The sequence below is a fragment of the Aeromonas sp. s11 genome, assembly GCF_040907945.1.
GTDB classification, from domain to species: Bacteria; Pseudomonadota; Gammaproteobacteria; order Enterobacterales; family Aeromonadaceae; genus Aeromonas; species Aeromonas veronii.
Window position 1 is genome coordinate 1 of sequence record NZ_JBFOCU010000027.1, and the last position, 57,544, is coordinate 57,544.

Here is a 57,544-nt window from a genome sequence, read left to right on the forward strand (position 1 = left end):
TAAATAGCTGTTCCGAATAGTAGATCACCGGAGGAAGGGAACTCAGTCCAGTTTGTGCGATCTGATTAGTCGCTAAACAAAACAAGCCACACCCAAAGGACTGAGTTGATGCCTATCCTACCACCTCTGCCACGACCACAACGGCGCCGCATTCACAAAATCATCCATGCCACCCGTGATAAAGGACATGCTCGTCGCTTGATGGCCATCTTGCTGTTACATGAAGGACGCACGATCACCGATGTTCATCACCTTACCGGCGCTGCGCGCTCGACCATCGGTCGTTGGCTTCGGTGGTATCGAGATGAAGGCATAGATGCGCTAGAAGCCTTACCGGCTGGCCGTGCCCCAGTCTTACCTATCGCCAAGATTGTCACCTTACTGGTGCTGCTCATGCAGTTTTCTCCGCAAGATTTTGGTTATCAGCGCAGCCGTTGGTGTACTGAACTATTGGCTATAAAAATCAATCGGTTAACAGGGCTCAATGTGGCAGCCTCCACGCTCCGCCGATGGTTACCTCGTATGGGCATTGTCTGGCGCAGGCCCGTGCCGACCTTGCGGATAAAAGACCCAGCCTATCAGGAAAAAATGGCGAATATCGACGCCGCGCTGGCCCGCTGTGATGCCGATAATCCGGTGTTTTATGAGGATGAAGTCGATATAGACCTCAATCCCAAATTAGGAGCCGACTGGATGTTCAGAGCGCAGCAAAAGCGGGTTGTCACACCGGGGCAGAATGCCAAGCATTATCTGGCAGGCGTTCTCCACGCAGGCAACGGAAGGGTACTTTACGTCAGCGGGATCAAGAAAAACTCATCGCTGTTTATTGCCATGCTGGAAAAGCTGCGCCACCACTACCGACGAGCCAAAACCATCACGTTGATCCTCGATAACTACATCATTCACAAAAGCAAACAGACCGAGCGATGGTTGAAGAAGAATCCCAAGTTCTGCCTGGTGTTCCAGCCAGTTTACAGCCCTTGGGTTAATCACATAGAACGGCTATGGCACAAGTTACATGAAACCATCACGCGCAATCATCAATGCAGAGGGATGGCAAACCTGCTGGCCCGAGTGAAACACTTCATGGATACCGTGTCTCCTTTCCCGGGGAATGGCTATGGCACAGCGAAGGTGTAGCACTATTGGGATCAGTTATTTAGGTGAATTACACCCTACGACTACTCCCTGAGATTATGGTGAGCACGGTTTTGGTTCCCCCTCCTATTCGCTGAGGCGAGCACGCTTGTCCAGGCCGCGAGACAGGATGTCGAGCGAGCGACGCAGGGCCATGGATGGCCCGTCGGCGCGTGCCGTCGGACAAGCGGGTGAGCCGAAGGAACCCGACGAAGTCGGGCGAATAAGTGGGGGAGAAGACCTTTGGTGACTTTGGGTCTTTCCAAAGTCACTCGCCCCGGCCCGAAGGGCGGGCGAAACCCCTTCGAGGCCAGCGGCCTCGCGTCCTGCACGGCGAAGCCGTGCCATCGACTATCCCCCCGGACGATTACGCCTATCGGCTAATCGACCCTACGATTGCACGGCGCAGCCGTGCCTGCTCGCCACAGGCACGGAGTCTGGCTGGACGCCGGGATGCCACCGGCAAAGGGGGGGGGGCGTGGCCGCCCCTATCGACCCAAAAACGGTTCCCAGTCCTTGAACACCGGCTGCAACCCCGCCTGCCGGACGGCGGCGGCCACTTCCCCCACCGGGCGGTCGTCGTGGATGGCGAACTGCTCCAGCTCCTCTTTATCCCCCTCGGCATAGCCCCCCGGCTGGGTGCGCGACTCGGCCGACATCTGGGTGATGCCAAGGCGCACCGCGCCGTTGCGAAAGGTGGCAGACTCGCGGGTGGAGAGGGACAAATCCAGGGTGGGCGAGAAGAGGCGCCAGGCGCAGATAAGCTGGGCCAGCTGGCGATCCGACATGACCACGGCAGGCTCCAGCCCGCCGGTGCAGGGGCGCAGGCGCGGGAAGGAGAGCGAGTAGCGGCTCTGCCAGTGGTGGCGCTCAAGCCAGCTCAGATGCTCGGCGACAAAGTAGCTGTCGGCGCGCCAGTCCGAGGAGAGGCCAATCAGCGCCCCCAAGCCAATTTTGTCGATACCGGCACGGCCCAGCCGATCCGGCGTGGCAAGGCGCCACCCTATGTCACGCTTGTTGCCGCGCAGATGGTGGCGGGCGTAGGTGGGGGCGTGATAGGTCTCCTGATAGACCATGACGGCGTCGAGGCCGAGGCTTTTCAGCTCGGCATAGTCGGCCTGCGAAAGGGGCTGCACCTCCATCGCTACCGTGCTGAAATGGCGGCGGATGATGGGCAACACCTGCCGAAAATAGGCGAGCCCCACCTTGTGCTCGTGCTCGCCGGTCACCAGCAGCACGCTGTCGAAACCCCGCGCCTTGATGGCCAGACACTCGCGCTCAATCTCCTCTGCATTCAGGGTCTTGCGCTTGAGACGGTTGCTCATGGAGAAGCCGCAGTAGGTGCAATCGTTGGCGCAGAGGTTCGACAGATAGAGCGGCACATAGAAGCCGATGGTGTTGCCAAAACGCTGGCGAGTCAGCCGCTCGGCCTCGGCCGCCATCTGCGGCAGATAGACCTCGGCAGCTGGCGAGACCAGCGCCATAAAGTCGCTCAGGGTGCGGCGGGGTGCGCTCAGCGCCCGCGCCACATCGGCGGCAGTCTTGGCGCGGATCTGCATACCGATATCGTCCCACTCCAGCTCCTGCCAGCGATTGGCAAAATCCAACCCCCTCCCGGCCTCCCCCTTGGGAGGGGGAGGAGCGCAGGGCTCGCCCCCTTCAAGCACCGAATCAGCCGAAGCCCTCACCCCCAGCCCCTCTCCCAGAGGGAGAGGGGGGCTAAACACATCGGCCTCGTGAGAAACCGAGAAAGAGGACATGGCGATTGGCTCTTGCCCTGATCCCGCATCATGACTCATAACGCCCCCAGAAAATCGGTAAGCGGGCTGGAGGCTTGGGCCTGCAGGGCGCGGGCGCCAAGGCCTGCCTCATAGGCGCTGCGACCGGCAGTGCAGGCCAGCGCAAAGGCGCGGCCCATGGCGACCGGGTCGCCGCTGACCGCGATGGCAGTGTTGACCAGCACGGCATCGGCGCCCAGTTCAAAGGCGGCGGCCGCGTGGCTTGGTGCACCTATGCCCGCGTCCACGACCACGGGCACATTGGCCTGCTCGACGATGATGGAGAGAAACTCCTGGGTCACCAGCCCCTGATTGGAGCCGATGGGCGCGCCGAGCGGCATCACCGCGGCGCAGCCCACCTCTTCGAGCCGCTTGCAGAGCACGGGGTCGGCACCGCAGTAGGGCAGCACCACAAAGCCCTCTTTCACCAGCTGCTCGGCGGCTTTCAGCGTCTCGATGGGATCGGGCAAGAGGTAACGAGGGTCGGGGTGGATCTCCAGCTTCAGCCAGTTCGTCCCCAACGCCTCGCGGGCGAGATGGGCGGCAAACACCGCTTCGGCGGCGGTCTTGGCGCCGGAGGTGTTGGGCAGCAGCTTGACCCCGAGCTGCAACAAGGGGCTCAGGATATCGTCGTGGGCCTTGCCCGGTTCGAGCCGCTTGATGGCCATGGTGACCAGCTGGGAGCCGCTCGCTTCGATGGCGGCGGCCATCAGATCCGGGCGAGCAAACTTGCCGGTGCCGGTAAAGAGGCGCGATGAGAAGGTGTGATCGGCAATTGTCAGCATGTCAGCCTCCGGCCACTGCGATAAGAAGAGATGAGGCCCCGCCGCAAGGCAGAGCACGCGAAGATGGGACTGCGAGCATCATGGGTCAGCCTCCCGCTATGGCGGTGAAGAGGTGGAGTTCGTCTCCGTCATTGAGACGGATCTCGGCCCAGCGGCCACGGGGCAGCACGGCGCCGTTAAGGGCCACCGCTACGCCCTGTGGATTAACGTCTTGCGCCGCCAGCAGGTCGGCCACGCTCTGCCCTGCCGCCAGCGGCTGGGCTTTATCGTTGAGTCGAATGGTCAAGGTCATGGAGTGATCTCCTTATCGTGTGTCGGGCATCGGCGCTGCCCGCAAACCGGACAATCGGGGTCGGGGGCCAGAGTGAGGGTCTGCCACTGATGGGCCAACGCATCGAAGCGGCGCAATGTGCCGGCAACCGGGCTCGGCATCCCGAGCAACAGTTTCAGTGCCTCCAGTGCCTGCAAAGAGCCCATCACCCCGACCAGTGGGCCAGTGACGCCGCTGGTCTCGCAGCGCTCGGCGGTCTTGGTATCCAGCGGGTAGAGGCAGGCGTAGCAGGCGTGATCGCTGCTGGTGCGCGCCATCAGCTGCCCCTGCCAGCCCACCGCCGCGGCGGAGATCCAGGGTTTGCCCTGAGCCACGCAGGCGGCGTTGATAGCCTGGCGGGTGGCGAGGTTGTCGCAGCAGTCGATCACCAGATCTACCTCGGCCACAAACTCCGGCAGGCTGGCGGCATCGAGCCGCTGGTTGATGGCGATCAGCTCCACCAGCGGGTTGTGGGCCGCCAACCGCTCGCAGGCCAGCTCCGCCTTGGAGTGGTTGACCGCCTCGCTATCGAACAGGATCTGGCGCGGCAAGTTGCTGGAATCGACCGTATCGCCATCGGCCAGCCACAAGGTGCCCACACCGGCCCCGGCGAGATAGAGGGCGAGCGGCGAGCCAAGCCCGCCGAGACCGACGATCAGTACGGACTTATCTTTCAGCCGCGCCTGACCCGCCTCCCCCACTTCCGCCAGCATCAGCTGGCGGCCGTATCGCAAATACTCAGCATCAGAGAGCATGGGCAGCCTCCTGCAAGTCGGTCATGAGCAGTGCTGAACGCGGCTCATCCCCTGCCCCCACGGCCGCGAGCAGCCGTTCGGTCGCCCCCTGCCAGTCGTCGCTGGCAGTGATGGCCGAGACCAGCGCGATACTGCCGACCCCGCTTGCCTTGACCGCCGCCACCCGCTCCTCGCTGATGCCGCCGATGGCCACCGTCGGCCAGTCGCACATCAGGGCGCGGTAGCGGTGCAGCCGCACCAGCCCCTGCGGGCGCGAAGGCATCGCCTTGGTATTGGTCGGGAAGATATGACCCAGCGCCATATAGGAGGGGGCCAGCTCGCGGGCCCGCATCAGCTCGAAGTAGCCGTGGGTGGAGATGCCAAGGCGCAGCCCAGCCGCCTGAATGGCGGCGAGATCGGCGGTCTCCATATCCTCCTGCCCCAGATGCACGCCCCAGGCGCCCGCCTCGATGGCCTGCTGCCAGTAGTCGTTGATAAAGAGCCGCGCCCCATGACGGCGACCAAGCGCTACCGCATCGCGAATGGCCGGCGCCACCTCTGCGGCGGGCAGATTCTTGATGCGCAGCTGGATGGTCTTGACCCCTGACCCCAGCAGGCGGCGCAGCCACTTGACCGAATCCACCACCGGATAGAGACCGAGGTTGTGTTCGGTCGGTGCGAAGGGGCCATCCGGCAGGCGGGAGCTGCTTGTTTCATAAAGCCCGAAGCGGCGATCGATTGTTGAGCCCGCCAATACGGCTCGGGGGAAGTGAGCCAGATCGGCGGGCCAGCCAAGATGGGCGATGGGACCCGGGCCTGCCCCCACTCCTTGCGCCGCCGCCAACCCCTGTTGCAGGTAGGCTCGCGCCAGGGTGATGGCGTCCTCCACCGGATAATCCTGCGCCACCACGGCGGCGATGGCGCTGGCGTAGCAGCAACCGGTGCCGTGACCGTGGCGGGTATCGAGGCGCGGTGCCGCGAGCCAGAATTCGCGGGTCTCATCCTGGTAGTAGTCCAGACACAGCTCCCCGCTCCACGCAAGATGACCCCCCTTGACCAGCACGGCGCGGGCGCCCAGTTCGCGCAGCCGCTGGGCGGCGAAGCGCACCAACACAGGGCTGGTCGCGGGAATGCCGGTCAGGGCTTCCACTTCGGGGCCGTTGGGGGTGATGAGCGACAGACGTGGCAACAGCTGCTCGCGCACCGCCTCCAGCATATTGGGCTCCGCCATCGGGGTGCCGGAGCTGGCGATGGCCACCGGGTCGTAGACCACGAAGGGAGCCTCTATAGTTGCCAGTCGGCGGGCCAGCACTTCGACATGAAGCCGGGTCGGCAGCAGGCCGATCTTGATGGCGGCGGGCGGCAGATCGACGCCGAGGGCGTCGATCTGGGCGGTGAAGGTCTGCATCAGCACGGGGTCAACCATCTTCACCGCCACCGAGTTCTGGGCGGTGATGGCGGAGATAACCGAACAGCCGTGCACGCCAAGGTCGTGCAATGTGTGCAAGTCGGCCTGAATACCGGCGCCACCGCCGGAGTCTGAACCAGCGATGGTCCAGACCACAGGGCGAGAGTCCGTCACCGGCGACAGATCGGCGGGGCTGACGGCCCCGCTTGCGCAGCTCAAGCCTCCTCCCCTGCGGCCTGTTTCAGTGCCGCCGCCTGATGGTAGATCTCGCCACCGGTCTCCTTGAAGGTTTCAGCCATGCGGGCCATGCCGCTCTCCACCTGAGCCACTACCTGCTCCTGCTGGCCATCCATGCCGACCAGCTTGATCTCAACGGCCTCCAGCTTTGCTGCGTAGTCGCGCACATCCTGAGTGATCTTCATGGAGCAGAACTTGGGCCCGCACATGGAGCAGAAGTGAGCCACCTTGCCTGACTCCTGCGGCAGGGTTTCGTCGTGGTAGGCGCGGGCGGTGTCGGGATCCAGCGCCAGATTGAACTGATCCTCCCAGCGGAACTCGAAGCGCGCCTTGGACATGGCATTGTCGCGGATCTGGGCCCCAGGGTGACCCTTGGCAAGGTCGGCGGCGTGAGCGGCGATCTTGTAGGTAATCAGCCCCTGCTTCACATCCTCCTTGTTGGGCAGCCCCAGATGCTCCTTGGGGGTGACGTAGCAGAGCATGGCGCAGCCGTACCAGCCGATCAGCGCGGCGCCAATGCCGGAGGTGAAGTGATCGTAACCCGGTGCAATGTCGGTGGTGAGCGGGCCCAGCGTATAGAACGGCGCCTCGTGGCAGTGCTCCAGCTGCTCGGTCATGTTGCGCTCGATCATGTGCATCGGCACATGACCCGGCCCCTCGATCATCACCTGCACGTCGTACTCCCACGCAATTTTTGTGAGCTCGCCAAGAGTGCGCAGCTCGGCGAACTGAGCCTCGTCGTTGGCGTCATAGACGGAGCCCGGACGCAGACCGTCGCCCAGCGACAGGGCCACGTCATAGGCGGCGCAGATCTCGCAGATTTCGCGAAAGTGCTGGTAGAGGAAGTTCTCTTTGTGGTGGGAGAGGCACCACTTGGCCATGATGCTGCCGCCGCGCGAGACGATGCCGGTGAGGCGCTTGGCAGTCATCGGCACGAAGCGCAGCAGGACGCCAGCGTGGATGGTGAAATAGTCCACCCCCTGCTCGGCCTGCTCCAGCAGGGTGTCACGGAACAGCTCCCAGGTGAGCTCTTCGGCGATGCCGTTGGTCTTCTCCAGCGCCTGATAGATGGGCACGGTACCGATGGGCACCGGGCTGTTGCGCAGGATCCACTCGCGGGTCTCGTGGATATAGCGGCCGGTGGAGAGATCCATCACTGTGTCGGAGCCCCAGCGGGTGGACCAGACCAGCTTCTCCACCTCCTCTTCGATGCTGGAGGTGACCGCCGAGTTGCCGATGTTGGCGTTGATCTTCACCAGAAAATTGCGGCCGATGATCATCGGCTCCGCTTCCGGGTGGTTGATGTTGCTGGGGATGATGGCGCGACCGGCGGCCACCTCATCGCGCACAAATTCGGGGGTGATGTTCTGGGGCAAACGGGCACCAAAATCACGGCCCGGATGCTGGGTGCGCAACAGCTCAGAGCGCACCCGCTCGCGACCCATGTTCTCGCGAATGGCGATAAATTCCATCTCGGGAGTGACGATGCCGGCACGGGCATAGTGCAGTTGGGTGACCCGGCGACCCGGCTTGGCGCGGCGCGGTTTCGGCAGATGCTCGAAGCGCAGATGATCCAGCCCCTCGTCGGCCAGCCGCTCCTGAGTGAAGGTGGAGCTGAGCCCCGGCAGTTCGTCGGTGTCATCGCGCTCCAGCACCCAGTTCTCCCGCAGGCGCGGCAGGCCGCGGCGCACGTCGATGGCGACCCCCTCCTCCCCGTAACGGCCAGAAGTGTCGTAGACCGGGATCGGTTCGTTGGGTTCGAACTTGGGATCTTCTTTTGTGCCGCCGACGAAGGTGTCGGCCAGCTGGATCTCCCGCAGGGGAACACGAATATCGGGGCGGGAGCCTTCGATAAAGATGCGGCGGGAGTTGGGGTGAGCCATCCCCTTGAGGCTGTCGATAAAGGCCTGAGCGCTGGAGCGCTGCTCGCGGCGGCTGGATTTGGTGGTATCAGATACGGAAGTAGACATAGCAAAACTCACATTAACTGGTTGAAGTTATGGGTGTTTGCTTGTCTGGAGTTCGAGGAGAAGATGAACTTGCGGCGGGGTGTTTATCTCGGGAGGGAGTGCGCGCGGGATGGATCTCCGCGCTGCTGTACTGCCCCTTCCCGCTCTCTGCATGCTGTGGGCAAGGCGCCCCACGTGCTGGACAACCGGGCGGGACAGACTCCCTCCTGTGCGCCCTGCCCCATCAGGGTTACCCCTTCGATGAGCGGAAGAGGCTTGTTCCTCCTCCGGCGCGGTAACCCGCAAGTTACCCTTGTTCCCTTCGCAGGTTTTAACCTGATCAGGTTCCACGGATCCCGAATTAACGGTCTCAGCTTCGCGTCGTTCGACGGTCAGCACTCCGACAAGATGGCGCCAGTATAAGGGGGAAAATCTAAAGCACAAGCCGTTAACAAAGTCGACCTCTTGCTCCCCTTGGGGTCTAATGCTAGTCGAGGATGATATGGGGCAGGAAACGGGAGCTGTCTTTGGTGATCAGGGTCGCATCCTCGCGAATGCCAATGCCAGCCGCCGCATCGCCGACCACCCAGCTGCCGATCAAGGTGTAACTGCCAGCAAAGCAGGGTAAGGGGTGAAAGGCCTGAAGCACATAACCCGAGTCGTTGTATGGGCCTGGCTCATGCAAGCGCATACCCTGATAATCCATCAGCTCGATATTGGCCCCCTCTCGTGAATAGAGAGGCTTACGTACCCAACCCGGCGCCATCTGACTAGCGGGATCGGGATCAAAAAAAGCGGGCAGCAGGTTGGGATGGTCAGGAAAGGCCTGCCACAACAGGGGCAACATCCCCTTGTTGGAGAGAATCATCTTCCAGGCTGGCTCGATAAAGCGGGTCTGGCTTGTGAGCAGCGTCTGGCCAAATGGCTCGCGCACCATGAACTCCCAAGGGTAAAGCTTGAATATCTCGTGGATCGGCTCGTTGCCCAGATCCACTAGCTGGCCCTGCAGCTCGCCGATATCCTCCAGATCCACAAAACGGGCATCACAACCAGCCTGCAGGGCGATATCGATGAGGTAGTCGAGGTTCCCCCTGTCTTCCAGGTTCTCGCCCACGCAGGTGAAGTGCAAAGGGCCACGATTGCCAAGGGCCGCGAAGGCGCCGTACAGCTTCTCCTGCAGGGAGTTGAACTGATCGACTCCGGCTGGTAGCACACCGCGATGCAGCTGATCCTCCAGCCAGATCCACTGAAAAAAACCCGACTCATAAAGGGAGGTGGGGGTGTCGTAGTTAAGCTCCAGCAGCTTGGCGGGCCCATGCCCGTTATAGGCGAGATCCAGCCGACCATAGAGATGGGGATCCCGACGTCGCCATGAGGCCTCCAGTGCGGGCCAGCAGTATTCGGGAATATCGAGCCGGGTCAGCAACTCTTCGCTGCCCACTATCTTTGAGACCAGCGAGAGGGCCATCTGATGCAGTTCCTCGGTGGGCGCCTCCAGATCATCCTCTATCTGCGAAAGGGTGAAGCGATAGCAAGCGCTCTCATCCCAATAGGGCTCCCCATCGAAGGTGTGAAACTCGAAACCAAGCTCGGCAGCCCGTTCGCGCCAATCCGGACGTTCGGGTAAGGAAATGCGCTCCATCTTTAACCTCCGCTGCTGTAGCTATTGCTATGGCAGAAGTTGGCTCGCCGCGCAGCTTCTCCACCGAAGCCACCACGCCGTACTTGTAAGGCGGGCTCCAGTGTCACCGCACTCTGGCAGACCCGAACCAGGCTACTGCCTGCGGGCAAGCGTGTTCCCTGAGCGGTGCGCAGCGCATAAGGCTCATCTGTACGTTGATAGAGCGGCTGGGTCGGGATCCCGGGGAGAGGGTCTGTTCCGATGGCAACGCCGCTGGTCAGAATCCCCCTCATCCGCGGCACCTTATCCTCACACCCTCCTGCGCCAAAATCCGCCTCACACTCCACCCGGTCAGGATAACGGGGCGCCCGCAGGAGGTGGCGACTGCGGGCCTCTTCAAAGGCCAGCTGGCACCGAGCCGGATCATTACTTGGGACAGCGACACATGTCTCGACCGAGGTGTAGACATAGGCCAGCTCGGGGCGTTCGTTGCACCCCTGCAGCCAGAGAGAGGCTGTCGGCACCATCATGACCAGTGCGACCTGGCTACTTCGCTTGTTGCTGCTCTTCATGGGATCCTCAGTAGGTCATGCAGGCAGCGTTGAGCAGCCCCACCGACAGGGACGCAGCAGCCAGCAAAATGGCGCCAGCCATCTCCCCACGGGAGATCCGTTCGCTCAGGTCGGTGAGCCAGCGTTGCATTACCCGAAACGCGGCAACCTGCACCAGCAGGGCAATCGCGCCCCAGATGGCGCAATCGAGCAGGGAGAGAGAGTGACTGATTGCACTGGCCAAGGGCAGCGCAAAGCCAATCAGCGCGCCGCCAAACGCGGTGGCAGCAGCCGGATTACCCGAACGGATCAGGGCAAATTCGTGGTGTGGCGTCAGCCAAGTATAGAGGCGAATGAAGGTCGCCAGCAGCGCCATGGCCAGCAGAAAGTAGGCGATAAAGGGGAGCAGCCCACTCAAGGAGCCGAGCAATTGGGAGAGCATCTCACAGTTCCTGTGACAAAAAGAGTCGACATCATAATGAAAGGAAAAAGGGACCACAATGGGCCCCTTGAGAACGGCGGATACGAAAACAGGGTCCCCCCGCCAAGGGGATTTACCCCTTGGGTCAATAGGCAGGAGTCACCGTCAGACTGACATTGCCAAACCCTTCGTTGGCAAGGGCCTCCTGATCCAGATCCACACCGGTCAGAGCCACACCTTCAGCAGAGGCGTTACGCAACTGGGCAGAGGCCGCGGAACGGGTCTGGGGCTGACCAATCTCGATATCGCCGGCAAACTGGCTCTCGGCATAGAAGTCACCGGTCACTGCCGAACGGATCGGGCGCAGCACACGACCCAGGTTATTCTGCATGGTCGACAAACCATACTCGCTGATGGTCCAGTTCCAGTCCCACCACTTCACTTCACCCGGGATATAACGCTTGTCCCACTGGTAACGGATGCTGCTTGCCTTGTCGCGGAACGGGCCGACGGCAAAGGTGTGCTCCCAGGTCGGACGATTCTCCGGATGGGTATACCAGGCATTGCCGCCCCAACGCAGGAAGCCCTTCATGGTCAGGTCATAATTGACCTCGGCCTTGAACTCGTAGGGGTAGGAGATGTTGGACTTGTAGAGGGCAACCCGCACCGGCAGGCTGGAGTGAGGCGGCACCGTGGGGCGTGCTTCAACCGAGACGGTCTCGGTGGTCGAGCCCCCGTGTTGGGAAGCCCAGCTCTGGCTCGCCGCAATCTCGATGGCAAGCTCGGTCTCACCCACCAGCGGCCACTGGAACTTGTTCTTGGTGGTCACCTTCTCGCTCAGGCTGTAGGTGTCGGTCTTCGACCAGTTGGTGGCCTTGTCGTACTTCAGGGTCACCACCACCTGCTGGGGAAGGTCGGTGTAGTTGGTCGCATTGGCCGTGATGGTTTTGACCAGCTGCTTGCCGCTCTCGGTGACCTGACCATGACTGAAGGAGTCGGGTTCCAGGGTATATGAGAAATTGCTTACCTTGATGGAGCTCTTCTCCCCACAACGATATCCGGAGCAGCCGCCGTCATTATTTCCCTTTATCAGCCAGGTATCGCCAACCCGGGTAACATCCATATCCTCCCCGACATAGGGGCTATGATTTCCACCCACCCAAGCGTATCCCAAATAATGGGCGAGATAACTGACTGGCTTGATAAAATAATCATTGTCGTGGACAAGCCGCCATTGCACATCGACCTCATCACCCGCCGGAATATTCCACTCAGAGAGTGTTGGTATTTCTCCGGAAACCGGTGAATTGGGATAGCACCAGGTTTCTCCGGCAGTGCCCTGTTTGATTTCGCCATTATATCCAGGCCCCATAATCACCCAGCGATCAGCCAGCCCGGTGATCTGCCACTGCCCCATGCGGCTGACCAGATTACCCTTGATACTCATGGCTTCATCACGGGTCAGAGGACGGTAAGCACTGGCACAGACGCCCGTCCCAAGACCCGCCCACTTGACCTGATCAGGGTAGACAGGTTCAGCCGCCTGCACCTGAGCGAGCATCAATGAAGACGCCAAAAACGCCAGATTGGCGGTAATTATTCTATTCATCATTTATCCCTCTTTCAGACATACGATAATTGTTATTGTGTAGAAATATCCTTTTTCATTTGACAGGTATGGACTCCGACAAAACCTGACACAAATAAAATAAACCACCAAAAAACATCCATGACAAACAAAATAATGGTGGTATAAGAAAATAATTAGAGCGATGACTTTATTGAGGAATAAATCATAAATATTGTGGCAGCCATTATTTAATGGCTGCCACAATATGGTGAGGCTATATTAAATAAGAAGAAGCTGAATTACTCTTCCGGATTGATCACTTCAATTCCCTGCAATATTCCATCCGCCGAACGGATCAATACCAGCTCGCTCCCGGCATGCAGATCGGCGACGGAACCGTTGACCCAGCGCACCTGCGGATTGAGTGGCACAGTGCCCAGGGTGGCCAGCGTGAGCTGCCGGTCATCGAAGGATTGCAGGCGATCTTGCGCCCGCTGCCAAGGCTGATTGGCCAGCGGGGTTCTGGCGGTCAGCAGCTCGATCCGGGTGGCAACGCCATCAGCCACCAGCAGGGCGAGCTGGTCGCCCGGTTTGAGTGGCTGCGGCCAAATCTCCCCCTGCCGCCAGATGGCGGCACTGCCCAGCTCCACTTCGTCCCCCTGAAATTGCAGGCGGATGCCGTCGCTGTGCTCCAGCTCCACCAGCCACAATTCGTCGGCTCCCGCCTGCGCCGCCCAGAGCGGCAGACCCAGCATCCATGCACACCACTTTCTCGATTGTTCCATCTTCGCTCGTCCCTGAACAAAAAGCCCATGCTGGACAAGCATGGGCTTCATTCGGGAGCATTTCTAATCGGAACGCAGAGATCGGATCAGTCATCCTCGCGGCAGCGGCTCAGGCGCATGCCGTCAAACTTGCACTCCAGCTCAAGCCAGCGCCCTTCAAACGGCGCCAGACTGTTATCCGAAGTGGTGTAGCCCCAAATCCGCCCCCCTTCCACCGGCCCCTCCAGCTCCATCTCGTCCTTGTCATCTTCGTCGAGGGCTTCGACCTTGCGTACATAGCGCACGCCGTTCTCCACCACCCCTTTCATCTCGACCCAGGTACCACCGAGATCATCCTCGTTGAGCCAATCCTTGAAGCGGGTCTGGTCGTCGATCACGAACGGCATGCCGTTGACCATCAACTGGCCAAGCTGCCAGGTGGTGCGGCCGGTCAGTTTGAATTCGGTCGCCTGTGCGGTGCCAAGTGGTAACAAGATCAACAGCAGGAGGGCGCAGAGAGACTTCTTCATCAGGGATCCTCGGGGTTACACTGGCAAACAGGATGCCGAATCCGGTGTGAAAAGAGCGTGAAACGCTCGCCAACCAGGAGAGCAAAGCATGAAGATTTTGGTAGTGGAAGACAATCCTCAGGTGGCGGAAACCATCATGGATTATCTGGAGCTGGCCGGTCACCGCCTCGATTGTGCCTATCACGGTCAGGCGGCGCTGCAACTGCTGGAGGAGCAGCGTTTTGACGTCATCATCATGGATGTGATGATGCCGCGCCTCGATGGCCTCAGCACGGTAGCTCGCCTGCGCGAGCAGGGGATTGCCACTCCCGTGCTGTTTCTCACCGCCCGCGACAGCCTGGAAGACAAGCTGGCGGGCTTCAAGGCGGGAGGGGATGACTATCTGGTCAAACCGTTCGCCATGGAGGAGCTGGAGGTACGGCTGCAAGCTCTGAGTCTGCGTGGCCCGCGCGGTGATGTGGGGGCCATCAGCTTTGGCGATCTGACGGTCGATGTCGCCAGCGGCCGCGCCACCCGCGCCGGTGAGCCCCTCAAGCTCGGCAAGATCCCGTTCCGGATCCTCGCCCTGCTGGCCCGCCGCGCCCCCGCCATCGTCAGCCGTCAGGAGGTGCTCGACACCGTCTGGGGGGATGAGGAGCCCGACTCCGATGCCCTGCGCAGCCATATCTACGCCCTGCGCAACGCGCTCGACAAACCCTTCCCCACTCCCATGCTGGAGACCCTCCACGGTCAGGGCTATCGACTGGTGAGCGCATGAGCCTGCCGAGCCTGCGCCGCCGCCTGATCATGGCGCTCGGCGGCGCCGGGGTAGTGCTGCTGATCCTGCTCTCCGGCCTGATGATGGTGGCCGAGGACAAGATGGAGGAGCTGAGCCTGCGCCACTGGCTGGAAGCCGAAGTGACCCGCTACAGCGATGACTGGCTGCGACTCGGCCCGGCGGCGGCAGCTCCGAGCCCCAGACAGTTCTCCAGCTACTGGACCGAGGCGGGCCGCTTGCCCAAGTGGTTGAAGCCCTACCAGACTCCCGGCTTTTTCGAGCACCAACTGGGCAAGGAGGACAAACACTTTCTGGTGGCCCGTCACCCCTCCGGCGAGGGACTGCTCTATCTGGTGTTCAACGACGACGCCGATGACTACCTCGACCCCTACGAAGACAAGCTGCATCTGGCCACCCGGCTGATCGGGGTGACCCTGCTGCTGGGCTGCCTCGGCTTCGGCATCTGGCTGGTGCGCCATATCACGGGGCCGCTGCAACGGCTGCAACAGAGGGTTGCCCACCTCACCCCGGATCAGGCGGATTTCGAACCCGACGCCCCCTGGCAGGAGCTGCGGGATATCGAGCTGGCGCTGCTGGCTGGCAAGCAGGAGGTGAGCGCCGTATTCGCTCGCGAGCAGGAGTTCAGTCGCTTCGCCAGCCACGAGCTGCGCACCCCCAACATGGTGATCCAGGGCTCGGCCGCCCTACTCGGCAAGGTGACGGATCTGCCCGCGCCAGCCGCTCGCGCCACCAGCCGCATTCGCGCCGCCGCCGACGAGATGGCGCTGCTCACCGAGACCTTCCTGCTGCTGGGCCGCAAGGAGGCTGTGGAGCGACCGCTGCAGCAGGTGACCCCGCTGATCCGTCAGGAGCTGGCCCGCCTCGCTCCGCTGTTGCAGCGGGAGGCGCTCGATATCCGGCTTAATCTGGACGAGAGCAGCGAAGTAAACGCCCCCCTCTCCCTGCTCGCCATCGCCCTCGGCAACCTGCTGAAAAATGCCCTGAGCTATGCCGAGGGACATATCGACATCGAGCTGTGCGGCCCGATGCTCACCATCAGCAACCCGACGGCAGCGGCACCGGATCAGATCCTCGGCTACGGCTGCGGCCTCACCATCATCCAGCGCATCTGCGAGAAGCTGGGCTGGCAGATCGACACCCGGCTCGAGGATGGCGTATTCAGCGCAAGGCTGGCGATGATCGCCAGCGAACCCACGAAGGCATAGCGCCCTCATCCCCGGCCCTTCCCCCCGTCTATTCAAAATAGTGGGAGAAGGGAGACAACAGACACTGGCAAGCCCGCTACCCACCAGCCAGATAGCAACAAGGCGCCCGAGGGCGCCCTGTTTCTATCTGACAGATGCAAGCCTGAGGCTCACTCCGCCGGTTTGTTCTTGCGGCTCGCCTTGAGTTCGAGGAACTCGATGATCTTGCCGGCCACATCCTTGCCGGAGGCGGCTTCCACCCCTTGCAGGCCGGGGGAGGAGTTGACCTCCAGCACCAGCGGGCCACGGGCGCTACGCAGGATATCCACCCCCGCTACATCCAGCCCCATGATCTTGGCGGCCTGCACCGCGGTGGCGCGCTCTTCCGGGGTGATCTTGATCGCTTCGGCGGTGCCGCCACGGTGCAGGTTGGAGCGAAATTCCCCCGGCTGGGCCTGACGGCGCATGGCGGCAACCACCTTGCCGTTGACCACCAGACAGCGGATATCGGCGCCATTGGCCTCGCGGATATACTCCTGCACCAGAATGTTGTTGTTGGTCTGGATAAAGGCCTCGATCACGCTCTCGGCGGCTTTCTGAGTCTCGCAGAGCACCACGCCAATCCCCTGGGTTCCCTCCAGCAGCTTCACCACCAGCGGCGCCCCGCCCACCATGGTGATGAGGTCGGGTACGTCGTGGGTGCTGTGGGCATAGCCGGTGATGGGTAGGCCGATGCCATGGCGGGAGAGCAGTTGCATCGCCCGCAACTTGTCGCGGGAACGGCTGATGGCCACCGAGCTGTTGAGGGCCATGGTGTTCATCATCTCGAACTGGCGCAGCACGGCGGTGCCGTAGGCAGTAATGCTGGCCCCGATACGCGGGATCACGGCGTCATAGCTTCCCAGCTCCCCACCCTCGTAGTGAATGGAGGGGTTGTGGGAAGCGATATTCATATAACAGCGCAGGGTGTCGAGCACCTCTACCTGATGACCGCGCGCCTGTGCCACCTCGACCAGACGGCGGGTGGAGTAGTTTTTCGGCTCACGGGATAAAATGGCGATCTTCATGACAATTCCGCTAGAAGGCTGTGCCTGGGCAGGATGGGGCGGGAGAGTATAAGGTGCCACAGCGCCAAGACAACGCCAATTGTTTATCCTGACAACAAGACAAACCACACCAAACCGCACGCTACCACATCACTGTGACCAACAGGTTAAACGGCGGCTCTGCGCAGGTTGTTCAACCCGTGCAAGGATGCCGCCGTTTCTCGTTAAAGATCAACCGGTGTCACGCGGGAGTCAGTTCAGGTTTGGCCCCAACCAGCGTTCGGCCTCTGCCAGCGTCATCCCCTTGCGAACGGCGTAATCTTCCACCTGATCTTGCTGGATCTGCGCCACCGCGAAGTATTTGCTCTCGGGATGGGAGAAGTACCAGCCCGACACCGCCGCCCCCGGCCACATGGCGTAGGATTCGGTGAGCTGCATGCCGATAGCCTGCTCCACCTCCAGCAGCTCCCAGATGCTCCCCTTCTCGGTGTGCTCCGGGCAGGCCGGATAACCGGGGGCCGGGCGGATACCCTGATAGTTCTCGCGGATCAACTCTTCGTTGCTGAGGGCCTCGTCGGGAGCATAACCCCAATGTACCTTGCGCACCTGCTCGTGCAGATACTCGGCAAAGGCTTCGGCCAGACGGTCGCACACCGCCTGAATCAGGATGGCGTTGTAGTCATCGTGCTGCGCCTTGTAGGCCTTGGCGATGGCCTCCTCACCGATACCGCCGGTCACCGCGAAGGCGCCGATCCAGTCGGGTTTGCCGCTCTCTTTCGGTGCCACATAGTCCGCCAAACAGTAGTTGGGGAAGCCCTGCTTCTCGCTCTGCTGGCGCAGGTGGTGCAGCACCTTGATGACCTCGGTGCGGGACTCGTCGCTGTAGACCTCGATGCTGTCTCCTATCGCGTTGGCCGGGAACAGGCCGACCACCCCGGCGCAGCGCACGCTCTGATCCTTTTCCAGCTGGTCCAGCATGGCGTTGGCGTCGGCAAACAGCTTGGTCGCCTCCTCGCCAATGATCTCGTCCTCGAGGATGCGCGGATACTTGCCCGCCAGCTCCCAGCTGAGGAAGAACGGCGTCCAGTCGATGTAGGGGCGCAGCACCGAAATGGCCACATCTTCGAACTTCTGCACCCCGAGCTCGCGGGGCTTGGGGGGCTGGTAGCCAACCCAATCCAGCTGGTGTCGGTTGGCGCGAGCATGGGCCAGACTGACCGGGCGGGAGCGCGGCTGCTTGCGGGCATGCTGATCCCGGGCGATCTCGTACTCCTTGTCGATGCGGGCGACAAACGCCTCCTTGAGATCCGGGCTGAGCAGGCTCTGGGCCACCCCCACCGCGCGAGATGCGTTGGAGACATAGACCACAGGCTCCGAGTAGTTCTGCTCTATCTTCACCGCAGTGTGGGCCTTGGAGGTGGTCGCGCCGCCGATCAGCAGCGGCAGCTTGAAGCCCTGGCGCTCCATCTCCTTGGCCACGTGCACCATCTCGTCCAGCGATGGGGTGATGAGACCCGACAGCCCGATGATATCGGCGCCGACCTCCCGCGCAGTCTTGAGAATGGTCTCGCAGGAGACCATGACCCCGAGGTCGACAATCTCGAAGTTGTTGCACTGCAGCACCACCCCGACGATGTTCTTGCCGATGTCGTGCACGTCCCCTTTCACGGTCGCCAGCACGATTTTGCCATTGCTGGAGCCGCCCGATTTTTCCGCCTCGATATAGGGCTGCAGATAGGCCACCGCCCGCTTCATCACCCGGGCCGATTTCACCACCTGCGGCAGGAACATCTTGCCGGCGCCGAACAGGTCGCCGACCACGTTCATGCCATCCATCAGCGGCCCTTCGATGACGTGCAGCGGCTTCTCGGCACCGGCGCGCGCCTCTTCGGTATCCTCTTCGATAAAGTCGGTGATCCCCTTGACCAGTGCGTGCTCCAGCCGTTTGCCCACCGGCCAGCTGCGCCACTCCTGATCCCGCGGATCCTCAGCCTGTGCACCGGCACCGCGATACTTCTCGGCGATGGCCAGCAGCTCCTCGGTGGCGTTGTCATTGAGGTTGAGCACCACCGCCTCGACCTTCTCTTTCAGCTCCGCCGGAATGTCTTCATAGATGGCGAGCTGACCGGCGTTGACGATCCCCATATCCATGCCGTTCTTGATGGCGTGGTAGAGGAAGACGGCGTGAATGGCTTCGCGCACCGGCTCGTTGCCGCGAAACGAAAACGAGACGTTGGAGACGCCGCCGGAGATCATGGCGTGGGGCAGGTGCGTCTTGATGTCCTTCACCGCCTCGATGAAGTCCACCGCGTAGTTGTTGTGCTCGTCGATGCCGGTCGCTACCGCGAAGATATTGGGGTCGAAGATGATGTCTTCCGGCGGGAAACCGACCTGATCCACCAGGATCCGGTAGGCGCGCTGGCAGATCTCGAACTTGCGGGCGCGGGTGTCGGCCTGCCCCGCCTCATCGAACGCCATCACGATGACGGCGGCGCCGTAGCGACGCAGCAATCTGGCCTGCTGGATAAACTTCTCCTCCCCCTCTTTCATGGAGATGGAGTTGACCACCGGCTTGCCCTGCACGCACTTGAGGCCCGCCTCCAGCACCTCCCACTTGGAGGAGTCGATCATCACCGGCACCCGGGCGATATCCGGCTCACCGGCGATGAGGTTCAGGAAGCGCACCATGGCCGCTTCGGCGTCCAGCATCCCCTCGTCCATGTTGATGTCGATGATCTGGGCGCCGTTCTCTACCTGCTGCTTGGCAACATCGAGCGCCTCGTCGTACAGCCCCTCCTTGATCAACCGCTTGAACTTGGCCGAACCGGTGACGTTGGTGCGCTCCCCCACGTTCACGAACATGGACTCGGGGGTGATGATCAGGGGCTCGAGGCCCGACAGGCGGCAGGCCACCGGCAGCTCGGGCAGCACACGCGGCTTGATGCCCGCCACAGCGTCGGCCATGGCGCGGATATGGGTCGGGGTGGTACCGCAACAGCCACCGACCAGGTTGAGAAAGCCGCTTTGGGCCCACTCGCGGATATGCTCCGCCATCTCACCCGCATCGAGGTCGTACTCGCCGAACGCATTGGGCAAACCGGCGTTGGGGTGGGCGCTGACGCAGGATTCGCTGATGCGAGACAGCTCCTCCACATACTGGCGCAGCTCATCGGGCCCCAACGCACAGTTGAGGCCGAACGACACCGGCTTTACGTGACGCAGCGAGTGGTAGAAGGCTTCGGTGGTCTGGCCGGAGAGGGTTCGGCCGGAGGCATCGGTAATGGTGCCGGAGATCATCACCGGCAGGCTGTAACCCAGCTCCTCGAACACCCCTTCCACCGCAAAGGCGGCGGCCTTGGCGTTGAGGGTATCGAAGATGGTTTCGATCAGGATGATATCGGCGCCGCCCTCGATCAGGGCATGGGTCGATTCGGTGTAGGCGGCCACCAGCTGGTCATAGGTGACGTTGCGCTTGCCGGGATCGTTCACATCCGGCGAGATGGAGGCGGTGCGGTTGGTGGGGCCCAACACCCCTGCCACGAAACGCGGCTTGGCGGGATCTTTTGCCGTCCACTCGTCGGCCACGGCGCGGGCCAGACGGGCGGCTTCACGGTTGATCTCGGCGGAAAACGCTTCCATCTCGTAATCGGCCATGGCGATGCGAGTGGCGTTGAAGGTGTTGGTCTCGAGAATGTCGGCCCCGGCAGCGCAATACTGCTCGTGGATCTCGCGGATCACCGCCGGACGGGTCAGCACCAGCAGATCGTTGTTGCCCTTGATGTCGGTATGCCAGTCGGAAAACCGCTCACCCCGATAATCCGCCTCACCGAGTTTGTAGCCCTGGATCATGGTGCCCATGGCCCCGTCGATGATCAGGATCCGCTCCCTGAGGCAGGCTTCCAGCTTCTTTGTTACGTCCGACTGCTTGCTCGGCTCTCTGCTCGACATTACGTTCGACACCGCGTGTTCCTCTTACATCCATGCAACTGCGTAAACAGCATCCTAACAGCAAACAAATAAAATGGAAATCTAGCCGTCTATCAGTCCAAATACGCCACCATATACTCATTTATGGGTAATGAGTAACATAGGGCCCGAGAGTAACCTATGCCCGTCCTGCATAGGGATACGTGCTTGCTGTCTACCAACGAGAAAAAAATAACTATGAGCGTCTACTACACACTCTGTTTTCTGGCAGCGTTGGCGATTTTTATCGCCTTTGCCAACCAGTATGTTGTGAAGATCCAGACCACCATCGCCATTACTGCGGGCTCCATGCTGATCTCCGCACTGCTGGTGCTGTTTGGCAAACTGGGTTGGTTCAATCTGGAACCTCTTGCCGTCAAGACCATGGAGAGCATCGACTTCCAGAACTTCCTGCTAAAGGGGATTCTGGGCTTCCTGCTGTTCGCCGGTGGCCTTGGCATCAACCTCAAGGCACTGCGTAGCCAGAAGTGGGAGATCACCATTCTGGCCATCATTGCCACCCTGCTCTCCACCTTCCTCATCGGATACGGCTTCTGGTTTATCGCCAAGCTGCTGGGCTGGGAGTTGCCGCTGGTCTACTGCATGCTGTTCGGCGCGCTGATCTCCCCCACTGACCCGATTGCCGTACTGGCCATCGTCAAGAAGATGAAAGCGCCACCCCAGATCGCCATCCAGATCGAAGGGGAATCCCTGTTCAACGACGGTGTTGGCCTCGTCATCTTCGCTACCGTGTTTGCCGTCGCCTTTGGCGGTGTCGAGCCCACCTTCGGTAGCGTGGCCGGTCTGTTCCTGCACGAAGCCCTCGGCGGCATCCTGTTCGGTGCCGTGCTGGGCCTTATCGCCCACGTGATGATCAGCGCCACCGACGACGGTTCATTGGAGCTGCTGCTGACCCTCTGCATCCCGACCGCCGGCTTCGCCTTTGCCAACATGATCGGCGTCTCCGGCGCACTGGCCATGGTGGTCACCGGCATCATGATCGGCAACTGGACCCGTCACTCCGGCTTCTCCGAGCAGAGCAGCCATCACCTGGATCACTTCTGGGAGTTGATGGACCAGTTCCTCAACGCTCTGCTGTTCCTGCTGATCGGTCTGGCGCTGGTACTGCTGGATCTCGCCTGGCGTGACTGGATCCTGCTGGTCATTGCGGTGCCGCTCTGCCTGGGCGCCCGCTTTATCAGCGTGTCGCTGCCCTATGTGGCTTTCCGCCGATTCCGCAATTACAACACCTTCTCGGTGCGGATCCTCACCTGGGGTGGCCTGCGCGGTGGTCTGGCGATGGCGATGGCACTGGCACTCCCCTCCGGCGTCATGATGATCCCGGAACATGGCGTCGACCTGCGTCAGGTCATCCTGGTGATGACCTACTCGGTGGTGATGTTCTCCATCGTGGTGCAAGGCATGACCATCACCCCGATGATCACGGCTGCCAAGAAGGCCTGTGGCGACTACTGAGTCGGCCCAGTGTGCTGATTGCAGAATGAGAGAGGGCTCCCGTCGGGAGCCCTCTTGTTATGGCGGATAGTTGCGAATATTTACTGCTGATAGCACCTTGATTACACAGAGGAAAAGCGTATTGACTTCAACATAGGCAAATTATTGTTTGCTTTTTATTCATTTCGAGGAGAGAATGCGCGTCGGCTAGTTAATCAGCCCTGTTTATGTTTACCCTGCAATGCTTCACCTCACGATGAATCCTGCCAGTACCCGCATAACCTTCTTCTGATTTACTCGCCTTGAGAACCGTCAGGCTGTCTGCCTGCGTTGCCCGGCTCTCACGGTGCAGACCCGACCTGCCCACCCAATTTGATTTATGCATCAGCATATTCCTTGAAAGTGCAGACGCCCCTTAACCGGGCTGGGTATTCCTGCGCGCTTGTCGTTCATCCAATCGACCGCGCCCATTGACCTGACATTTGCCAATACAAGGAGCAAGCACCTAATTTATATAGAGAAATACCATGATGAAAGCAGTACAAACACACAAGCCCCTGCGTCGCAGCAAGCCCATCAACCTGCCTGTGCAAGAGCACGACAATGATGCGTTTCTGATCCAGTTCAGCACCCGCTTCAGCGGCGGTTTCGCCATCTCCTGTGATGGTATCGCTGGCGAGTTCTCCATCGAAGACCTCAACTGATCCTGCCTGCCCTCCGGCAGCGCCCGATGCAGACAGGCCGCAACTCACGGCGGCCTCTTTGCTTCTCTCACGCCTTTCGCCAGACCCGGCCTCTTGCTTGTCACTCAGCCTGACAGCCACCTCGCCATTCGCTTTTCAGCTCTCTGACCTTGATCACTGCTCCAGCAGCAGGCACTCATCGGCATCTTCGCTCAACTTGACCAGTCGACTGCGCACCAGCCCCAGTTTGGCCAGCAGGCCGATGGATCGCTCGTTGCCCGGAGTGACGATGGCAACTACCTGCCCGATCCCCAACCGGCTTTTGCCATCGGCAAGGGCGGCCTGCGCCGCTTCAATGGCGTAGCCCTGACCGCGATATTGCGGCAGGAAGGCGTAACCGATATCGACCTGCTCCAGGGTATCGCGCTTGATCAAACCGCAGATACCGAGGCTGACACCGTCCTCCTTACGCTCCACCAGATAGAGTCCGTGACCATAGCGGGCATAGCTGACCGCCGGCCCCTGCTGGATATACTCCTGCGCCTGCTCCAGGGTGCGAATACCCCGATCACCGATGTAACGATAAAAGTCGCCGTCATTGAGCAGCTCAAGGATGAAGGGGGCGTCGGTGGCGATCATTTCGCGCAGGATCAGGCGGGAGGAGGTAATCATGGCAAGGGCTCTCAAACGGAAAGTGAAGGGCAAAGAGTGCCCCGTCACTCCAGGGCTGGCAAGCCTGTGGCGCCATCGGCCATGAAAAAGGGGCCATGTTGGCCCCTGATGAGATGGGATAAACGGGCTCAGGCAGCCAGCAACCCGGCGTAGCCATTACCCTGCTCGCGCAGGGCAGTGAACTGGGCGGCACAATCGCCCCAGCTCAGCCCCAGTGCATCTGCCACCTTGTGGGGCCACTCGGGTGGCGCCTCTTCCCCCACATCGGATTGCGCAGCCAGCACGATCGCCAGATGGATCAACCCGGCCTCGGGAGAGAACTCCTTGGCCAGCATGGGGTTGTAGTGATACTCCACCGCATTGCTGATGGTCTCGGGGAACTTCCAGTAGCGTGCCATGGCCGCCCCGACCTGGGCATAGTTGAAGCCGACCACCAGCTCTTCCGCCTTGGCCCGCCCCTTGTGCAACTCCAGATCGTGAATGTGGTGGACTGTGTTTTCCGGCAGGCCTACGTGCATCACCAAACGGCCGAGATCGTAGAGCAGGGCGCAGGTAAAGACCTCATCCCCCTTCATCCCCTTCTTCACCGCCAGACGACGGGCCAGCTCCGCCACGTTGAACACGCTGCCCCAGAAATGTTTGAGGTCAATACCGGGCACCGCAGTGACCGATTCGGTGAGCCCGCAGGCCAGCACCATGTTGCGCACCATCGCCAACCCCAGCCGCACCGCGGCTTCATTGACGGTGCCGATCTGACGACTGCTGCCGAATTTGGCCGAGTTGGCCAGCCGCAGCAACTTGGCGGAGATGACAGGGTCCTTGTTGATCAACTTGCTGACCTTGAGCAGATCCGGATCCTTTTCATTGAAGGTCTGGATCAAATCGCGCATCACTTCCGGGATCTGGGGCAGTAGCTTGGGCTCGGCCAGCAGGGAATCTATCGTGGGCATAGGCGTGTCCATCCATGTTATCTGTGTTCCAACCTGTTTGCCTTGGCAAACTCCTCCTAATTATGGGTAACAAATGGCCTCCCCATCGGATTGTTTATTCGCAGGCTGTTCAAGGTGTTAGCCCCATTCAGGCTATACTGGCCGCCACATTCACTGTTGCGGATATCCCATGAACGACACTCAGGAATTTTTTGACGAAGACGCGCTGCTGGAGATGGTGGAGAACCAGCTCAACGACGGTCACCCGCCCCATGTGAAGGCGACCCTGATGCGGCTGGTAATGAAGGGCACCCCGAGGGAAGAGGCGCTGCAATATATCGCCTGCGCCCTCGGTGCCGAGCTGATGGCAATGGAGGCCGATCAGGGCCCCTTCAATCTGACCCGTTACGGCGAGTTCCTCGACAGCCTGCCCGAGATGCCGTGGGCAGACGACTGACCCGAGCTTGATGACGGATGCAAAAAGGGCGGGTGCCAATGGCCCCGCCCTTTTGCATGGATCCGCTCCGGATCAGAACTGGGAGTTGATGATCACCTCTTCCCCCAGCGCCCCTGCCAACGGCAGTGGCCGATAGCTGGAGTTGGCGGCCCGCAGCAGACGAATGCCGCGAATGCCGACCTCCTGCGCCGCCTTGATATCCCCATCGGCGTCGCCGTAGAAGAGCTTCATCTGCTTATCCTTGAGCCACTGCACCTTGGTGTTCTGGCCCGGCTGATCACCGGCGAAGATCACCGGATTGAGCTGGTCGGCCGGAATATTCATGGTCTGCTGCAGAGTCTGGCTCACGGTTTCGGTCTTGGTGGCCGAGCGGCCGGTGACGAAATAGATGTGGTCACCGCGCTTGAGATGCATGGCGATGAGCGCCTTGCCCACCTCTTTCGGCATGCTGAACGCATCCCAGCCGTTATTCATCTTCTCCCAGAAGGCGGGGTTCTTCAGATAGCTCTCGTCGTTGGGCGAGAACTCCTGTTTGCCGCGATAAAAACCCGGGCTGGAGAAGAGCAGGGTATCGTCGATATCAAACCCGACCGCCATCGGGGGCAGGCCATCCAGACTCTTGGCAATCTGCTCTACCGACACCCAGTGGATCGGTGCCTGCTGGGCCAGAGTGACGGTGGTGACACCGGCAGGGATCGGCTGAACGGTAGCGGCTTGACCCGCCACGGCAGTCAGAGAGAGGGCCGCAGCCAGCAAGGAGGCAAGCAGCGCCGGACGAGAGATGTGTTTCATAAGGCAGGTTGTCATCTTCAATCAAAAGAGGGGGCCAATAGTGCCCCCATCCCGCCCTTCAAATCTGTGAAAGCTCCTGCAAAAGGGAGCATTTGACGCCCGATAATTAATCTTCGATTGGCAGCAGATCGGTAAAGACAAAGCCATCGCGCAGCACTGTCTCACCGACCCGAATGCCAAGCGGGCGGGAAAACATGGGGCCATCATAGGCCAGGGTGTGAAACTCGCCGTTCTCGCCGCACGGATCAACCCCCTCCGGCAGCGCCGCCAGCAGTGCCTCGTCAAAGTCATGGCCCCCCAGGCTGGCATCCAGCTTGTTCGGGTCGAGAGCACTGATCCGCGCCTTCAATCCAGCGGCCACCATCTGCGGCGCCAGTTCACGGGTATTGCTGCCCCAGAGCGGGAACAGTGGTTCGATGCCGGTACCTGCCAGCTGCTTTTCACGGTAGGCGCGCACATCCTCGAGGAACAAGTCGCCAAAGGCCATATGGCGGATCCCCTGTGCCACCACATCAGCGATAAAGCCGGTCATGATGCGGGCGTAATCCTCGTTGCTACAGGGCCAGGGCAGATCGATGGTGATAAGAGGCAGCCCGACGCAGGCGGCCTGCTCGGTCAACAGCTGCTTGCGCACCCCGTGCATCGCCACCCGCTCGAATGCCTGATTGAGGGTGGTAAACAGCCCCACCACCTCGATGGCGGGATCTTGCCGCAACTGATGCAATGCCCATGCGCAATCCTTGCCGCTGCTCCAGGAGAGCAATACCCGTTTCTTTTCCATCATTCCTCCGTCAGCGGGGCATTCGGATTGCCCCAAAAAGATGCAAGACAGTGTTGCGAATTGCGCGATTTACACACAAGAGGCAGGCAGCATACTCTCGATCACCTGTATATGCCCCTTGCACGGGGGGACAATAACTAAAAAAACCGATGGGAAACATACGGATATGACGAAAACCGCACAACAACACGATCACGCCCGCCCCCTCAATCGACAGGATTACAAAACCCTGAGTCTGGCTGCCCTCGGCGGTGCGCTGGAGTTTTACGACTTCATCATCTTCGTCTTTTTCGCCGTGGTCATCGGCGAGCTGTTCTTCCCGGCCGACATTCCCGAGTGGTTACGCCAGTTCCAGACCTTCGGCATCTTCGCCGCCGGCTATCTGGCCCGCCCGCTCGGCGGCATCATCATGGCCCACTTTGGCGATCTCATCGGTCGCAAGCGGATGTTCACCCTCAGCATCATCATGATGGCGCTGCCGACCCTGTTGATCGGTCTGCTGCCCACCTATGCGGTGCTCGGCATCGGCGCCCCCATCGCCCTGCTGGGACTGCGGATCCTGCAAGGCGCCGCCATCGGCGGTGAAGTGCCGGGCGCCTGGGTATTTGTCGCCGAGCACGTCCCTGCCCGTCGGGTCGGGGTCGCCTGCGGCACGCTCACGGCGGGATTGACGGCCGGCATCCTGCTTGGCTCCCTCATCGCCACTGCGGTCAACAAGAGCCTGACTCCGGCCGAAGTGAGCGAGTGGGGCTGGCGAGTGCCCTTCCTGCTCGGTGGTATCTTCGGCATCGTCGCCATGTACCTGCGGCGCTGGTTGCACGAGACCCCGGTCTTCGCCGAGATGCAAGCCAACAAGACCCTGGCTGACGAACTGCCCCTCAAGTCGGTGCTGCGCAACCACAAGAGCAGCGTGGTGGTCTCCATGCTGCTCACCTGGCTGCTCTCCGCCGGTATCGTGGTGGTGATCCTGATGACCCCCACCTATCTGCAGAAGGTCTATGGCATCAGCCCGGCCGACGCCCTGACCGCCAACTCGCTGGCCATCGTGGCCCTGACCCTCGGCTGCATCGTCTATGGCCGACTGATCGACCTGCTGGGCAGCGGTCTCACCTTCATGTTCGGCTCCCTGCTGCTGGCAGGCTCCAGCTACGCCTTCTATCACGGTCTGGCGGCCGGTACGAGCCAGCTGGTGCCGCTCTACATGCTGGCGGGCTTTGCGGTCGGGATTGTCGGCGCCGTGCCTTACGTGATGGTCAACGCCTTCCCGCCGGTGGTGCGTTTCTCCGGTCTGTCATTCTCCTACAACGTGGCCTACGCCATCTTCGGCGGCCTCACCCCGATGGCGGTGACCCTCTGGATGAAGAGCGACATGCTGGCCCCCTCCCACTATGTAGTGAGCCTGTCGGTGCTGGGTTTCGCCATCGGTCTCTGGCTCTGGTTCCAGCAACGGGCCATCCGGCAGCAGCAAGCGCCGCAAGCGGCCTGACCCGAACAACAAGCCCCGGCATCTGCCGGGGCTTTTTTGTACTGCTTATGTTCAGTTTCGCCAGCATAAGATAGCCTCCCTCTGGGGCCTGCCACCCGCGTCGCCCCATGACGTCCAACTCTTTATCCGAGGCTCAAGATGTTCTTTCAGGTCGTATTACTCACCTTGCTGGCGCTGCTGCCCATGGTCAACCCGCCCACCACGGCCACCCTGCTGCTGGGACTGAGCAAGGGGATGTCGCGCGAACACGTGCGCCGTCAGGTCAATCTGGCCGCCATCTATCTGTTCTGCACCCTCTGCATCACCTTCTTTATCGGATCCTCGATCCTGGATCTGTTCGGGATCTCCATTCCGGGCTTGCGCCTGGCCGGTGGCCTCATCATCGGCTTTATCGGTTTTCGCATGCTGTTCCCAGCCCCCAGCCAGCAGAGCGGGGTCGATATCAACCAGAGCATTGCCTTCGTACCGCTCACCATGCCCAGCATGTGCGGGCCAGGTACCATGGCGCTGGTAATAAGCGGGGCAGCCCAGATTGCCGAGCTGCCTGACGAGTACAACCGCCTCACCATCTACGCCGGTGTGGTAACGGCGTTTGCCCTGATGAGCCTGATCAGCTGGGGAGTATTGAAGCTGGCGGACCCGGTCTGCAAGATCCTGGGCGCCACCGGCATCGATGCCATGACCCGTATCATGGGCTTCCTGCTGGTCTGCATGGGTATGCAGTTTTGCATCAACGGCATCAAGGAAGTGGCACAGGATCCAGTATTCCACGGCGGCCAGACCGTGCAAACCGCACCGGCGCTACCAAAGGCTTCCGGCACGTTTGATCAGTTGCCGCAGAAGCCCACCGGCTCTGATTGAAAACGGTATCAAAAAGTCCCTGACGATCTGCACTGATCTTGTTCCTGATCATGTTATTGACACACAAATGAGTTAGTTTGTTTTTCATACAGACTGTATTCAGATGGACGCTGATAGGTTTGTTGATGAATACCCACTCAACTTCAGGAGAGTATGCAGATGGACAAGATGCTGACCGAAATAGGGAGCCATAGCCTGTTTCACGAGTACCTGAACGTGGTTGGGATTGCGAGCCCATCCCTCGCCAAGATCGAGCAACGCTGGGAATATAAAGATCAAGAGCAGCTGGTTGCCAAAATCCAGATCGACAAACAGGGTAACGCTCGCTATTTCATCGATGCCCGCGCCATATCCGTCAACTGATACCGAATAACCCGCCAGCCCCGGTCCACCGACCGGGGCTTTTTGTTGCCTGTGGTTCCCTGAATAGCAAAACCCCAGCAAGGGCCGGGGTTTGAATGCGTCGGGTTACGCCGCTGCGCGGCTAACCCAAACCTACGAAGTGCCACCCACGGTGAGCTGATCCAGTTTGAGGGTGGGTTGGCCGACACCGACCGGTACGCTCTGCCCCTCCTTGCCACAGATGCCAACCCCGCGATCCAGCGCAAGATCGCTGCCCACCATGGAGACCTGGCTCATCGCTTCTGGGCCGTTGCCGATCAGGGTCGCGCCCTTGATGGGGGCAGTGATCTTGCCATCCTCGATGAGGTAGGCCTCGGAGGCGGAGAAGACAAACTTGCCGGAGGTGATGTCCACCTGACCGCCACCGAAGTTGGGGGCATAAATGCCCTTCTTCACCGAGGCGATGATCTCCGCCGGATCGTACTGGCCCGCCAGCATGTAGGTGTTGGTCATGCGCGGCATCGGCATGGCAGCGTAGGATTCGCGGCGCCCGTTGCCGGTGAGCGGTACCCCCATCAGGCGAGCGTTCTGCTTGTCTTGCAGATAACCCTTGAGGATACCGTTCTCGATCAACACGTTGTAGCCACCCGGTGTCCCCTCGTCATCAATGGAGACGGAGCCGCGCCGACCCGGCAGGGTGCCATCATCGACGATGGTACAGTGCTTGGAGGCCACCTGCTCGCCGATGCGGCCAGCAAATGCGGAAGATCCCTTGCGGTTGAAGTCCCCCTCCAGACCATGACCTACCGCCTCGTGCAGCAGCACGCCGGGCCAGCCGGAGCCCAACACCACCGGCATGGTGCCGGCTGGCGCGTCGATGGCTTCCAGATTGACCAGCGCCTGACGCACCGCTTCACGCACATAGCCAAAGGCGCGGCTCTCCAACCCGTCCAGTTCGAGGAACCAGTCGTAACCAAAGCGGCCGCCGCCACCGGCACTGCCACGTTCGCGGCGATCGCCCTTCTCGGCGATCACGGTCACCGACAGACGCACCAGCGGACGCACATCCGCGGCCAGGGTGCCGTCGGTGGCGGCCACCAGCACCTCTTCGTAGACGCCGCTGATGGAGGCCATCACCTGATTGATGGCGGGATCCAGACTTCTGGCGAACTTGTCCATCTGCTCCAGCAGGGCGATCTTCTGATGCTTGTCGAGGGTCTGCAGCGGATCCATGGCCGGATAGAGCAGGTTCGCTTCGGTGCGCGCCCATGCCTTCACCTTGCCGTGAGCACCGGCAGCGGCGATGCCGCGGGCGGCAGTCACCGACTGTTGCAGCGCCAGCAGGCTCAGCTCGTCCGAGTAGGCGAAGCCAGTCTTCTCGCCGCTGACGGCGCGCACCCCCACACCCTGATCGATGTTGTAGCTGCCATCCTTGACGATGCCATCTTCCAGCATCCAGGACTCGTGCCAGCTGCGCTGGAAATAGAGATCGCCGAACTCCACCTGATGGCTCATCAGGCTGCCGAGCAGCTGCTGCAGGCGCCCTTCGTCGAGGTCATTCGGGGCCAACAGGGAGGCACTAACCTGGCTCAATAGACTCAATCTTCTTCTCCACTCTCGTAACGAGCTGTTTTAAATCGTCTTGCCGACGGATTGGCAACAAGCCACACCATCACAACAAACGGGCATGCTCCAGCACGGGCAAACGGCTGCGTTTCAATTTTTCACCACACCATCAGAGCAAACGGGCGTGTTGCAGCACTGGCATGGTGCGATGCAATTCGTCGATAAGCCCGAGCTCCATCTGCGCCAACACTGTGCCGCGCCCGGACTCTTTGCTCGCCAGCACCCGACCCCAGGGGTCGATCACCATGCTGTGGCCCCAGGTCTGGCGCCCCGTATCGTGAGTGCCGCCCTGATTGGCAGCGACTACGTAGCACTGGTTTTCGATGGCGCGAGCCCGCAGCAGCGGCTCCCAGTGCGCCTCGCCGGTCACGGCGGTAAAGGCGGCAGGCACCAGCAGCACGCGGGCACCGGCACGGGCCAACTGGCGGTAGAGCTCGGGAAAACGCAGATCATAACAGATCGAGAGGCCGAGGGGACCAAAGGGAGAGTCCACCAACACAGGCGCCTCGCCGGGGCTGAATGTCTCCGACTCACGGTAGCGACCGTGATTATCCGCCACATCCACGTCGAACAGGTGGATCTTGTGGTAGTGGCCCCTGAGCTCACCGCTGGGGTCAAACACCAGCGAGCTGGTATGGATATGGTCGGAACCTGAGATGGTGGTCGGCATAGCCCCGGCCACCAGCCAGATGCCGTAATCGCGGGCCCATTTGGCCAGCTGCTGCTGGATCGGGCCCTCACCTATGGCCTCCGCGCCATCCAGATAGCCCTGCCGTTCGCCAAACAGGGCAAAGTTTTCCGGCAGCAGCACCAGCAGCGGCCGCTCTTTGGGCAAGGCCGCCAGTTCGGCGGCGATCTGCTCCCGGTTATCCTGCCAGTGACGGCCAGATACCAGCTGTATTGCGGCTAACCACATGACGTTCTCCTTGTCGCTTGGGCCATCAGACGGTGACAGCATCCCCCGCCTGCAGGGTGTAATCCAGTACAATGATTCGCTCCAGCACAGGACGGAAGATAGCCTTGAGGGCATCGTGATCAGGATGGGGCAGATAGCGTTGGCGAGCCGCTTCGTCGGCGAAGGTCATCAGTACGCTGTGGGTAAAGCCACCATCCCTCCCCTCCGGGCTGTCATTCTCCCCCCACTCCACGGCGGTCACGCCGCTGACCTGATGGGGAATGGCGAGAAAAGCGTTACGCACCGCGTCTATCCGGGCAGGCTGGGTGTCCGGCTTGAAGGCGATCAGCAGGATATGTCGGATCATGGCTCACTCCTTGTGATGGTGCCGGGCCGCTCGTTCAGCGCTGAGCCGGCCCCGCGTGTTTGGGGTTCAGCAGGAAAGGGGTCACCTCTTGGGTCGGCAGGCTGGGGGCAACGGCATCTACCGCCTCTTTCTGCTGCTGGTTGAGCTTGATGCGCGCGCGATCTCGCCCCGCCTCGATCAGCTTGGGTGCGTCTAGCGGGCCCGAGATGCGAAAATCGATGCGGGTCACCACATCCACCACCGGCTCCAGCAGTTTGGAGAGGGCCAGCACATAGAGACCCGTGACCGGCGTGATGGAGAAGGCTGCCACCACTGGCAGGGTGCCCCCCAGATTGGGGGAGAAGCTCAGCTCGTAGTCGAGCCGCCAGCGCACCAGATCGGCGATCCCCTCGCCGCGCAGGTTGCCTGCCGCCCCCTTCATATAGAAATCATCGTTGCTGACCTGCCCCTGCTTGATGGTGGCAGAGGCGGACATGGATTCGAAGTAGAAGCCCTTGTCGAACACATCGCGAAAATCGAGCCGCAGTTTGCGCAGCAGGGAATCGAGGCTGAGCAGGGAGAGCAGTCGCGCCCCCTTGTCGTTGACCTCCCGCAGGGTGCCACCCTCCAGCTGATAGTTGGCACTTCCCCCCAAGGTCGGCAGGCTCGGGCGATAGGGCACATCCTGCCAGTTCAGATCAAAAGCGAGGGAGCCGGGGGCATCGCCGATGGGCGAGGTGTAGCCGAGCCGCTTGAGCAGTAGCTCGCTGTTGTTGCTGGTCAGCTTGCCACGGGTGCGGGTCTGCATCCGGTTGCCATCGGCCAGCCAGTCGACGCTGCCGGTGAGCTGACTCCCCGCCAGCCGCACATCCAGCCCCTTGAGTGTCACCTTGTTGGCGCCGGGCACCAGCTCCCCTTTCACTTCACCAAGAGGTAGCTCGCCAAAGCGGCAATCGACACAGCTCACCTTCAACCAGGGGATGGATGCCATGATGGCGTTGTCCTGTTTGGCATCGGGATCCGGGCTGAGATCCGAACTCTTGCCAGACCAGTAGATGCGGGCAAACTTGGCGTCGACCGGGCGATTGGCCACTGCGGGCAGGCGGATCACCCCCATCACATCGGGACTGTCGATCATCACCTCGGTCGCCTGATTGGTCGGCCCCACGGTGAAACGCGCCGCCTTGAGGGTGGCACTGCCGATATAGGCGCGAGCCAGCTGTCCATCCACCCACCACTCCTGCGGCAGGAAGGCGGGGCCAACCACCGCATTGCCAGTCTGGTTCTGCGCTGGCAGCCACTGCTTGAGTCGCGCCAGCCAGCCACCGACATCGGCCTCCTGCTGGTTGATGGCGAGCAGCATGGGGGCATCGCGCATTACCCGGGCGCCCGGCTGACCCACATCGACCCGCACCCGACTGAGATAAGGCACCCCTTCGCCGTAGACCAGTCGGGTCTGCATATCCACATCAGCCCCCAGCACGGCGCGAATGTCGGCGCTGCCATCCCGGCCACGGGCGATCACCTTGAGCGGCAGCCGGCTGGCGCTGCTCTTGGCCAGCGGCAGCGGCAGATCCAGCGCCATCCCCTGCAGGTTGGAGTCGAGCGCCAGCTGGAAGCTGAACGGCTTGCTGTCGGGCAGGGTCAACCCGAGCTTGCCGCCCCAGTTGCTGCGACCGTTGAGGATACCGTACGAGGAGATGGCTGCGGGCTGGCGGCGGCTATCCCACTGCCCCTTGAAATCGAGGTCGACCTGATAGTGATCCGGATGCTGGCGCCCCTGATAGTCGAGGGTCAGCGGCTGGTTCCACAGGCTCGCCTTGAGGTTGCTGAAGCGGGTCTGTTCGTTGTCATATTCGAGGCGCCCCTGCACCTTCTCCAGCGGCAGGTCCAGACTGGCGACCCGCACCTTGTTGTTGCTGAAGGTGGCATCACCGCTCGCCTTGACCTCGCTTTCGCCATCGAGAGGAATATCGAGCTTGACCGAACCAGCCATCGGGCCGCGGATCTCGATCTCCCGCAGCGCCTGACCTACCGAACTGCCCAGCGGGGAGTCCTGCAGGTAGTCGCTGATGGCCTTGCCCTCCCCCTGCACCTTGGCATCCACATAGAGGTGGGCGCCGGGGGAGAGATCCGGGATCCAGGCATGCACCGAGTCAGAGCTCGCCTTGCCGAGTTTGGTGGATCGGCTGCGCATATCGAGGCCGGCATTCTGGAACAACAGGTCGATCTGCAGGTCGGTGAGCGGTTGCCAACCGGGGAAGAACTCGTAGGTGGCCTGCTCCAGCGGCACCGCCACCTGGAAGATGCCCTTGCCGTTGTCGTAGGGAAAGTCCCTGAACTCGCCATACCAGAGCAGGTCGGCCCCCTTGGCCTTGCCCCCCTTGATGGCGCCGCTCAGGTAATCCACCAACCCCTTGTCCATCGCCTGCAGCGGGAAGTAGCGATCCGCATGGCCCGCATTCTTCACATCGATGCGGCCGGTCAGGGCCAGGAAAGGGTGCTCGAACAGATCGAGGCGGAAACGGCTGGCCAGGGTCAGATCCGGGTTATCCAGCGCGATATCCTGACCGTAGAGCACCCAGCCCTGTTCCTCGCGCCACCAGTCGAGGCGGGCCGAGAAGTTGTCGACCGGGATCGGCATCTTGAAGTGACGGGCGGGATCCACCTTGTCGTTCGCCAGCGCCAGTCTGGCGCTACCACCGGTCGGGGTAAGCCAGAACTCGCCGTTGAGATCCTGCATCCCGGGTATATCCTGCCACGCCTTGAGGCGCACCTTGCTGAAGCGGCCACTGAGGGAGAGATCCTGCCAGTCGGCGTTGGCCAGCAGCGTCAGATCCTGCACCGAACCCTGCGGATTGGTCTGGCGCAGGGTCTCGCAGAGTGTGGGGTAGAGCGCCGAGACCAGCTGACTGATCTGGGTGATCTTGTCGAACTCTATGCTGGGCAGATAGCCCTGCACCCGATCCCCGATCCGCTCCAGCTGCAAGCGGCTCTGCAACCAGGGCTTGCCATCCAGCTTGAAGGTGACGTTATGGCTCGCCAGTTGCCAGTCGGTGCCCTCACGGCGCAGCTGGATCTTGCCTCCATCGAGGCCGAAACGGTGCATCTCCCCTTTCTTGGGATCCTTCCAGATCAGGTAATTGTTGCCAAACGCCAGCAGGGTATTGCCCAGCTTGCCGCTGTCAAACTCGCTCCAGAGCTGGAAGTCGAGCTGACCGGCAACCTTGGGTTCGCCCGCATGGATCCTGGCCAGGGTCGGGGTGATATCGAGCTGGCGGGCCCCCAGATAGAGCTGACCCTTGAGGCGATCGAGCCGGGCAGTCGGGGCGTCCACATCCAGAATCAGATCGAGGGTGCTCTCGCCCACCCCGTTGATGAGGTAAGCCTTGCCGACCCCCTGATGGCGCTTGCCACGGTTCTGCCAGCGTAGTTGGGCGATGTCGAGGGCACGCAGATCACCGAGGGAGGTGGTGACGCTGAGGCGGGTATTGTGCACATCGAAGGTAGATAGCTGGGTCAGCAGAAAGCGCAGCAGGGCGCCCTGCTGGGGATCGCCGGAGGGGCTGTCGTCAGCCGGTTGGCGCAAGTCGATGGTGATATCGCCATCGCTCAGGATCAGCTCGCCAAACACCGGCTTTAGCTCGTTAATAGTGCGCCAGAAGTCGAGATGCACCCAGGCTTTGCCGAGCTGTACGGCAAAACGCCCCGAATCCGGGGCGATGGCGAGTTGCTGCAGTTCGAGGGCGGGCCCGGACTGTGTCCAGTCCAGCCCCACTTGCTCCACGCTGACCTTGAGTTGTGAATCACCCAGCAGAGTGTGGATCAGACTCTCCCGGTATTGATTCAGCAAAGGGCCCCCGACCCGTACCAGCGTGACCAGCATGGCCATCAGTACGAACAGGACCCCCAGGGCCAACCAGCCCCGACTCAGCCAGCGATAGACCAATTACATCATCACCACGTCGAACTGCTCCTGACCACAGAGGGGTTCGCTCACTACCCGCACCTGCTTGCCGATGAACACTTCCAGCTCCGCCAGACTGTGGGACTCCTCGCCATGGAGGTAGTCGGCCACGGCCGGGGCAGCGTAGACGGTGAACTGATCCGCATCATAGGCGCGATTGACCCGGATGATCTCCCGCAGGATCTCGAAGCAGACCGACTCCACCGTCTTGACCCGGCCGCGTCCCTTGCACTCGGGGCACTCGGAGCAGAGCACATGCTCCAGACTCTCGCGGGTGCGTTTGCGGGTCATCTCCACCAGACCGAGCTGGGAGAAGCCATTGACGTTGGTCTTGGCGCGATCTTTTGAGAGCGCCTGCTCCAGGCTGTGCAGCACCCGACGGCGGTGATCTTCCGACTGCATGTCGATGAAGTCGATGATGATGATGCCACCGAGGTTGCGCAGGCGCAGATGGCGGGCGATGGCCGCAGTCGCCTCGACGTTGGTGTTGAAGATGGTCTCTTCCAGATTGCGATGGCCGACGAAGGCGCCGGTGTTGATATCCACCGTGGTCATGGCTTCGGTCTGGTCGATGATGAGGTAGCCGCCGGATTTCAGCTCCACCTTGCGCTCCAGCGCCCGCTGGATCTCGTTCTCCACGTCGTAGAGATCGAAGATCGGCGACTCGCCAGGATAGTACTCCAGCTTGCTGGCCAGCTCAGGCACGTACTCCTCGGTGAAGCGCTTGAGCTGATCGAAGCTCTGGCGCGAGTCAACGCGGATCTTGTCGAGCTCGGCGCCGACAAAGTCGCGCACCACACGGAATGCCAGGCTGGGATCCTCGTAGAGGATCTTGCAGGGTGGATACTTCTGCTTGCGCTCGAGGATCTTGCGCCACAGCCGTTTCAGGAAGGCGGCATCCTGCTCCAGCTCCTGCTCCCCCACCCCTTCGGCAGCGGTGCGGATGATGTAACCACCCAGCTCGTCCACATAACCGGCTACGGTGCGCTTGAGACGCTCCCGCTCCGCTTCGGACTCGATACGCTGGGAGACACCGACATGGGCACTGCCCGGCATAAAGACCAGATAGCGGGATGGCAGGGTGATATCGGTAGTGAGACGGGCACCCTTGGTACCCAGCGGATCTTTCACCACCTGCACCATGATGTCCTGCCCCTGACGCACCAGCTCGGCGATGTTACCGACCTGGAACTGCTCCTTCTCCTTCACCGCCACACACTCGGTGTGGGGGACGATATCAGAGGCGTGCAAAAAGGCCGCCTTGTCCATGCCGATATCGACGAATGCCGCCTGCATGCCGGGCAGCACCCGACTGATCTTGCCTTTGTAGATATTGCCCACGATGCCGCGTTTGGCCTGACGTTCTACATGCACTTCCTGCAGCAGACCGTTTTCGACCAGAGCGACCCGGGTTTCGGAGGGGGTAACGTTAACCAGCAGTTCTACCGACATAAGTAACCTTGCCTGTTCCAGTTTTGAATTCTATAGAGCCAATCCGGTACAACGCGCGCAAGGAAGAAACGCAGCAGAGCACAGCTGACGGGAAATTATTTGAGCTGTTCCAGATGATGCTTGATCAGCAGGTCTGTCTCCAGCAGGGGCAGGCCGACCACGGCGCTATAGCTCCCCTCGATGCGGCTGACAAACTTGCCCGCAATCCCCTGAATGCCATAAGCCCCGGCCTTGTCACAGGGCTCACCGGTCTGCCAGTAGGCCTCGATCTCGGCCTCGTCCAGCTTGCGAAACGCCACGTTGGTGGTGACCAGACGCACGTCACAACGATCCTTGCTGGCCAGCGCCACCGCCGTCATCACCTGATGCACCTTGCCGGAGAGGGACTCCAGCATATCTTTGGCATCCAGCAGATCGGACGGTTTCTCCAGTACCCGGTCGCCCAGCACCACTATGGTGTCGGCACCCAGCACCGGCAACGCCGTCGGCGCACACGCCACGCCCGCCATCGCCTTGTCACGGGCGAGACGGCAGACGTAATCCTGCGCCTTTTCACCCTCTTCCCGCTGCTCAGGCACATCCAGTTTCAGCACCTCGAAGCGGTAGCCAATCTGGGTCAGCAGTTCACGGCGACGGGGAGAAGCCGAGGCGAGATAGAGTTGTGGTTCGTTGTTTTTGTTCATATTTACCTGATATTGAAGCGGCGCCGCACCTTGCGCAGCACCAGAAACACCCAGGGCCATATTAGCATCGTCGTCAACGTCGACCAAAAGTAGGAGAAGTTGAGACTGGCCTGGCTGAACAGATGCTCGGCCCAGAATACCGTCATTTTACCCACCAGCGAGAGACCACCGATGATCAGTGCCTGCTGCCAGAGGGAGAAGTTGCGGATCTTCTGGAACTGGAAGGCCGCCAGATAGGTGGTGATGGCCATCGCCATCGCCCGCACGCCGAGGGTACTGCCAAGCAGCACATCCAGCAGCAGGCCCGCCACCCAGGCGGTGCCGACGTTGGTCCGGTGCGGCAAGGCCAGTGCCCAGTAGATGAGCACCATGGCCAGCCAGTCCGGGCGGAAGGGGTCAAATTCGAAAGGAAGCGGCAGGATCGACAGGCTCAAGGCCAGCAGGATCGAGATCCAGATCCAGATCCTGCCGCTGGCGGGTTCTAGCATTAGCGGGTGGCTCCTGCGGCGGACGCAGCGGGAGCCGCCCGTTCGCCATCCTCATCGTGTACTTCAGGCTTCTTGTCGGTCCACAGCAGCAGCAGATAGCGCAGTCTGTCCAGCTCCACCAGCGGCTTGGCCTCGACCTGGGCGAAGGGCTTGCCCTCCACATACTCGGAGCGGGTCACAGTCGCCACCGGATAACCTTCCGGGAAACGACCACCAAGGCCCGAGGTGACCAGCAGGTCACCCACCTGAATATCGGTGTTGCGCGGCAGGTTGCGCAGCTCAAGCTTGTCGAGCTCGCCACTGCCGGAGGCAATGGCGCGCAAGTCGTTGCGCAACACCCGCACCGGAATGCCGTGGCTGGAGTCGGTGATCAGCAGCACGCGACTGGTGGTGGAGCCCACGTGGAGCACCTGACCAATCACACCCTGATCGTTGATCACCGCCTGACCGTTGTAGACGCCATCCAGCGCCCCCTTGTTGATCAGCACCTGATGGCTGAAGGGGTCGGAATCCACCGACAGCAGCTCGGCCACCATCTTGCGGGACTCCTTGTGCACCGGCGAACCCAGCAGCTCACGCAGCCGCTGATTCTCGTGTTCCAGCTGATCCATTTTGAGCAGACGGGCACGCAGGGTGAACAGCTGTTGCTCCTGCTGCTTGGTCTGCTCGATGAGATCGGCGCGGGTCTGCACCTGGGTCGACATGGTGTCGAGCAGGGTACCCGGCGCATTGGCCATGTATTGCAGGGGACTGACTAACGAACTGAGGTAGACGCGGACATGGGTAAACACACCGAAGCGGGAATCCGCGACGATGGCAGCGATGGAGATGATGACGGCGAGAAACAACCGTAACTGAAGCGAAGGGCCTCTACCAAAAATGGGTTTCATGGGTCGTCAAAAAAGAGCCGGCACGCTGGCCGGCTTTGGGTCTTATTCGTAGTGGAACAGATCGCCACCGTGCATATCGATCAACTCCAGCGCCTTGCCGCCGCCACGGGCCACACAGGTGAGGGGATCTTCGGCCACGACGACAGGAATGCCGGTCTCTTCCATCAGCAGACGGTCGATATCTTTCAGCAGTGCGCCACCACCGGTCAGCACCATGCCGCGCTCGGAGATGTCGGAGGCCAGTTCCGGCGGAGACTGCTCCAGCGCCACCATGACGGCAGCGACGATACCGGACAGCGGCTCTTGCAGCGCTTCCAGGATTTCGTTGGAGTTGAGCGTGAAGCTGCGCGGTACACCTTCAGCCAGGTTGCGACCACGGACTTCAATCTCGCGCACCTCTTCGCCCGGATAGGCAGAGCCGATCTCGTGCTTGATGCGCTCGGCAGTCGCTTCACCGATCAGGCTGCCGTAGTTGCGACGGACGTAGCTGATGATGGCTTCGTCAAACTTGTCGCCACCGATTCGGACGGACTGGGAGTAGACCACACCGTTCAGAGAGATGATGGCCACTTCAGTGGTACCACCACCGATATCAACCACCATGGAACCGGTCGCTTCGGATACCGGCAGGCCGGCACCGATGGCAGCAGCCATAGGCTCGTCGATCAGGTAGACCTCACGGGCACCGGCGCCCAGTGCGGACTCCTTGATGGCGCGACGCTCAACCTGAGTTGAACCGCACGGTACACACACCAACACACGCGGGCTGGGGCGGAAATAGTTGTTGTCGTGAACCTGTTTAATGAAGTGCTGCAGCATCTTCTCGGTCACGTAGAAATCGGCGATCACGCCATCTTTCATCGGGCGGATTGCGGAAATGTTGCCCGGGGTACGGCCCAGCATCTGCTTGGCGGCATGACCGACAGCAGCGACCGATTTGGCGTTCCCGCGCTCTTGGCGAATGGCGACAACTGAGGGTTCGTTAAGGACGATCCCTTGATCTTTTACATAGATCAGGGTGTTGGCAGTTCCCAAATCGATCGACAGATCGTTGGAAAAGACGCCTCTGAGCTTTTTGAACATGGCTACGGGAAATCCTAAGAATTTGGAGGTGCAGAAAACCGGCTAACTTTACCAATGCCCACCCCAATGGGCAAGCGCTCAAACTGTCGCCAATCAATCAGGCGCGACAAAAATGCGAGTCATCACTCACTCGCACACGCTTGCAAACACTAATAAACAAGGATTTAGGGGGATGCTGTTGGGTCGTCCCCCCTGTCACATTATTCAATGCATTACTTCGCGCCGATAAATAATTCTGTCATTACCCCGGCTGGAGCCGAACCTAGCCTCGCCCTGCAGCGTAACCGGGTCAGACAACCAGAGCGGCTGCGACGGCTGATTTGCCAAATCGACCTTGTAAGGAATGACGACATCCACATTTGGGGCAGAGAAATGAAACATAATCTCCCCTTGTTTTGCTGTGGCTGAACTGGCCGCCGCCTGCAATCCACTGAGCGTCAGGGTACTGCTATAGGGCCGAGGTACATTACCGCTGACCTGAAAAGATGAGCTCGCACTGTTAAAACTAATTTTGCGATCTTGGTCTGTCGGCTCAATCAAGGGCAGTGGATCGAAGCCATCATTTGCCAACAAGAGCTGAGTACAGCTGTCCTCGTTGTTGGTCACCCATCCGCCTAGTTCAAAACGCTGCATCAGTAACGTCACCGGCAACTCGGAACTGTTCACACCACGATTTTTTCCTGCCAGCAAGCGGCCGTAATAAGCCGTCATGGTGTTATCCCCCCGCGTAGGAATCGTCAACTGCTTGGCATTGCAGTTGACCCCCTTGGTACAACCATGCTTGATGCCAGGATTCAGGTCGGCGTCAACTATGAAGCTGACGGAAGGTGACTCCCCATCCTCCACCAGCAGACCAAACCGCAACGACTTGAAGGGCTCTTCTGGTGCAGTCAGGCCAGGATCGCGCTCAGAGAGCCGGGCAAAGCGACTTTGGCTGTCAATATCAGCTTCACCTAATATCCAATTTGACGCCATAGTCCCCACTCGACCCGTGCGATCAACCCCATCATGATCATTGCCTGCCACCAGATAGAGCCGCCCCTTAGCAAACTCTCCGCCATAGTTCCGGGTCACCCCAGCGTTCTTGTTACGAGCCTGCACCGCCATCTTGACCCCGAATGGCTGACTCATATAGCTGAACTGCCCGCAAGCAGGAGTAAGCACCCCGCTCAGCAAATTGAAATCCCAAGGCACAAAGCGCCCCACTGGCTGGCTCTGGGCCGATGGAATGGTGTAATTGAAGTAGCCGTTGGCTGGCGGGGTCGCCGTCACTCTGAACACCCCCACCTCGCTGACTGACTGGGTGACCTTATTGATATTGTTGCTGCCCATCCCGTTAGAGTGGTTATAGCTCGCCGTACCGACCTGCGCATTTTGCCCAGGAATCGGAGCAACCAATTGAGTACCAAGAGCGATGTTAGCCAAAGCAAAGTTGGGCGTAGTCTGATTTCCTGCGCAGATATCCCCATCATTGGCCGACTCCCAGGCCATCGCCTTGATATCTACCTGAAACGTCTCCCCCGCTTTTTTGAAGACCGGACAACTGCTGTCACCTGCCGCGCAGACCCCTTGCGGGGGCGTAATGCACAGGCCGACCGGACGTGCCACAAACGTGTCGGACCCCGTCATCACCAGACCCGCCGTCTCACCACTGCCATTATGACTGGCTGAAAGCTGCATCTGACCCGCATCCGGGTAGGTCACTTTTTTCAAGGTCGCTTTACCCTGATTATCAAAAGTCAGGTTGAGGGTGGTTGGTGTTGGTGAAGGAACACTGGCGGCATAAGTTGCAATGGCGTTGCCATCGATGGAGATCTTGCTACCAAAGCTATTGGTATTTGGATTGTTGTACGTTCCCCAAAAGCCGACAGACCTCACGCCGGTAAATCCGGGCACACATTGCTTGGTAATATCGTCTTTTTTGACCGCACTGATAGTCACATCCTGAGGCTGGTTGGAATAAGTATCAGACACATCAAAGAAGAAGCCGCTATCGGCAAAGTTCAGGGTACAGGCTGCCGCACTGGGCGTACCGGCCCCGGCCTTGCACAAGGTTTCACTGAGTGGTTTGACAGCAGGAACGGAATTGTTCACGCCCAACGTCACTTGGGTCTGAGTATTGTTACGCAACAAAACTTTGCCCGTTCCACCGGTAAAGGTCACCGTATTGCCACTCACATTGTTGGCACCAGACAGTGGGTACCAACCACCATCCTGGAGACTCTGTGGCAACAAGGAAACAGCAACTTGTTCGGTAATCAGCAGACTGCAATCTGGATTTGCACACGCCTTGATAGTGATCTCTTCCGGATTGCAGGTCAGAGGTTGACCCGAATACTGCAACTCGAAATGATCTACCTGAACGCCTACCTCTCTTGATTTCAGCGCACATATTTCTACGTTATCGAGTTCGTGAATATTGGTCAGGGCACCTGTAGAACCTGTCAATGACACATAAAAGTCTTGCGGTAACGGACTTTGCCCAAATGCAGGATCCAGCGCATCAAACGAATCGATAAGAGAAATAAACCCGCTTCCCGTATCACGCTCTACTTTGACCATCGCTCGCCCACTGGTTCGTGAATCAATCGTCAGACGGTAACGATGGTTGGCGCTACCGTTACCATCTACCTTTGGACTCAAGCAACTGGTATTAACATTGGTAGTTCCGTTATTACAGGTGCCTCGCAGATAGTTATATCCGGAAAAATTGGATCCCGAGCCACGCACGACAACCGATTGCGGGCGATAGCCCACACTTCCCCCCCCCCCAAAGGATGAGAAGTTGCCATATTCATCCAAGCCAAATCCGAGCCAACCGCCAGCAAATCCAGGTGAGTTACTCGGTTGATAATGGCCATAACCCAAGGGCCCCCCCGCAGCACCTGGCTGTGGCGTCACCGACGCGTCAGAAAGCACAACGGTCATACCATCTGCACCAGTGCTCGTGCCACCATAGGCGTAGTGATTAAATGTCAGCGTCACCAGATTGCCAGCAGCAGGAAATAGCCGCTGATAAGTCGCAGAGGTTGCTTGTCCCGTGCTGGCTTGTGTCATCCGTAAACGTCGGTCTGCCGTAATGGATGGTATAAATCCGCCAGCACTCTGCTTGACGGCCCACCTATCACCGAGTGGCTGGGAGAAGTCATCGGTCTCACAAATCAATGTCGAACCACCACAGGGATGACGTTGACTATATAACTCAGCTATCTGAGTGTCAGACAGGGCCGAACCATAAATAGCAACCTCATCAATTCGGCCATTAAAGCTGCGACTGTCAATATAATCTCGGCCAATCTCCAAATTTTGTGCATTTGCTCTTAACGAGTTTGCATCATTACCTCTAGCTGCATCAGCGACTCCATTGATATATATTTTTTGACGTTGATTGCCAGCAGCCATCGCATCATAGCGAATGACTATATGGGACCATGTATTTAACGGTATTTTGGTGTTTGTTGTCAGTGTCTGGTTCACGCCAGAACTTCTTTCCCAATACCAGAACACTCTGCCTTGACTATCCAGATGAAACTCATAGTTGCCATCTTTTGACACGATGGAATACAAATTCCCAGCTGATGGCCGACTTACCGGATATACCCAAGCAGAAACAGTTAACTGATTGGAAAATGACAGACGAGCGTCATGTGGAACTTCAATGTATTGATTACTGCTGCCAGTAAACTCACCATAACCACAAGTACCAAGATTATTCGCGTTTGCAGGTAATGCAGGCGACACAGTATTGGTTTTCGCGCCCCTCATTGCGCGACCATGTAGCACATCAGCAACAGCGTTTTTGACTTCTCCTGCAACACCAGTCCACTTACTCTCTTCAAGCTGATACAAGGCAACAGGTGCCGGGACACAAGCATTTACCGGATTTGACACTGGTAGGCAAGTACCAGTCACAGAGCTATTGTTGACATTCACCACCCCACCGGCATTATTTGTTGCAGCAGTCAGATTGCCATAAACCGTAGAATTGGTAACAGTGATATTATTTGATGTGGTCGAGATAATGACAGGACTTCCCTGAGATCCCAGTTGGCTACCTGTTGCATTAAAAGAGCTAGCCCCAGAGACACTGCCACTAGTCATATTAACTGAGTTGAACGTCACTGGATTATTTGAGCGCATGGTAATATTACCACTATAAGTTCCGCCAGATATCGTCAACGAACTATTTGCACTGATATCTCCTGATAACTGCACATTAGTCACACTGACAGAGTTACTACTGCTGGTGATATTTCCCTGAACAACTCCCGAGTTTAGCGACACGTTCCCACTGGTAGTAATACTTCCGTATAAGTAGATATTGTTCAGTGTAATATTTGAGCTGCCAGCTAAAATATCACCATATATGGTGTTTTGATATCCTTGAGATACAATGCCACCAAAACTAGTCTTAAGGTTTATTCTACTTGAGGCACTGCCAATCTTGTTATTCGTGAGAGAAATCCCGGCATCTGCACTCAGCGTTGAATCTTGACTAGCGACAATAACATCACCGTCGTTTAATGTTACCTGACCATTACCACCAGTACAGGTGTAAACATTTCCTGACTTTTGCCATGTGGTATTACATGGTGGGTATTGATTGATGGATAAATTATATTGTTGCGCCACAGCTGTACCGCAGAAAAGTAATAAACCAACCAGCCATTTAAAATCCATCACTTTCCTCTCCACTTGTATCATCTGCCGCAATATCGATCGTCACTACAAAGTGCAGGCGAATGACTTGCACTGAAATAGCGATAACCACTCCAGCCAGAAGTGACTAACGCAACCGGCATCATCGCCATCACGATTCATGGCGCTCCTCCATCATAAGCTTCGACCATCAGGGTTCGGCTCACGGCAAAATCAGGGTTGGCACTGTTAAAGTCCGAGCTGCCACAGGTTCCGACACTCTCGAGACGATAGCCATTGGTCACAGATCCGTTATAGGTCACCGGCACCGTGGCGCAACGAACCACAGCCTGACAGTTGGTCAGTCCGGGCGTGCTGGCAAAGCTCAGTGGGCTGCTTGCCAGGCAGACCGCTGGGGGGGTCGGTTGGGCAAGCGTGCGCTTGGGGAACAACTGATAGAGCGCTACTTCCAGCCCGCTCTGGGCGGCCAGCAGGGCACGCACGCTGCGCACCTCCACCGTATTTTTCTCGCCGCTATCGACCAGAAAACGGCCCATGGCAGCCGCCAGCAGTGCCATCACCACAATCACAAACAGGGCGATCATCAAGGCGCTGCCTCGCATCCGTCCGAAAGCCTGTGGATCAGGGCACATTGAACACCTCTATCTTATGGTTGAAGGTGACCGACTCCCCCTTGCGCTCGAAGACAAAGCGCATGCCAAACTCCCCTTCGGCGTTAAACGCCGAGGTTTCCCGATAGAAGGTGCCAATACGAAGGGAATCCGCCATCAACACGCCCTGTGCAGGTAAGGATGCTCCAATGGGGGCTGTGGCACGGGTCAGCGTGTTTCCTTCCACACAGTAGCGAACCTGCTGGTTGGCAAAGTAGACCCGGCTGCCGGGAGAGAGGCCAGTCAGACTCTCGGCACTGGTATAGCGGATGGTTTGCGCTCCGGATACGGGCGTCAGCACATCCGTGACCTTGGCTACGCAGCGGCCATGATCGCAGCCTGCCGTGAGCGAACCGACTTTTTTGTCCGGCACGGGGAAGACGATCAGCTGATCATCTTTTTTGACGGCGGTGGCATCCACATCCAGCGGATTGGCAGCAGAAGCCGGGGTCGCCATCACCAGCTCAAGGGTGGCCGTGCTCCCCGACATGGCGCGGTTAAGTGCCAGATAGCGGCTGGAGGAGCTGATAGGCCAGAACCGCAAACAGGCACCGGTGTCGTCCCATGTCCCGCCAGTAGTCTCGATCCGCTCCGAGCCCGGCACCGCATCGCGCAGTTCGCGGTTAAGCCGCTCCATGGCGAAGCGGGCATCGCTCATCAGCTGCTCACGGCTGCTGGCATCGCCATAAATCTGGGTGCCGATACCGATAAACTGGCTGGTAAAGGTCGCCATAATTCCGAGCAGCAGGATGACCATCACCAGCTCGACCAGGGTAAAGCCACGATTACCCCGAGGCTTGCGGTAGGTTCGATTGGCCGCCACGCCAGAAGTGGTTACAGGCGCGGACATTAGGACAGGCAAGCAACACCCAACAGCAGAGCGATCCATCAGTAATTCCCCCGGTAGAAGGAGAAGTCGAACACGCTCTGATCCGGTAGCTTGATCTGCAGATCAATACGCTTGCCCACAGAGCAGGGGGCGACACAACTCTTGAAGGTGCCGTCGCTGAAATCGGCTCCACTCACCGCAATTTTCACCTGATAGTTGCGATACTCCTTGCTGCTGACTCCCGTCGCAGTTTGAGTCAGCGTGTTGGCATCCACCCAGCTACCTGCGGTATCGAAATCATCCACATCGTTATAGGCATAGGATGCGGGCTCGCCATCCGGGCCATAAGTGGTGGAGCAGGGAGAGATGGTCACCCCTGCCACCTGCTCACCACAACGATAACGACCACCGTTATGATCCGAATGTTCATCAAACGACTTTTGCAAGATCTCGCCGGAGAGGCGCTGGGCCAGCTGGGCGGCGCGTACCTGCTGCACCGGGTCTACCGCCTGCGGCGCCTGATTGATAAGCAACCCCAAAATGCCGGTCAAAGCCACCGCCAGCAGCACTATGCCGACGATCAGCTCAATCAGGGTGAAACCGCGCTTAAGGGATCTCATGGATATATCCCTCTGACTCAATCTTGATACGACTGGTCTCGCGACCATCACTCACCAGCAAGGTACAACCGGTGGCACAGCTGCCTAGCGGTCTGCCCATCTGATCGAAGCGCAGCACGAAGCTGTTGTTGTTATCAAGGGAGATGGAGATACCGGCAGAGGGCGTAACCAGTCGACCACGGGTCTCCAACTGGTGAGTCCAGCCACTACTGGTATCCAGGTCATCGCTGGCGGGACACGCCGCATAAGTACGGTGGGCAAAACGGGGAGAGGCAACCACCAGTTGGGTACAACGGTTGGCTGGCTCATGCATATTGACGGTCTGTACCAGCCGCAGCCGGGCCAGCAGTTCGTCACGTACGGTTTGAGTTTCAAAGCCGCCTTTGCCCAGCCATTTGGGCACGGCAAAGGCGGCCAGAATCCCGAGTAACAGGATCACCAGTACCAGTTCAATCAGGGTAAAGCCCTTGGTTGCAGGCATGGAGGTTCTCATCATGGAGAAGAGAAAGCGAGGCCGAAGCCTCGCTCACGACGCTCTGATTACTTGGATTTACACTCGTCAGAGAGAGTTACAGCGAAAGACTTCGCCTCTGATTCAGCTTCTTTATAAGAAACAGAGCAGGCATTACCCTTGCTATTTTCCGGCACAAATTTCGCTGTATCAGTAATTTTATCGTCACTCAGTTTCCAGCCATCCAGAGTGAGCGCATTCTTAACTGTGGCTGCGGTCGGGTAACCATACTTCACGTTAACGGTAGCACCAGCAACAGAGACGTTGGCAGTACCATCGCTACTCTTCTCAAGCCCTTCCAAAGCAGCCTTGCTATAGACCAGGTTGGCTGCACTTTGCAATGCAGCTTGCACACCCTGTGCAGCAGACTTACGAGCATCATCCTGCAGATTCAGGAACTTGGGTGCAGCGGTGACCGCCAGAATACCCAGAATGATGATCACGATAACCAGTTCGATCAGGGTAAAACCCGCCTGTTTTTTCATTTCACTTTCCTCTGTCAGTTAATATTGGTGGTCACCTGACCGGACGCCGGACGGTAACTGAAACTCATAAATGCATCAGTCTTGCCTTGCGGATCCTGATACTTGCCATCACTACCCTTACTCAAACTATTGACCAAATAGTAACGGCAGGCCGAATCCAGTCCATTACTGCTCACTGTGGCATAGTATTTCAGGTCATTGCCGCTACCGCGCACTTCATTGAAGCTGGCCGTAGCCTTGGGCGGGTTTTGCAGTAACCCCTCCCAAATATTGAGACAACGTTCGGCGGTCAGATTAGCCGGATCCACATCGGGATTAACGCTTGCAACGGTATCCATGGGATAGCCGGGCGACAGCTCGCCGTTGCTGATCTGGGTCTCGGTCGGTGTGGTCAGATAGAAGCGACTACCGTCATAGAGCACGGTATTGAGGCTGTCCTGTTTGGCGCGACCTTCCGCCTCCCATTGCGCCCGAACCAGTGAAACGCCGGTAGCAAAACCGCCAGAGACTCCTTCCACGCTGGCCTTTTTCGCTTCGTCAGTCACATCGAGAAAGCGCGGCAGTGCAGTCACCGCCAGGATCCCCAGGATCACGATAACGATCACCAGCTCAATGAGGGAAAAGCCGGCAGACCGTCTTCTCATCCCGTTTTCCGGCATTGTTGGTGCCATTGGTTTCATTGTCATGCTCCCTCCGTAATGCCCCACATTATTTCATGCAGGCCCAAAAAAATCATGTAGTTGGGTCATATGATTAGTTTCATTCAAGGCTTTTTCATCACCCGCCCGTCAGAAAACTGATAAACCAGCCAATAACCATCCCACCCCATCTCGCAACCACTGCCATCGGGACGGGCCAGTACCTGCAGGGGAGGCACGCCCCCCTTCGTCTCACCCATCAGTGCCAGCCACAACTGACGGCAATTTTCCGAAGGAGATTGCAGCGGCACCAGCCCCAGGGGCCACCCTCGGGCATCAAACTGCCACCCCTTGCCGGCGACATGCAGTGTCTGCGGGCGCCGCTCATCGAGCCAAATGCCGTGCAAACGCTGTGCCCGCTCGGCAAATTGCTCCCCCAGCAAGGTGAGAGTGAGCTGCTGCGCCTCTTCCCGGTGGCCCTGATAGCTGCGCACCAGGGTCGCCACGATCACCATCAGCAGGATGATCACGGCGATTCGCCTATATCCGGTCAGCCAGCGATCATCCTGCTGCGTCTGTCTGCTCATCCAGCCCTCGACTCCACCGATCACTTGCCTCTTACGGCTCGCATCATGTCCCACCACTCAGGTGTGAAGATATCCAGCTCCAGCAAGATTACTTGCCGCGAACTGCGCGCATCATGTCCCACATTGGCGTGAAGATACCCAGCGCCAGGATCAACACCATTACTGCCACGATCCCGATCAGGATCGGCTCGATGCGGGCGGTGAGACTCTTGAGGTCATAATCCACCTCGCGCTCGTAATACTCGGCCGCTTCGTGCAGCAGGTCATCGACCTGACCGGTCTCCTCCCCCACGGCGATCATCTGCATCACCAGCGGGGTGAACAGGCCGCTGCTGCTGGCGGTGCGCAGCAGGCTCTCGCCCCGCTCGATACCGGCGCGCATATCCCGCACTCGCCCCGCCATCCAGGCGTTATCCACCGCATCGGCCACCAGGGTCAGCGCCGTGTTCAGCGGCACGCCGGCCTTGAGCATCATGGAAAAACTGCGAGCAAAACGGGCCAGCAGGGAGCGCTCTATGATGGTGCCGACGATCGGCAACTTGAGCTGCCAACGGTGCCAGGTCAGCTTGCCCTTGGTGGTGGCAACCCAGCGGCGCCAACCGAATACCATCCCCGCCAGAATAGCGAGCAGCAGCCACCAGTAGTTGACAAAAAAGTGCGAGGTGGCGAGCAGAATGCGGGTAGCCAGCGGCAATTCCACCCCGAATTTGGCGAACATGCCGGCAAACACCGGGATCACCATGATATTGAGGATCACCATGGCGATACCGATGGCGATCATCACGAAGCTGGGGTAGCGCATGGCGGTCTTGATCCGCTTGCGGGTCTCCAGCTCCAGCTCGAAATAGTTGGCGAGCTGCAAAAAGGCCTCTTCCAGCTGACCTGTGTTCTCACCCACATGGATGATGGCGATAAACAGGCTGCTGAATACCTTGGGGTGCGCCTGCATCGAGCTGGAGAGCGGGCGACCGTTGCCAAGATCTTCCCCCAGCGAGTGAAGCGCCCGCTTGAGCGGCTTGCTGTGGGTGCTCTCCTCCAGCCCGGCGATGGCGCGCAGGATCGGGATCCCGGCCCGGGTCAGGGCATACATCTGGCGGCTGAAGATCACCAGCTCATCCAGCTTGACGCCCCCTTCCAGCAACAGTGACCAGTCGATGGCAGCGGATTTGGCCTTGCCCGGTTTGAGCTCGGTGGGCATCACGCCACGGCGCATCAGCTGTTCGGCGGCCGCCATCTCGTTGGCCGCTTCGACCACGCCACTGGTGGCGTTGCCCTGGCTGTCACGCCCCTTGTAGGCAAAGTTAGCCATCGCTTACCCCAAATCCTCGGCCAGTCGCAGCACCTCGTCCACCGAGGTGATTCCCTGACGGGCATAATCGAGGGCAGTGAGGGCAAGCGGCCGGTAGTGTTCGTGTTGACGGGCCGCTTTGGCGAACCCTTCCGCATCGTTGCGGCGCAGGGCATCCATCATCGGCTGATCCAGCTCCAGCAGCTCGTAGACCCCGATCCGGCCGGAATAACCGGTAAAGTTGCAGCTCTGGCAACCCCGGCCCTTGTGATAGGTGTGTTGGCCGGGCACCTCGCCGGAGAGCACGGTGAGCCAGGTGGCCTGCCCTTCGTCGGGCGCCTTCTCCTCGACGCAGTGCTCACATACCCGCCGCACCAGCCGCTGAGCGACCACCGCCCGCAGGGCGCTCGCCACCAGATAGCCGGGCGCCCCCATGTCGATAAGGCGCAAGGCACTGGTCACCGCATCGTTGGTGTGCAGTGTGGTCAGCACCAGGTGACCTGTGATGGCGCCACGCAGACCGATCTCAACCGTTTCGTTGTCCCGCATCTCACCCACCAGCAGGATGTCCGGATCCTGACGCAGGGTGGAGCGCAGCACGTTGGAGAAGGTGAGGCCGATCTTGGGGTTGACCTGCACCTGATTGATGCGGGAGAGACGATACTCCACCGGGTCTTCTACCGTGATGATCTTGTTGCTGGACTGGTTGAGCTCGGAGAGGGCGCCATAGAGGGTGGTGGTCTTGCCGCTACCGGTCGGGCCGGTAACCAGGATCATCCCGTGCGGCCGTTTGAGCTGGCGACGGAAACGGGTCAGGATCTCCGGCGGCATGCCGGTCTCGGTCAGCGAGAGGATGCCGGATGATTGATCCAGCAGACGCATCACCACAGACTCACCATACTGCACCGGCATGGTGGACATCCGCACATCCACATCGCGACCGCGCACCTTCATGTTGAAGCGGCCATCCTGCGGCAAGCGCTTCTCGGAGATATCGAGCCCCGCCACCAGCTTGAGACGTAGCACCAGCGCCTGGGCGATGCGCACCTCGTTGAGGATATTCTCGTGGAGGATACCGTCGATCCGCTGGCGAATCCGCAGCACCTTCTCGTCCGGCTCGATGTGGATATCCGACGCCCCCACCTGCACCGCATCCTCGAACAGGGAGCGCAGCAGCTTGGCCACCGTCGCCTCCCCCTCGTCATTGGCTCCCAGATTGCTGGAGCCCAGCTCGAAGCCGGAGTCCTGATACTCCTCCTGCAGCTGTTCGGCGAAACTTTCAATCTCGCGGGTACGGCGATAGAGGCGGTCGAAATACTCCAGCAGCTGCCCTTCCCGCGCCACCGCCAGCACCATAATGCGCGGGCTGAGCAGGGCCGCGATGGCATCCAGTGCGCTCAGATCCGCCGGATCCGACATGGCCACCGTCACCTTGTCGTCGGTAAGGTTGACCGCCAGCGCCCGATAGCGACGCGCCTGCACTTCGGGCAGCAGTGGCACCGCGGCGGCGTCGATGGTGAGGTTGTTGAGATCAAAGAAGGGCACATCCAGCTGGCGGGCGAGGAACTGCAACAGCTGCACCTCGCTGATAAAGCCGAGGTCGATGAGAGTGGTGCCCAGCTTGCGGCCGGTCTGACGCTGCTGCTGCAGGGCAAGCTGCAGCTGATCATCAGAGATGATCTGCTCTTGTACCAGCAGGTCGCCGAGGCGCATTTTCAGTCTGGGTTGTGCCATGTTTGCTCCGATCTCTGTTACTTCACACCCGTTGCCGCATCCGATTAGGCTTTGCTAATCGGCCCTGCTGTTTATCAAGGGGTTAGTTGGCCAATTCGTTGTTCCAGCCAATTGGTCGACGCCTCGCCGAGGTTGCCGTGCAGCAGGGCGTTGCGATAGGCATCGAGCGCCCGCTGGCTGTGGCCCTGACTATCCTCGGCCACACCGAGGCCAAGCCACCAGCGGCCCTGATCAGGCTGCTGACGCAGCAGCTTCACATAGAGCGCCGCCGCATCGGCATTCTGGCCCAGCTCCTGAGTCAGCCCGGCCCAGGTCGCGTAGTAGTCCATGTTGCTGGCGAGATCCGGCTGATAACCGGACAACCAGCCAAGCGCCTGCTGCTGTTGCCCCTCGCTGATGGCAAGGCGGGCCAGCAGCAGACGAAAATCGGCCTGTTGGGGATCGAGCCGGATCCCCTCCTCCAGCAGCTGACGCGCCTCGGTCAGGCGGCCCTCGCCGTAGAGCAAACCCGCCAGTTGCTCGCGCGCGCCCTGGTTATAGGGGTCGTGGGCCAGCACCTGATAGTAGTTGTCCTGGGCATCCCGCAGGCTCCCCTTGGCCATGGCGGTGGTCGCCTTGCGCTCCGCCAGTGCCGCCAGCTCCTTGGCCGACAGCTCCACCGTCTCGATCTTCAATACGCTCGGTTTGCGAGGCGCGCTGGCGACTGCCTGCTGCTCTGCCGCCAGTTCGGCGTAAAGCTCGGGCTGCAGCTCTTCATCGGTCGGCTCGGACTCGTCAACATCGCTGGAGGCATCAAAGGGCACCCCATAGGCCGTATCGCCAGAGTCATGCTCCCCAACCTCATCATTCACCGCATCCTGGCTTGGCAGCGGCAGCGAGGCCGCCACCTCGACCGGCTCGGGCTGGCTGACGGGCGCGGCGGCCCTTGCCACCACATCGGGAGTCACCGCATCGGGGGCGACCACTTCGCTGGCAGCCGTGACGATATGGGTCTGCTGCCAGTAGATCCAGGTTCGCCAACCAAGGATCCCCAGTGCCAGACCGCAGATCAGGGTCAACAGCAACATCCACCATCCCTGCTGGCGCGCAGGGGCAATATAGACGGCAGCGCCATCGGATCCTTGCTGGCGCCGATCCAGATCTTTCAGCATCTGGTTGATGACACTCATGGCCAGACTCCATAAGCCAGGGCGCACCCCAGCAACAGTAACAGGGGCCACCAGCGCCGTGGCGCAAAGCGGCGGGCATCGTCGGTATCGCGAATGGCGAGCCGGACCAGACGACTGTCGATCTGACGCACACCCTGACCATAGGCCAGCATCAGGCACTTCTGCGCCAGGATATTGATAAGTCTCGGGATCCCTCGCGATGCGCGCCACAACAGACGCATGGCGCGACCTGCAAACAGCGGTGCCCCGCGGTAACCGGAGACCTGCAATCTGTGCTCCAGATAGGCGCGAGTCTCGTCAAAACGTAGCGGCCGCAGGCAGTAGGAGAAGCCAATCCGCTGGCGCAGTTGGCGCAGATGCGGCTTGCCCAGTCTGGTATCCAGCTCCGGCTGGCCAAACAGCACGATCTGCAGCAGCTTGCTCGATTCGGTCTCGAGATTGCCGAACAGGCGGATCGCCTCCAGCGTCTCGTCCGGCAGCGCTTGCGCCTCGTCGATCAGCACCACCACCCGACTGCCCTGCAGGTGCAGGCTGATCAGGTGACGATGGATACGATCGGTCAGATCCAGTTCGCTCTGATCCCGTACAGCCAACCCCAGCTCCAGCGCCAGCGCGATGCGCAGCTCGGCCGGAGTGAGGTGGGGATTGGGCAACCAGGCAAGCCGCACCGGACGCGCTTCCGAACCCAGCTCGCTGAGCAGCTTGCGACAGAGCAGGGTCTTGCCGGTACCCACCTCGCCGGTCACCTTGATAAAGCCCTCCCCCTGCGCCAGCGCCCAGTTGAGCACCTGCAGCGCCTCTTCGTGAGGCGGCAGGCCGTAGTAGAAGCCGGTATTGGGAGTGAGGCTGAACGGTGCCTCCTGCAGGCCGAAGTGGGTCAGGTACATGAGACCTCACCTGCCACGGCAAGCAAGCAGCCTGTGCTGGCAAGGCAGCACAGGCCGTTCGGGATGAGGGTGACCGCATCTGGTGTCATGGGTCAGCCCTTGGCCGGATACCACTTGTCGAGCAGCTCGGAGGAGCGTTGCAGCTCGTTTTGCCAGGTATCTTTCTCCACCACGGTCGGTTTGAGCATGATCACCAGCTCCACCTTCTTGGTGCTCTCGCGGCGGTTGGTAAAGGCTTCACCCACCCAGGGAATATCCCCCAGCAGCGGCACCTTGCTGACGATCTCCTGCTTGTCGGTCTTCATCAGGCCGCCGATAACGATGATGTCACCGTTATTGGCCTGCACCACGGTATCCGACTCGCGGATCGAGCTCTTGGCGAGCGGCAAGGTCATCTTGCCTCCCGTGGTGCCCAGATCGATGGTTTTGTTTTGTTCTTCGGTATCAATCACTGACGGATGGATATGAAGCAGCACCTTGCCCTCTTCATCGATCTGTGGCGTTACGTCCAGCGCAATACCGGAGAAGAAGGGTGTCAACTCAACATTTGGCGTCCGCTCAGTCCCTGTTGTGGTTGAGGTAATCGTCGTCGTCGCATTGGTGACGAAGTACTCGTCCGTCCCGACCTTTATCACAGCCTTCTGATTGTTTGTCGCAGTGACACGGGGGCTGGAGAGGGTATTCACATCCCCCTGAGTCTTGAGCAGGTTGACCGCCACATTGAAGTTGCCGTCAGTAATAGTGAAACCAGCCCCCCCACCAATTGCGTTAAAGATCGGATTTACTGCACCAACCAGACTCTCGCCAAGGGATCCTCCCCCCTTAAGCAGGTTATAGGTCTGCTGACTCTCTGGGATATTAGGCGCCATCAGGTCTGGCTGAGCCACCTTGGGAATACCTTTATTTCCATCCCAACTAGCTGTCAAACCGCTCCAATCTACCCCCTGCTCATAACCTTCACTAAGAGCTACTTCCATAATTCGCGCTTCGAGTACGACCTGACGTTTTAAATGACTTTCGGATTGAGTCAGGAATTCACGGACTGCTTTTAGCTCTTTCGGATAGGCGCGAATAGTGACCAATCCTGCCTGTGGGCTGGTGATGACAGCCCGACCATCACCATTTCCAATCAGTGTTTGCAAAGTGTCACGTAAGTCGGTCCAATAATCACTGTTGGTATCAGTCTCAATCTGGGTACCATTCGATGTGGTTTGAGTATTGGTATTACTCGAAATACCTGTGCCATTCTGGCTAGATGATATTTCGGTATTGCTGTTGGAATTCAACCCGCTGTTGTTTGAGTTGTTCTCACTAGAAGTCACCCCGCCGGTGCTGACCGAGGTGCGGGAGAGGCCACGACGGGACATCATCAGGTAATTGACCGGGATGGTTTCGGTACGCAGACCCGCCGGATAGATATGGAAGACATTGCCCTTGCGCTGCACGTCGAAGCCGTACATGTCGCCCACCACCGCCAGCACCTCCGGCAGAGTCACATCCTTGAGTTCGACGGAGACCAGCCCGGCCACCCCGGGGTGAACCGCCACGCTGTAGCGGGAGCCCTTGAACAGGGAACCGAAAAACTCCACCGCCTCCACATCGTGAGCCGCGATACGCAGCCGCTTCTCCGGCATGCCGACCGGCATCTGCGGCCGGTTCAGCTGCAGCAATTCACTTTGCACCGATTTGGGCAACGCGGTCAGAGGGGCAGCCTGTTTCTGCTGTTCGTTCATGGCCTGTTTGAGGGCATCCTTCGCCTGGGTCGGCTCGGGGTGCTGATACGTGGTACAGCCTGCAGCCATCATGGCCACGGTGATCAGACAGAGACGGTTTTTTTTCATGTAATTAGGGCACCCTGACTTGCAATTAAACTCGATAAAGCCGATTCACCTCTCGAGAGGCAAGCACGACTCAAACCCGGATCTTGCTGGCAAACAGTGTTACCGCATGGCGTTTTCCCGCCTTTTCCAGCACCACGGCATCGGCATTGATGGCCACCAGCGTATAGCCGTCCACCTGTTGTCCGACCCGATAACTCTTGCCATTGAGTACCGCCAGTGCCGGGCCATTGCCCAGCACCACACTCTGCAGCTTCGGCAAACCGGCGCTGCTCTCGCCGGTCGCACGGGCGCCAACCGCCACATCAGCCAGCGGCGCGGTGGGATCCTGCAATACCTCGACCTGCTCCGCCTGTACCAGCAAGCTGAACAGGCAGCAGCACAACGCAAATACTCTAGCCACGGATAAACTCCTTGCTGGTACTCAGGGTGTAGATCTCCATCTCCACCACCGCGCCGGGATAGGCTTTGACCTGATAGTCGAACTGCTTCCAGTAGAAGTGGCGCGGCAAGGCTTCCAGCGCTTTAAGATATTGATACACATCGAAATAGCCGCCTTCAAGCTGAAGCCGGATACCATGCTTGTAGAGATTGACCTTCTGCTCTCCCGCCATCAGCGGGGTCGGCTCCAGCGAACTGAGGGCCAGCATGTGAAGGTTGGCGGAGCGGGAGAGCAGCGCCTCCAGCACCAGCGGCATCTCGTGCGCCGGGATCAGATCGACGGTCTGGGCCTTGAGCTCATCGTCGATCCGGGCCAGATCCGCCTCGACCTGTGCCAGCTGGTCGCGAACCCCCTGATTGGGATCCCGCTTGAGCCGGGCCTGCTTGCCGAGGTTTTCCAGCTCCATGATCTCGAGGTCACGCTCGGCGGCACTCAGGGCCATGCGATCCTGCTGCAGGCGGGTATCGGCGCCATCGATCCAGCCGTAGAGTCCGGCCGCGCCCAGCAACACCAGACCAGTTAGCAGGATCAACACCCGCTCCCGCTGGCT

General features: G+C 59.9%; 51 protein-coding genes and 1 riboswitch (1 of these 52 cut by a window edge). Of the genes, 9 read left to right on the forward strand and 42 right to left on the reverse strand.

All coding sequences use genetic code 11. From position 1 onward, the window contains the following. Positions 1–108 precede the first annotated feature (108 nt). Complete coding sequence (locus AB5Y84_RS08015; protein WP_001809438.1) at positions 109–1,140, forward strand: IS630-like element ISAhy2 family transposase; 1,032 nt, start codon at positions 109–111, stop codon at positions 1,138–1,140. Positions 1,141–1,625: 485 nt separating this feature from the next. On the opposite strand, the gene thiH is transcribed toward AB5Y84_RS08015, so the two are convergent. The 12 genes from thiH to AB5Y84_RS08075 all read right to left on the reverse strand — a co-directional run bounded on the left by thiH (position 1,626) and on the right by AB5Y84_RS08075 (position 13,795). Next, positions 1,626–2,897 (reverse strand): 2-iminoacetate synthase ThiH, encoded by a 1,272-nt coding sequence (gene thiH / locus AB5Y84_RS08020; RefSeq protein WP_368176730.1) that lies wholly within the window; start codon positions 2,895–2,897, stop codon positions 1,626–1,628. 35 nt (positions 2,898–2,932) lie between these two features. Further along, a complete protein-coding gene (locus AB5Y84_RS08025; RefSeq protein WP_368176731.1) occupies positions 2,933–3,700 on the reverse strand; it encodes a thiazole synthase in 768 nt (255 codons plus the stop codon). Between the two features lie 85 nt (positions 3,701–3,785). Next, positions 3,786–3,992: a sulfur carrier protein ThiS gene (thiS, locus tag AB5Y84_RS08030; RefSeq protein ID WP_101531477.1), complete on the reverse strand. Its 207-nt coding sequence runs from the start codon at positions 3,990–3,992 to the stop codon at positions 3,786–3,788. Beyond that, positions 3,989–4,765: a ThiF family adenylyltransferase gene (locus tag AB5Y84_RS08035; RefSeq protein ID WP_368176732.1), complete on the reverse strand. Its 777-nt coding sequence runs from the start codon at positions 4,763–4,765 to the stop codon at positions 3,989–3,991. The genes thiS and AB5Y84_RS08035 overlap by 4 nt, the downstream gene beginning before the upstream one ends. After that, on the reverse strand, positions 4,755–6,371 hold the full coding sequence (gene thiE, locus AB5Y84_RS08040) for a thiamine phosphate synthase (RefSeq protein WP_368176733.1): 1,617 nt from the start codon (positions 6,369–6,371) through the stop codon (positions 4,755–4,757). Before thiE ends, AB5Y84_RS08035 begins: the two co-directional genes overlap by 11 nt. Beyond that, entirely contained in the window at positions 6,368–8,359 is a 1,992-nt protein-coding gene (gene thiC, locus AB5Y84_RS08045; RefSeq protein ID WP_368176734.1) for a phosphomethylpyrimidine synthase ThiC, read from the reverse strand. Before thiC ends, thiE begins: the two co-directional genes overlap by 4 nt. A 279-nt stretch (positions 8,360–8,638) precedes the next feature. Next, positions 8,639–8,751, reverse strand: a riboswitch (TPP riboswitch). Between the two features lie 74 nt (positions 8,752–8,825). Then, positions 8,826–9,980 carry a glutathionylspermidine synthase family protein gene (locus tag AB5Y84_RS08050; protein WP_069529740.1) on the reverse strand — a complete coding sequence of 385 codons (1,155 nt, stop codon included), beginning with the start codon at positions 9,978–9,980 and terminating at the stop codon, positions 8,826–8,828. A 2-nt stretch (positions 9,981–9,982) separates the two neighbouring features. Further along, positions 9,983–10,531: a DUF1190 domain-containing protein gene (locus tag AB5Y84_RS08055; RefSeq protein ID WP_021231603.1), complete on the reverse strand. Its 549-nt coding sequence runs from the start codon at positions 10,529–10,531 to the stop codon at positions 9,983–9,985. Between the two features lie 7 nt (positions 10,532–10,538). Next, positions 10,539–10,952 (reverse strand): DUF350 domain-containing protein, encoded by a 414-nt coding sequence (locus AB5Y84_RS08060; protein ID WP_088870288.1) that lies wholly within the window; start codon positions 10,950–10,952, stop codon positions 10,539–10,541. A 124-nt stretch (positions 10,953–11,076) separates the two neighbouring features. Then, on the reverse strand, positions 11,077–12,540 hold the full coding sequence (gene aerA / locus AB5Y84_RS08065; RefSeq protein WP_368176761.1) for an aerolysin AerA: 1,464 nt from the start codon (positions 12,538–12,540) through the stop codon (positions 11,077–11,079). Between the two features lie 260 nt (positions 12,541–12,800). Further along, entirely contained in the window at positions 12,801–13,286 is a 486-nt protein-coding gene (locus AB5Y84_RS08070; protein ID WP_368176735.1) for a hypothetical protein, read from the reverse strand. An 86-nt stretch (positions 13,287–13,372) separates the two neighbouring features. Then, on the reverse strand, positions 13,373–13,795 hold the full coding sequence (locus AB5Y84_RS08075) for a hypothetical protein (RefSeq protein ID WP_258721587.1): 423 nt from the start codon (positions 13,793–13,795) through the stop codon (positions 13,373–13,375). 88 nt (positions 13,796–13,883) lie between these two features. On the opposite strand from AB5Y84_RS08075, the gene AB5Y84_RS08080 reads away from it, so the two are divergent. After that, complete coding sequence (locus tag AB5Y84_RS08080) at positions 13,884–14,552, forward strand: response regulator transcription factor (protein WP_005340090.1); 669 nt, start codon at positions 13,884–13,886, stop codon at positions 14,550–14,552. Then, the gene (locus tag AB5Y84_RS08085) at positions 14,549–15,778 is read left to right on the forward strand and encodes a sensor histidine kinase (RefSeq protein ID WP_368176736.1); all 1,230 of its coding nucleotides are present in this window, start codon (positions 14,549–14,551) and stop codon (positions 15,776–15,778) included. Before AB5Y84_RS08080 ends, AB5Y84_RS08085 begins: the two co-directional genes overlap by 4 nt. A 149-nt stretch (positions 15,779–15,927) precedes the next feature. Here the strand turns inward: AB5Y84_RS08085 and rimK are convergent, their stop codons facing one another. Then, positions 15,928–16,824, reverse strand: coding sequence for a 30S ribosomal protein S6--L-glutamate ligase (gene rimK, locus AB5Y84_RS08090; RefSeq protein WP_005340088.1), 897 nt, complete (start codon positions 16,822–16,824; stop codon positions 15,928–15,930). 231 nt (positions 16,825–17,055) lie between these two features. Then, the gene (gene metH, locus AB5Y84_RS08095) at positions 17,056–20,751 is read right to left on the reverse strand and encodes a methionine synthase (RefSeq protein ID WP_368176762.1); all 3,696 of its coding nucleotides are present in this window, start codon (positions 20,749–20,751) and stop codon (positions 17,056–17,058) included. 216 nt (positions 20,752–20,967) lie between these two features. On the opposite strand from metH, the gene AB5Y84_RS08100 reads away from it, so the two are divergent. After that, positions 20,968–22,245, forward strand: coding sequence for a sodium:proton antiporter (locus AB5Y84_RS08100; RefSeq protein ID WP_021231596.1), 1,278 nt, complete (start codon positions 20,968–20,970; stop codon positions 22,243–22,245). Positions 22,246–22,751: 506 nt separating this feature from the next. Then, complete coding sequence (locus AB5Y84_RS08105) at positions 22,752–22,928, forward strand: hypothetical protein (RefSeq protein WP_005340085.1); 177 nt, start codon at positions 22,752–22,754, stop codon at positions 22,926–22,928. Between the two features lie 153 nt (positions 22,929–23,081). Here AB5Y84_RS08105 and AB5Y84_RS08110 read toward each other — a convergent pair whose 3' ends face one another. Continuing rightward, the gene (locus AB5Y84_RS08110) at positions 23,082–23,579 is read right to left on the reverse strand and encodes a GNAT family N-acetyltransferase (RefSeq protein ID WP_236324665.1); all 498 of its coding nucleotides are present in this window, start codon (positions 23,577–23,579) and stop codon (positions 23,082–23,084) included. A gap of 128 nt (positions 23,580–23,707) precedes the next feature. Then, a complete protein-coding gene (locus AB5Y84_RS08115; RefSeq protein ID WP_368176737.1) occupies positions 23,708–24,529 on the reverse strand; it encodes an HDOD domain-containing protein in 822 nt (273 codons plus the stop codon). A 169-nt stretch (positions 24,530–24,698) separates the two neighbouring features. Here AB5Y84_RS08115 and AB5Y84_RS08120 point away from each other — a divergent pair, with 169 nt between their 5' ends. Beyond that, positions 24,699–24,965, forward strand: a complete 267-nt coding sequence (locus AB5Y84_RS08120; RefSeq protein ID WP_005348674.1) for a hypothetical protein — start codon at positions 24,699–24,701, stop codon at positions 24,963–24,965. A gap of 72 nt (positions 24,966–25,037) precedes the next feature. Here AB5Y84_RS08120 and aphA read toward each other — a convergent pair whose 3' ends face one another. Next, on the reverse strand, positions 25,038–25,757 hold the full coding sequence (gene aphA / locus AB5Y84_RS08125; protein ID WP_368176738.1) for an acid phosphatase AphA: 720 nt from the start codon (positions 25,755–25,757) through the stop codon (positions 25,038–25,040). A 106-nt stretch (positions 25,758–25,863) separates the two neighbouring features. Next, positions 25,864–26,538, reverse strand: coding sequence for an ATPase (locus AB5Y84_RS08130; RefSeq protein WP_019446503.1), 675 nt, complete (start codon positions 26,536–26,538; stop codon positions 25,864–25,866). 166 nt (positions 26,539–26,704) lie between these two features. On the opposite strand from AB5Y84_RS08130, the gene AB5Y84_RS08135 reads away from it, so the two are divergent. The 3 genes from AB5Y84_RS08135 (at position 26,705) to AB5Y84_RS08145 (ending at position 29,248) form a co-directional block, all read left to right on the forward strand. Beyond that, complete coding sequence (locus tag AB5Y84_RS08135) at positions 26,705–28,024, forward strand: MFS transporter (RefSeq protein ID WP_123173914.1); 1,320 nt, start codon at positions 26,705–26,707, stop codon at positions 28,022–28,024. A 138-nt stretch (positions 28,025–28,162) separates the two neighbouring features. After that, the gene (locus tag AB5Y84_RS08140; protein ID WP_005348656.1) at positions 28,163–28,885 is read left to right on the forward strand and encodes a MarC family NAAT transporter; all 723 of its coding nucleotides are present in this window, start codon (positions 28,163–28,165) and stop codon (positions 28,883–28,885) included. Positions 28,886–29,044: 159 nt separating this feature from the next. Further along, the gene (locus AB5Y84_RS08145; protein ID WP_005340062.1) at positions 29,045–29,248 is read left to right on the forward strand and encodes a hypothetical protein; all 204 of its coding nucleotides are present in this window, start codon (positions 29,045–29,047) and stop codon (positions 29,246–29,248) included. A 132-nt stretch (positions 29,249–29,380) separates the two neighbouring features. On the opposite strand, the gene tldD is transcribed toward AB5Y84_RS08145, so the two are convergent. The 24 genes from tldD to AB5Y84_RS08265 form a co-directional block, all read right to left on the reverse strand. Then, positions 29,381–30,829 (reverse strand): metalloprotease TldD, encoded by a 1,449-nt coding sequence (tldD, locus tag AB5Y84_RS08150; RefSeq protein ID WP_026035085.1) that lies wholly within the window; start codon positions 30,827–30,829, stop codon positions 29,381–29,383. Between the two features lie 133 nt (positions 30,830–30,962). Then, entirely contained in the window at positions 30,963–31,769 is an 807-nt protein-coding gene (locus AB5Y84_RS08155) for a carbon-nitrogen hydrolase family protein (RefSeq protein ID WP_368176739.1), read from the reverse strand. 25 nt (positions 31,770–31,794) lie between these two features. Continuing rightward, positions 31,795–32,115, reverse strand: a complete 321-nt coding sequence (locus AB5Y84_RS08160) for a Dabb family protein (protein WP_047434698.1) — start codon at positions 32,113–32,115, stop codon at positions 31,795–31,797. Between the two features lie 34 nt (positions 32,116–32,149). Next, the gene (locus AB5Y84_RS08165) at positions 32,150–36,043 is read right to left on the reverse strand and encodes a YhdP family protein (RefSeq protein ID WP_368176740.1); all 3,894 of its coding nucleotides are present in this window, start codon (positions 36,041–36,043) and stop codon (positions 32,150–32,152) included. Beyond that, positions 36,044–37,513, reverse strand: a complete 1,470-nt coding sequence (gene rng, locus AB5Y84_RS08170; RefSeq protein ID WP_005340056.1) for a ribonuclease G — start codon at positions 37,511–37,513, stop codon at positions 36,044–36,046. It lies immediately after the preceding gene. A 95-nt stretch (positions 37,514–37,608) separates the two neighbouring features. Then, positions 37,609–38,196: a nucleoside triphosphate pyrophosphatase gene (locus AB5Y84_RS08175; protein ID WP_005340055.1), complete on the reverse strand. Its 588-nt coding sequence runs from the start codon at positions 38,194–38,196 to the stop codon at positions 37,609–37,611. A 2-nt stretch (positions 38,197–38,198) separates the two neighbouring features. Further along, on the reverse strand, positions 38,199–38,684 hold the full coding sequence (mreD, locus tag AB5Y84_RS08180; protein ID WP_005340054.1) for a rod shape-determining protein MreD: 486 nt from the start codon (positions 38,682–38,684) through the stop codon (positions 38,199–38,201). After that, positions 38,684–39,574 carry a rod shape-determining protein MreC gene (gene mreC / locus AB5Y84_RS08185; RefSeq protein ID WP_005340053.1) on the reverse strand — a complete coding sequence of 297 codons (891 nt, stop codon included), beginning with the start codon at positions 39,572–39,574 and terminating at the stop codon, positions 38,684–38,686. The genes mreD and mreC overlap by 1 nt, the downstream gene beginning before the upstream one ends. A gap of 42 nt (positions 39,575–39,616) precedes the next feature. Beyond that, positions 39,617–40,657: a rod shape-determining protein gene (locus AB5Y84_RS08190; RefSeq protein ID WP_005340051.1), complete on the reverse strand. Its 1,041-nt coding sequence runs from the start codon at positions 40,655–40,657 to the stop codon at positions 39,617–39,619. Positions 40,658–40,861: 204 nt separating this feature from the next. Beyond that, the gene (locus AB5Y84_RS08195) at positions 40,862–45,337 is read right to left on the reverse strand and encodes a DUF6701 domain-containing protein (protein ID WP_368176741.1); all 4,476 of its coding nucleotides are present in this window, start codon (positions 45,335–45,337) and stop codon (positions 40,862–40,864) included. Positions 45,338–45,474: 137 nt separating this feature from the next. Beyond that, positions 45,475–45,900 (reverse strand): MSHA biogenesis protein MshP, encoded by a 426-nt coding sequence (locus AB5Y84_RS08200; RefSeq protein ID WP_342401850.1) that lies wholly within the window; start codon positions 45,898–45,900, stop codon positions 45,475–45,477. Between the two features lie 37 nt (positions 45,901–45,937). Then, a complete protein-coding gene (locus AB5Y84_RS08205; RefSeq protein ID WP_368176742.1) occupies positions 45,938–46,816 on the reverse strand; it encodes a PilW family protein in 879 nt (292 codons plus the stop codon). A 38-nt stretch (positions 46,817–46,854) separates the two neighbouring features. Continuing rightward, positions 46,855–47,415, reverse strand: coding sequence for a prepilin-type N-terminal cleavage/methylation domain-containing protein (locus AB5Y84_RS08210; protein ID WP_368176743.1), 561 nt, complete (start codon positions 47,413–47,415; stop codon positions 46,855–46,857). Continuing rightward, positions 47,402–47,896 carry a prepilin-type N-terminal cleavage/methylation domain-containing protein gene (locus AB5Y84_RS08215; protein WP_335828792.1) on the reverse strand — a complete coding sequence of 165 codons (495 nt, stop codon included), beginning with the start codon at positions 47,894–47,896 and terminating at the stop codon, positions 47,402–47,404. The genes AB5Y84_RS08210 and AB5Y84_RS08215 overlap by 14 nt, the downstream gene beginning before the upstream one ends. 59 nt (positions 47,897–47,955) lie before the next feature. Then, complete coding sequence (locus tag AB5Y84_RS08220; RefSeq protein WP_181497651.1) at positions 47,956–48,411, reverse strand: prepilin-type N-terminal cleavage/methylation domain-containing protein; 456 nt, start codon at positions 48,409–48,411, stop codon at positions 47,956–47,958. A gap of 14 nt (positions 48,412–48,425) precedes the next feature. Continuing rightward, a complete protein-coding gene (locus tag AB5Y84_RS08225) occupies positions 48,426–49,097 on the reverse strand; it encodes a type II secretion system protein (RefSeq protein ID WP_368176744.1) in 672 nt (223 codons plus the stop codon). 77 nt (positions 49,098–49,174) lie between these two features. Beyond that, the gene (locus AB5Y84_RS08230; RefSeq protein ID WP_270905497.1) at positions 49,175–49,636 is read right to left on the reverse strand and encodes a hypothetical protein; all 462 of its coding nucleotides are present in this window, start codon (positions 49,634–49,636) and stop codon (positions 49,175–49,177) included. 88 nt (positions 49,637–49,724) lie between these two features. Continuing rightward, complete coding sequence (locus tag AB5Y84_RS08235) at positions 49,725–50,945, reverse strand: type II secretion system F family protein (RefSeq protein WP_342401846.1); 1,221 nt, start codon at positions 50,943–50,945, stop codon at positions 49,725–49,727. A 3-nt stretch (positions 50,946–50,948) separates the two neighbouring features. Then, positions 50,949–52,658: an MSHA fimbrial ATPase MshE gene (gene mshE / locus AB5Y84_RS08240; RefSeq protein WP_167573664.1), complete on the reverse strand. Its 1,710-nt coding sequence runs from the start codon at positions 52,656–52,658 to the stop codon at positions 50,949–50,951. Between the two features lie 74 nt (positions 52,659–52,732). Continuing rightward, the gene (locus AB5Y84_RS08245; RefSeq protein ID WP_368176745.1) at positions 52,733–53,827 is read right to left on the reverse strand and encodes a tetratricopeptide repeat protein; all 1,095 of its coding nucleotides are present in this window, start codon (positions 53,825–53,827) and stop codon (positions 52,733–52,735) included. After that, positions 53,824–54,714: an MSHA fimbrial biogenesis protein MshM gene (gene mshM / locus AB5Y84_RS08250; protein ID WP_368176746.1), complete on the reverse strand. Its 891-nt coding sequence runs from the start codon at positions 54,712–54,714 to the stop codon at positions 53,824–53,826. Before mshM ends, AB5Y84_RS08245 begins: the two co-directional genes overlap by 4 nt. Positions 54,715–54,806: 92 nt before the next feature. Then, entirely contained in the window at positions 54,807–56,555 is a 1,749-nt protein-coding gene (mshL, locus tag AB5Y84_RS08255) for a pilus (MSHA type) biogenesis protein MshL (RefSeq protein WP_368176747.1), read from the reverse strand. A gap of 70 nt (positions 56,556–56,625) precedes the next feature. Further along, complete coding sequence (locus AB5Y84_RS08260; protein ID WP_005342886.1) at positions 56,626–56,955, reverse strand: MSHA biogenesis protein MshK; 330 nt, start codon at positions 56,953–56,955, stop codon at positions 56,626–56,628. Further along, on the reverse strand, positions 56,948–57,544 hold the 3' portion of the coding sequence (locus AB5Y84_RS08265) for an MSHA biogenesis protein MshJ (RefSeq protein WP_368176748.1). Its footprint extends 51 nt past the window's final position; the window shows 597 of its 648 coding nt (coding positions 52–648); its start codon lies beyond the right edge, outside the window; its stop codon occupies positions 56,948–56,950. Before AB5Y84_RS08265 ends, AB5Y84_RS08260 begins: the two co-directional genes overlap by 8 nt.

Bases quoted from the DNA above. Each gene is read 5' to 3' on its own strand.
- AB5Y84_RS08060 (WP_088870288.1), bottom strand. From the start codon at position 10,952: ATGCTCTCCCAATTGCTCGGCTCCTTGAGTGGGCTGCTCCCCTTTATC.
- metH (WP_368176762.1), bottom strand. From the start codon at position 20,751: ATGTCGAGCAGAGAGCCGAGCAAGCAGTCGGACGTAACAAAGAAGCTG.
- AB5Y84_RS08175 (WP_005340055.1), bottom strand. From the start codon at position 38,196: ATGAACAAAAACAACGAACCACAACTCTATCTCGCCTCGGCTTCTCCC.
- AB5Y84_RS08135 (WP_123173914.1), top strand. From the start codon at position 26,705: ATGACGAAAACCGCACAACAACACGATCACGCCCGCCCCCTCAATCGA.
- rng (WP_005340056.1), bottom strand. From the start codon at position 37,513: ATGTCGGTAGAACTGCTGGTTAACGTTACCCCCTCCGAAACCCGGGTC.
- AB5Y84_RS08205 (WP_368176742.1), bottom strand. From the start codon at position 46,816: ATGTCCGCGCCTGTAACCACTTCTGGCGTGGCGGCCAATCGAACCTAC.
- mshL (WP_368176747.1), bottom strand. From the start codon at position 56,555: ATGAAAAAAAACCGTCTCTGTCTGATCACCGTGGCCATGATGGCTGCA.
- AB5Y84_RS08145 (WP_005340062.1), top strand. From the start codon at position 29,045: ATGGACAAGATGCTGACCGAAATAGGGAGCCATAGCCTGTTTCACGAG.
- AB5Y84_RS08080 (WP_005340090.1), top strand. From the start codon at position 13,884: ATGAAGATTTTGGTAGTGGAAGACAATCCTCAGGTGGCGGAAACCATC.
- AB5Y84_RS08140 (WP_005348656.1), top strand. From the start codon at position 28,163: ATGTTCTTTCAGGTCGTATTACTCACCTTGCTGGCGCTGCTGCCCATG.
- AB5Y84_RS08075 (WP_258721587.1), bottom strand. From the start codon at position 13,795: ATGAAGAAGTCTCTCTGCGCCCTCCTGCTGTTGATCTTGTTACCACTT.
- AB5Y84_RS08190 (WP_005340051.1), bottom strand. From the start codon at position 40,657: ATGTTCAAAAAGCTCAGAGGCGTCTTTTCCAACGATCTGTCGATCGAT.
- AB5Y84_RS08130 (WP_019446503.1), bottom strand. From the start codon at position 26,538: ATGGAAAAGAAACGGGTATTGCTCTCCTGGAGCAGCGGCAAGGATTGC.
- AB5Y84_RS08035 (WP_368176732.1), bottom strand. From the start codon at position 4,765: ATGCTCTCTGATGCTGAGTATTTGCGATACGGCCGCCAGCTGATGCTG.
- AB5Y84_RS08115 (WP_368176737.1), bottom strand. From the start codon at position 24,529: ATGCCCACGATAGATTCCCTGCTGGCCGAGCCCAAGCTACTGCCCCAG.
- mreD (WP_005340054.1), bottom strand. From the start codon at position 38,684: ATGCTAGAACCCGCCAGCGGCAGGATCTGGATCTGGATCTCGATCCTG.
- AB5Y84_RS08055 (WP_021231603.1), bottom strand. From the start codon at position 10,531: ATGAAGAGCAGCAACAAGCGAAGTAGCCAGGTCGCACTGGTCATGATG.
- AB5Y84_RS08215 (WP_335828792.1), bottom strand. From the start codon at position 47,896: ATGCCTGCAACCAAGGGCTTTACCCTGATTGAACTGGTACTGGTGATC.
- AB5Y84_RS08155 (WP_368176739.1), bottom strand. From the start codon at position 31,769: ATGTGGTTAGCCGCAATACAGCTGGTATCTGGCCGTCACTGGCAGGAT.
- AB5Y84_RS08230 (WP_270905497.1), bottom strand. From the start codon at position 49,636: ATGAGCAGACAGACGCAGCAGGATGATCGCTGGCTGACCGGATATAGG.
- AB5Y84_RS08195 (WP_368176741.1), bottom strand. From the start codon at position 45,337: ATGGATTTTAAATGGCTGGTTGGTTTATTACTTTTCTGCGGTACAGCT.
- AB5Y84_RS08100 (WP_021231596.1), top strand. From the start codon at position 20,968: ATGAGCGTCTACTACACACTCTGTTTTCTGGCAGCGTTGGCGATTTTT.
- AB5Y84_RS08015 (WP_001809438.1), top strand. From the start codon at position 109: ATGCCTATCCTACCACCTCTGCCACGACCACAACGGCGCCGCATTCAC.
- AB5Y84_RS08070 (WP_368176735.1), bottom strand. From the start codon at position 13,286: ATGGAACAATCGAGAAAGTGGTGTGCATGGATGCTGGGTCTGCCGCTC.
- mshE (WP_167573664.1), bottom strand. From the start codon at position 52,658: ATGGCACAACCCAGACTGAAAATGCGCCTCGGCGACCTGCTGGTACAA.
- AB5Y84_RS08210 (WP_368176743.1), bottom strand. From the start codon at position 47,415: ATGAGATCCCTTAAGCGCGGTTTCACCCTGATTGAGCTGATCGTCGGC.
- AB5Y84_RS08050 (WP_069529740.1), bottom strand. From the start codon at position 9,980: ATGGAGCGCATTTCCTTACCCGAACGTCCGGATTGGCGCGAACGGGCT.
- mreC (WP_005340053.1), bottom strand. From the start codon at position 39,574: ATGAAACCCATTTTTGGTAGAGGCCCTTCGCTTCAGTTACGGTTGTTT.
- AB5Y84_RS08025 (WP_368176731.1), bottom strand. From the start codon at position 3,700: ATGCTGACAATTGCCGATCACACCTTCTCATCGCGCCTCTTTACCGGC.
- AB5Y84_RS08120 (WP_005348674.1), top strand. From the start codon at position 24,699: ATGAACGACACTCAGGAATTTTTTGACGAAGACGCGCTGCTGGAGATG.
- AB5Y84_RS08160 (WP_047434698.1), bottom strand. From the start codon at position 32,115: ATGATCCGACATATCCTGCTGATCGCCTTCAAGCCGGACACCCAGCCT.
- AB5Y84_RS08245 (WP_368176745.1), bottom strand. From the start codon at position 53,827: ATGAGTGTCATCAACCAGATGCTGAAAGATCTGGATCGGCGCCAGCAA.
- AB5Y84_RS08235 (WP_342401846.1), bottom strand. From the start codon at position 50,945: ATGGCTAACTTTGCCTACAAGGGGCGTGACAGCCAGGGCAACGCCACC.
- thiH (WP_368176730.1), bottom strand. From the start codon at position 2,897: ATGTCCTCTTTCTCGGTTTCTCACGAGGCCGATGTGTTTAGCCCCCCT.
- mshM (WP_368176746.1), bottom strand. From the start codon at position 54,714: ATGTACCTGACCCACTTCGGCCTGCAGGAGGCACCGTTCAGCCTCACT.
- AB5Y84_RS08110 (WP_236324665.1), bottom strand. From the start codon at position 23,579: ATGATTACCTCCTCCCGCCTGATCCTGCGCGAAATGATCGCCACCGAC.
- aerA (WP_368176761.1), bottom strand. From the start codon at position 12,540: ATGAATAGAATAATTACCGCCAATCTGGCGTTTTTGGCGTCTTCATTG.
- AB5Y84_RS08220 (WP_181497651.1), bottom strand. From the start codon at position 48,411: ATGAAAAAACAGGCGGGTTTTACCCTGATCGAACTGGTTATCGTGATC.
- thiS (WP_101531477.1), bottom strand. From the start codon at position 3,992: ATGACCTTGACCATTCGACTCAACGATAAAGCCCAGCCGCTGGCGGCA.
- AB5Y84_RS08200 (WP_342401850.1), bottom strand. From the start codon at position 45,900: ATGATCGCCCTGTTTGTGATTGTGGTGATGGCACTGCTGGCGGCTGCC.
- rimK (WP_005340088.1), bottom strand. From the start codon at position 16,824: ATGAAGATCGCCATTTTATCCCGTGAGCCGAAAAACTACTCCACCCGC.
- AB5Y84_RS08225 (WP_368176744.1), bottom strand. From the start codon at position 49,097: ATGACAATGAAACCAATGGCACCAACAATGCCGGAAAACGGGATGAGA.
- aphA (WP_368176738.1), bottom strand. From the start codon at position 25,757: ATGAAACACATCTCTCGTCCGGCGCTGCTTGCCTCCTTGCTGGCTGCG.
- thiC (WP_368176734.1), bottom strand. From the start codon at position 8,359: ATGTCTACTTCCGTATCTGATACCACCAAATCCAGCCGCCGCGAGCAG.
- AB5Y84_RS08105 (WP_005340085.1), top strand. From the start codon at position 22,752: ATGATGAAAGCAGTACAAACACACAAGCCCCTGCGTCGCAGCAAGCCC.
- AB5Y84_RS08085 (WP_368176736.1), top strand. From the start codon at position 14,549: ATGAGCCTGCCGAGCCTGCGCCGCCGCCTGATCATGGCGCTCGGCGGC.